Raw genomic sequence first — 57,353 nt, 5'->3', positions numbered from 1 at the left:
GCAACCCCTTGGCTGGAAATGGCGGGCAATGCCTCCCTCAACCACCAAACGGGCGAGATGGATAACGGCTGGGTCGGTTCCGGCATCGACATAGACGGCGCATACCGCACGCTGGAAGTCGAGGCCAAAATCAAACCCGCCAAACTGCTGAATCAGCCGCAACTGAAAAATGCCTTCGTCAGCATCGGGCATAACCGCAGTGACTGGGATTACGACAGTGCCGCCATCAACACGCCCATCGGCAGTGCCAGCGTTCCGGGTATGTTTGATGCGGATTTTGCGCATGACAGTACGTGGATCGGGGCAGGCTACGACTTTTGACATCAGCATTGCTGATCATTGCGGGGATTATTGCCGGAGCAATTGCGCTGTTCATGCTCGGCATCCACTGGGGCTTTCGCGCCCCCCGCCAAATCGAAAACGGCACGCCGCAAGACTTAGGCTTTGCTTTTGAACAAGTGTGGATTCCCAGCGTTGCCAACAAACGCTTATTCGGCTGGTTTTTGCCCGCTGGCAATGCCACACAAACGCTGGTCATCCTTCACGGTTGGGGCAGCAATGCCGAGCTGATGTTGCCCATCGCCGCGCCCTTTCAGCGGGCGGGCTTGAATGTGCTGCTCTTCGATGCCCGCAATCACGGGCAAAGTGACACCCACAGCTTTTCATCCCTACCCCGTTTTGCCGAAGATTTAGAGAGTGCGCTCGCGTGGTTGCACGCCAATCATCCGGCGGCTTGCGGCAAACTGGTATTGTTGGGGCATTCGGTCGGCGCGGGTGCGGTATTGCTGGCAGCGTCGCGGCGCAGCGACATTGCTGCGGTGATTAGCGTTTCGGCGTTTGCGCACCCTGAATGGGTGATGCGCCGTTACCTGCAAACCTTGCACTTACCCCACTTCCTGATTCGCGTCATCAACCGTTATGTGCAATGGGTGATCGGGCATCGCTTTGCGGCGATTGCGCCGCTGAATAGCGTATGCCAGATTGCTTGCCCCATTCTGTTGGTGCACGGGGTAGACGATCAGGTTGTGCCACTCGCCGATGCACATGCCATCGTCAGCCATTGCCCGCAAGCACGTTTAACCCTGCTGGAAATTCCCGACGCGGGTCACGCCTCCGTCGATAAAATCGAGGAACACGCGCCCGCATTGCTGGCTTTTTTACGGGAAGCGGGTTTCAGGCTATCTTAGCGGCTGTTTTATTTTTTGGAGACCCGCTGATGTTACAAGCCAAGCAACCTGCCCCCGCGTTCAGTTCCCCCAATCAGCACGGCACAACCGTGTCACTGGCTGATTTTGCAGGCAAACAACACGTCGTACTGTACTTTTACCCCAAAGACGATACCCCCGGCTGCATCATTGAAGCGAACGAATTCACCGCACTGGCAGCCGAGTTTGCCGCGCATCATGCCGTGGTGATCGGGGTCAGCAAGGATGATTGTGGCAGCCATCAAGCCTTCATCGACAAATTCGGGCTGAAAGTGGAACTGTTGGCGGATACCTCAGGCGAAGTTTGCGCGGCTTATGGCGTGTGGCAGGAAAAGGAAAAGAATGGCGTGAAGAAAATGGGCATTGTGCGTTCTACCTTCGTCATCGACAAAGATGGAACGCTGGTGGAAGCGTTGTATCAGGTCGATCCGAACGGGCACGCGCGAGCGATGTTGGATGTGATCAAACAGCTTTAAGCCCACCTGATGACCCCAACCGTCTGGCTACCGTCGATAGCCAGACAAGCAAACGTCAAACCTTCCCCTCACGCTCCAACTCCGCATACCACAAGGGATTATGGTGCTTGATAAACGCAACTTCCGCCTCGCCCGACTTCATGGTTTCCAGCGATTCCGGCTCTTCCACCACCGCGAAATAGATATGTGCCACCAAGCCCAACAATACCAGCAACACCGCTGCCAAATGAATCACCAACGCCCAGCGGAACACGCCCCCCAAGACCCCCGCTGATGCGGCAAAGTCCAGAAGCATGGGGCTGAGGAACAAATACATCCCCGTCACCGCAATCGCCAGCGAACACGCAATAATCATCGTCCCCAGCAAACGTTGCGCCCCGTTGTAACGCCCTTGCGGTGGCACGCTTTGGTGTTTCAACAAGCCAAATAAATGCGCCAACGTGATCACCATCGAACTCACATCCGCGATAGCTGCCTTAGGCGTTAACACCAGCACATTTTTCAGAAACGGCAATACCACCCGCTTGAAATTCAACAGCGCGTACACGCCAATCACCCCTGCCCACACCATGCCACCGATGCCGTGCAGCAGCACCAGATTGGCATTGCCCCCCAGCAGGTTTTGCAGGAATGTCGGCCAGAATGCCGGAGCAAGGCGCACAAAATCGCCGGAAATAATGCCAAAGCCAGTCAATACCAGCGTCAGCCAGAAAAAAGCGTTGAACCAGTGGATCGCAATCACATCCTTGGTGCGTACCTTAATGGTGGGTTTAGTGCTGCTCATGGCTGCCCTCCTTGTTGCTCACGTCTTGGCGACGGTCGATCAATTTTTTAATACCTGCACCGAGGAATACCGCCATCATCCCGCCGATACCCAGTGTCCCCAGCGGGTTAACGATGTTTTCCATCAGCGTGCCGGACAAATGCCGCTCATTTAGCTTCGGCATCACCGCGTCAGGAATCGCTTTGCCCGCCGTGTAGTAATAATGGTTAGGGCCGATATTGACCTCATCCGTCACCAACTTTTGCCATTCTTTGGCTTTCAGCAATTGGGAAACCGCAGAATTCGGGTCATTGGCATCGCCAAAAATCAGCGCGTGCCCCACACACGTCTCCACGCACGCAGGCTGCAAGCCCTTGTCGATGCGCGGCTGGCAGAACGTGCATTTGCTAATGGTATTCGTCACCGGATTCAGCCACCGCGCGTCATACGGGCAAGCCGGAACGCACAATTCGCAACCGGAACAAATCGCATGATCGACCAGCACAATGCCGTCCTCACGCTTCCAGGATGCACCGGAGGGGCAAACCTCCACGCACGGCGGGTCGTCGCAATGCTGGCAACGACCGGGGAATAATTGCACTTCCGGCAACCCCTTGGCATTGACGTATTCGACTTCCTTCACCCAGTCACGCGAATAACCCAGCGGGGTATCCCATTCCGCACGGCAAGCGACTTCGCACGCCTTGCAGTTAATGCAGCGGGTGGTATCCGCCAACATCACGTATTTTGCAACCATTTCTCGCTCCTCAAACCTTGCGCAACGTCACCATGTTCATACCCATCGACATACTGCCGATGCGCTTTTCACGGTTTTGTGAGGCTAATAATGAATCCGATAAGCCTTTGCCCACGGCAGTGGTCATGCGCTCATCCCAATGACCAAAACCGTGTACCGTGAACACCGTGTCAGGGCGGATACGCGGCGTCACCTTGACTTTAATCGTGCCGCCGCGCCCATCACGCCCGCGAATATCCACGGTATCCCCTTCAACAAGGCCAAGTGCTTGCGCAGGATCAGGGTGCACCCACAAAACGTTTTCGGTCATCAAATAATTCAGCCAGATATTGTCTTGGGTGCGAGCATGGGTATGGAAACCGACACGCCCAAAGGTAAAATGGAATTCACCGGGGTTGGGGCGGGGTTGCTCATCCCAATCCAACGCGCTCTCCATGCCTAGCTCTTTGATCTTGTTAGGAATCACTTCCACCTTGCCGCTAGGGGTCGGGAACACGGACTTCAAACCAAATTCACGCGGGAAATTTACTTTGTCATCGGCAGGCTTTTTAAGAATGCCTTTCTCCTTAAGCTCAGCCAATGAATGCCCGGCTTTTTGCAGGCGATCATCCAACAATGCTTCAATCGACTCGTGCGGGAAATACGCCTCCAAGCCCATGCGTTTGGAGAGTTCCTTGCAAATTTCCCACGAACCTTTGGTGTCGTGTAGCGGTTGCATTGCCGGTTCACGTAACGCCACAAAACCTTCTTTCGCCCCGCCGATTTGCAGGTCATCGTAACGTTCCAAATAGCTGGATTCTGGCAATAAAATATCGGCATACGCATTCATTTCATTGGGCAAAACATCGCACGCCACGTAGAAATCCATGTTCATCAAGCCTTTGCGCACGGTTTCGTAATCGGTGCTGTTGGTGAAACCGTTGCCACCTGCCGTTAGCAAAGCTTTTAGCGGGTAAGGGTCTTGTTCCGCCATGGCTTTCCACATTTCATTGGTCAAACCGTATTCCGGGCTGGCAATCGGCCAACGCCCCGGCACACCGGCGCCGTCTGCGCGTAGAATTTTACCTTCGGTATTCACGCTGAACGGCGTGTGGTTGAAATTGAAATCACCGTGAGTTTCATCGCGTGCAACGTGTGCGTGTGGGAATTCGGGCAATTCAATTTCAGGAATTTTAAAGGTTTGCGGGGTAAACATGCCGCCCTTGCGATCCCAAGTGCCAAACAAAGTATTGATCAGCGACATACTCCAACTGATGCCAAAATCATTGGACGTGCGGGTTAAACGGCGCGGGCTGTACACATGCACTGCGGGGGCGGCAGCGGCCATTTCACGGGTCACGCGGTACACCGTAGCGGCTGGAATCGTGGTAATCGCCTCTTGCCATTCGGGGGTGTAATTGGCGACTCTGGCGCGTAATTCCTCCAAACCCACCACGTATTCCGCCACGAAAGGCTTGTCATACAGCTCTTCTTTGAGCATGACATGGATAATCGCCAGCAAAAATGCATGGTCAGTGAGCGGGCGAATCCCCAACCATTCATCGGCTTTGGAAGCGGTAATGGTGTAACGCGGATCGACATACACCACTTTCGCGCCATTCGCTACCCCGTCCAACCAGCCGAGAGTTTCACCGTTATGCAACGATTCGGTGATATTGCGCCCCATCATCAGGAAGTATTTGCAATTTTCACGGTCGATGGTTTCATTGCCGGTGCAATTGCGTCCAGTAACGAACATTGAGCCAACCGCACGCGGTCCGCAGCACAAACCATACACCGGGCTGGTGGTATTGGGGGTGCCAAAAGCGTGCGCAAGGCGATGATAGGGTTTTTCCCACGTGCCATGACCGATCATCACCAGTGCTTGTGCGCCGTATTTTTCTTTCACCTTGTTGAGTTCGTGCGCTACTTTGTCCAGTGCTTCATCCCACGGGATTGGGCGCCATTGATTTGCACCGCGTTCACCAACGCGTTCTTGTGGCTGTTTCAGGCGATTGGGTGCGAACGCAACTTGAATCCCGGCATTGCCTTTGCCGCACACCACGCCTTTGTTGTAGGGGTGTTCCGGGTTGCCATCGATTTTAAAGGCTTTGCCGTCACGGGTGCGGACTTTCAAACCACAGCGCCAGTAACACATATCGCAGAAGCCCCAGTGTTCTTCGTAGTCTTGAAGGGTTTCCAATTCGTGAGGGGCATGAATACGCGCCTGCGCATCAAGGCTGACAACAGCACTTGAAACGACCGCCGTTCCCATCATGCTTTTAAGGAAAGCGCGGCGTGATGCCTTGCTGGATTGATCTGATTCCTGCACATTAACTCCTACTAGCGCCATACAACAACATTCGTTCGCTTACAGTGATAAAGCATAGTTTGCTTGGCTGACCCCAAATCAGCTTTGATTAATGGCAAGATTTTGCTGGGTATTTATTGACTTACATCATGAAAACTATAATCGTTGCGCAGCAGTGACAGGCGTAATACCTTAGTGCTTTAGTTTGCTATTTTTCAATGCCGAATCACTCCCCAAACCTTAGTATTGACTTACTTTCAGTTTTTTATTTTTTAGAAGGAATCTCCCATGAAGCAAATGATGTTGCAGGAAAAGTACCCAGTTTTCACCATGGAAGTGGGTAAAAATGAAATCGCCCATCACACCATTGATGGCGTTGTTGATTATTTCTTAGCGAAAATCGCCGAACACCCTATTGCTGATTTCATCGCTGTTTTCGATCACTACGCACACACTAAAGCGCTGCCACAAGGCGAAATCAACCCTGACATTATCGCCGCGAAAAATGTCGTATTCTGTTTTGGTACACACCTGCCTAACCCACAAGTGTTAGCAGTGCGCCCCCGCTCCATCGGGATTGCTGAAAAAGTCGATGCTTTTGTCATCAGCTTTATGGAAGCGCCCATGCCACTCGCGAACAATGCGATGGAAGCTTGGGCAAAAGCATTGGTCATCAACGACTGAGGATTGGCATCATGGAGCACACTCCTGCACCACACGGGCGTTTAGCCTTTTTACCCATCTCGTTTTTTTCGGTGGTGATGGGCTTATCCGGTTTGACGATTGCATGGGAAAAAGCCCAGCACGTGTTTCACCGCGATTTAGGTATCAATGTCGGGATGTTAGCGGTGACTGCCAGCATCTTCGGGCTGCTGTTCCTGCTGTATTTGAGTAAGATGTGGCGCTACCCGCACAGTGTCGCGCAGGAGTTGGCACACCCGGTCAAGCTCAGTTTTTTCCCAACCACCTCAATCAGTTTATTGTTGATTGCGACGGCTTTGTACGGAATAAATGCTGAGCTTGCCTTGCCCATTTGGGTAGCGGGAACATTACTGCATCTGGTGTTTACGCTGTATGTCATTAATAAATGGATGCACCATGAACATTTTCAGATTCAGCACATTAACCCAGCGTGGTTTATTCCGGCGGTGGGCAACGTGTTAGTGCCCGTCATTGGCGTGCCGCTCGGTTTTGTGGATGTTTCATGGTTTTTCTTCAGCATCGGCATGTTTTTCTGGCTGATTTTAATGACACTGGTGTTTAACCGCATGATGTTTCATCAAGCAATTGATGCATTCCTAATGCCGAGCTTGTTCATTTTGATTGCACCGCCCGCTGTGGGCTTTATTGCCTACATGCGCTTGGAAAATGAATTGGATGCGTTTGCACGGGTGCTGTATTTCTTTGGATTATTCCTGACGTTGCTGTTATTCAGCCAATTCGGGCGTTTCACCAAACTGAAATTCGGCTTGCCTTGGTGGGCGTATTCGTTCCCGTTAGCAGCAATCACGATTGCCAGCTTTGTTATGTATGAAAAGTCGCAAGCAGCAGCGTATTTGTGGATTGCCAGCGGCTTATTGATAGCCATCACGGTGCTGGTTACGATGTTGATACTGTTGACGCTACGCGCGATATTCCGTAACGACATCTGCAAACCGGGGCATTAAGCACCACCGTGCAAATGGGTAAGCACCGCACTGGACAAGTGCGGTGCTTAATAGTTTAATCCTTGCATTGCAATAATTGACAAGAACTATCCCCATGAGCGAAGAAACCAGCAAACCCCTCAATTTCATTGAACGTATCGTTAAGGAAGACATCGAAAGCGGCAAAGTCACTAGCGTGCGCACCCGCTTCCCCCCCGAACCTAACGGCTATTTGCACATTGGTCACGCCAAATCCATCTGGCTGAACTTCGGTTTGGCACAGAAATTCGGTGGCAAGTGCAACCTGCGCATGGATGACACCAACCCTGAAAAAGAAGACGAAGAATACGTCGAATCCATCAAAGCGGATGTGCAATGGTTGGGTTATCAATGGGATGGCGAGGTGCATTACGCCTCCGACTATTTCGACCAGCTTTACGATTGGGCGGTACACCTGATCAACGCGGGCAAAGCGTTTGTGTGCGATTTGACCGCTGACGAAATGCGGGCATACCGTGGCACACTGACCGAAGCCGGTAAAGAAAGCCCGTTCCGCACCCGTTCTATCGAAGAAAATCTGGATTTGTTTGCGCGGATGCGTGCCGGTGAATTCCCCGATGGCAGCCGCACCTTGCGCGTGAAGATTGACATGGCATCCTCCAATATCAATTTGCGCGACCCGGTGATTTACCGCATTAAACGCGCCACGCATCATCAAACGGGCGACAAGTGGTGCATTTACCCGTCTTACGACTACGCGCACGGGCAAAGTGACGCGATTGAAGGCGTTTCGCACTCGGTGTGTACGCTGGAATTTGAAGTGCATCGCCCGTTGTACGAATGGTTTATCGACAATATTCCCGTACCTGCGACCCCGCACCAGTACGAATTTTCGCGCCTCAATATCAATTACACCGTCACCAGCAAGCGCAAACTCAAGCAATTGGTTGACGAAAAACACGTTGATGGCTGGAATGACCCGCGTATGCCGACCGTTTCGGGGTTGCGCCGTCGCGGTTTTACGCCTAAAGCGATTAACGATTTCTGCGAAATGGCGGGTGTGACTAAGGTGGAAGGCGTGGTTGACCTTGGTATGTTGGAATTCGCCATCCGCGAAGATTTGAACAACATCTCACCGCGTGCCATGTGCGTGTTGCGTCCGCTCAAAGTCACCTTGACCAACTATCCTGATGACCAAGTGGAAACCATGACTGCGCCGGTGCATCCGCAAAATGAGGCGATGGGAACACGCGCCATGCCGTTTTGCCGCGAGATTTTGATTGATCAGGACGATTTCCGCGAAGAAGCCAACAAGCAGTACAAGCGTTTGGTGCTGAGCAAACGGGTACGCCTGCGCAACAGCTACGTGATTGAGGCGGATGAAGCGGTGAAAGATGCCGACGGTAATATTATCGAAGTGCGGGCGCGGGTGATCGAGGATACCGTGGGCAAAGATCCGGCGGATGGCGTGAAAGCCAAGGGCGTGATTCATTGGGTTTCAGCGCGTGATAACGTGGATTGCGAAGTGCGTTTGTATGACCGCTTGTTCAGCGACCCTGCACCGGATGCGGGCGGCAAAAACTTCTTGGAATTCATGAATCCACACAGTTTGGAAATCCTCAATGGCTGCAAAGGCGAAATCGGGCTGGCGCAAGCCACGCTGGAAGACCGCTACCAGTTTGAGCGTGAGGGGTATTTTGTGCTGGATTCCAAGTATTCAGCGGCTGAGAAGCTCGTGTTTAATCGAGTGATTGGCTTGCGGGATACTTGGGAAAAGAAATAATACTAGTGTAACTTTCCCCGGTTATTAATGATCGGGGGATGAATTCGCTAAAATCATTGTTACCAATAGCCGTTAATTATTGGCTAACAATGAAATTTTGTTGCGATCAAGTATTTGAATCGCCTGATGTTTTTCCGCCACCAAACCATCACGTTTCCACTGCGCAAACAAACGGCTAACCGTTTCGATAGTCAGCCCTAACAATTGCGCAATTTCGAGACGGGAAAGCACCAATGGTGTCCATTTGTTCAGGGGTGCAACCGCGCACCATGACAGCAGAAAACTGGCAAGGCGCTCCTGAGAACGTTTTGCCCCCAACTCCAGCAAGCGCTCATCCGCGTGCTGCAATTCCTGAATACAACGCACCATGATCAAACGTTCCACTTCGGGGCGATAAACCCCCAAGGTATTCAGTTTCTCCACGGCAATACGGCAAACACTTGCTTGCTTTAATGGCACGGCACTGTGGTTGTAGCGCACATCAACCAAGCCATCAAAACCAAAGATTTCACCGGCTTTGACAATGCGAATGATTTGATCTTTACCGTTGGCACTGGTTTTAAACAGTTTCACATGACCATCGCGCAATAAGTAAAGGTGCTGGGCGTTGACACCTGCGTGATAAATGGTTTGATTGGCGGTGTAATCAAACGCGTCACTCTCGACGCTTTTTAATACGCGCTGAATGTCTTCGGTTAATTCATTAAAAAAAGCAAACTCATGTACCGGACATTGCGTCAATTGCCCATTGCCTAGCTGCGATTCCATAGTCATTGTTCTCCGTTTACCTATTTCTAATAGTAAAGAGCGCTGATGAATATGCATTGCCATTTATCAAAAATTTAACAGACTCGTCAGCGTCATTACCCCGACCTGGAGTACACTTAGGCGTAAATAACTGACTCTTGGAGCACGACAAATATGACGACCAACAATCCACGCTTCGTTAGCCTGCTGACACGTGAAACCCTAGCCTTAGTCCTCGCGGGTGGTCGTGGCTCACGTTTGTACGAATTAACCGACCGCCGCGCCAAACCCGCCGTCTATTTTGGCGGAAAATTCCGCATTATCGACTTTACCCTCTCCAACTGCGTGAATTCCGGGATTCGTAAAATCGGCGTCCTCACCCAGTACAAAGCGCATTCCCTGATCCGCCATTTGGTACACGGTTGGTCAAACTTCCGCACAGAATTAGGCGAATTTGTGGAAGTATTACCGGCCTCGCAACGCACCACGGGCAACTGGTATGCGGGTACTGCCGATGCGATTTACCAAAATCTTGATATTGTAGAAACTTTACGCCCCAAGTACGTTTTGGTGCTTGCCGGGGATCACATTTACAAAATGGACTACGGTGAAATGTTGGCCTATCACGTCGAAAAAGGCGCTGATATGACCGTGGCGTGCGTGGGTGTGCCGTTGGAAGATGCTAAAGGTTTCGGGGTAATGACGGTCGATGCACAGCACCGCGTGGTAGGGTTTGACGAAAAACCGGCGGAACCGCGCCCAATGCCGGGGTCAAGCGATATGGCTTTGGCGTCGATGGGCAATTACATTTTCAATACCGACTTTTTGTTTGAGCAATTGCACAAAGATGCGGCGAATCCTGCCTCCAGTCGTGATTTCGGCAAAGACATTATTCCCTCACTGATTGCGGAACACGCGGTATACGCCTACCCCTTCCGCGACCCCATCACTGGCAAACAACCTTATTGGCGCGATGTGGGTACGATTGATGCGTTCTGGGAAGCCAATATGGAGCTGGTATCCGTCGATCCAGAACTGAATTTATACGACGAGACTTGGCCTATCCTCACTTATCACCGCCAGCTACCTTCAGCAAAATTCGTGTTTCGTGATCCGGGTCGCGAAGGCAAAGCGCTGGATTCGGTGGTCTCCGCAGGCTGCGTGATTTCCGGTGCGGCTGTCATCAATTCGCTGCTGTTCTCGAATGTCAAAGTACATTCCTACAGCACCGTGCAAGATTCGGTATTGCTCCCCGAAGTGCGTGTCGGGCGGCATTCCCGAATCACGCGTGCGGTTATCGATCGTGGCTGCGACTTACCAGCAGGTACCATCATCGGCGAAGACCCGGTAGCGGATGCCCAACGTTTCCGCGTCACCCCCAAAGGCATTACCTTGGTTACGCCAGAAATGCTGGGGCAAAAAGGTTCAGCCAGTGTGGGTTAAATACTGATAGGCTGTTTTCACGAACTGCATGGTATGTAACAAAGGCTTACTCAACACCCGATGCGTACTGATATGGAAATTAGCCATTTTACGGCGCTCTGCCCACAAATGGTTAATCATCGGGTGATTGGGTATGGCGCACGAGTCCACCCAAGGCAGCGGCGTGTTATCCAGTGTGCAGTAAATATTTTCCAACTCTAGCAACACGCCGGGCGAATACGCCGCGTAAGCTTCGTTGTAAGCAATTTTGAGTGCATAACCGCCTTGCGTCGCACTGGTCAAATTCAATTTGATAGCAATCACTTCACCATCCAGCAACAGTTTTAACATCATCAACTGCCCCTGTGCTGCCGCGTTGCGGATTAAGTTTTCAGCAAATTGACGTTCGCCCGACTGACAGCTCATGGCGGTAAGCGCCCGCCCTTTCCAGCCTTGTTGCTCCAGATCGAGAAAATCCTTGATCCAATCACTCAAACCGTGACTTTGCCCCGGCAACAATGCCCGACATTCCAACCGCCCCAATGCTTCCAAACGTCGCCGTAAGCGATTGTATTCCTTGATTCTCTTTTTACGTTGATAGGCACTGACATACGCTTCCCCGGAAAGCTCGGATGCCAACATCGCGCGCTCCCAGGTATCGTGTTCATTCACCCAGCCACCCTGCTGCTGCGTAAACAAGCGTAATTGCCGCGCAAATTCCCCTTCAGCGGGGACTTTATTCAACGAAAACGCCAACGCACCCGAATGTTCACGCAACCAAGCAAATACCGCTTGCAAGGTTTCCTCTGCATAATCCTGATGCACAAGGGGCGTACCCAGTGGGCAATGCGGATGCAACCAGTTCATCCAATGACAGGCCGGAAATTTCTGATAGGTTTGGGTTTTGACCAGCGGCACTAATCCCATGAGGCGTGAATGCGCCGTGTCTGCCCACACCAACAACACCACAACCGAGACTTCTGGTGGCACTAACGCTTCTAACGCAGGCAATAATGCCCAACTTTCGTAAAAAACATTGGGTTCGAGCGCTTGGCGTGTGAGCAAGTCCCAAGCCGGGACAATATCACGCAATTCACGTATGGCAGTTACTAGTTGCGTAATCAAAATGGATACTCGCTTATCGTTATTGAATCACTGTATAGGAAACATTGTGTTCCTAATGACATCATAAGCTTAAGCAAATACCCGACAAACGTACCCAAATGGGCGACAATAAAAAAGCGAGCCGCAGCTCGCTTTTCGTGTTCTCACAATACCGTGTATTGCTTAAGCAGCAAGCCACTCTTTGTAAGCTTCCATGTCCTTTTCCTGACCAGCAGCATAGCCCGCTTCATAGGCTTCAGTCAGACGCTGCTCTTCACGCATCGGGTTAAGCAGGTAGCCACCTTGCCAGCCTTGCAGGAACTCAGGGTCAACGCCTGCTTTTTCCATTTCTACTACAGCGTTGTAATACTGCATATTCATTGTCATGTCCTCTCTAAATAAAATGAAAATAAACGCGCTGCCATTTACGCCGCAGCACGCAGTGTTTCCAGTGCTTTACCGCTATTCAGCATCGCACGTACCGCATCAGCGGCCTCCTGTATCGAACCGTAACGGCCCAAATGCGCCAGACAGATCGAGGCGGAGTATACCAGACTGTCGTACATCAAACCTGTTTCGCCACCCAGTGCCGCGATACCCATTGCAGCGGCTCTGGCTGCCAACGCATCGCTATCAACCGTGGTCGCAATCTCATCCCCTATCACGGGTGCTGCGGGCAAATCATCCGGCAAGGGAACTGCCCGCACATCGGCTTGCAACCCAAACGCTTTGGGGTCAAGGTCACGCTGCTGCACCTCACCCTTGTCGTAGTAATAGAACAGCTTGCCCGCTTGTTGCAGCGAAGGAATTACCCCGCCCTCAACACCGCGCACAAACATAGCACTATCAAACCCCGCCTGCCGCGCCAATGACGCATAAATCGGTGGGTAAGCCTTGTGCACATACCCGCCCATGCAATGCGTTTTTACCCGCCCGCGAATCGGCCCCAACATGGTTTCTACCGTGGTCAGCACCTGACGCTTAATCATGCGCTGGCGGATGGGAATCAAATCGTGCAAACCCGCCGCAAATTGGCGTTGGTCGAGGTAAGTCCAACCGATCCGTTCCAATTGCGCCACCGCTTCTGCCGGGGTCAAATTCACATTGATACCCGACGCTTGCAACACTTTGTGGTGCGTTGCGCCGAATTTCGGACCGACTTGCTCCAAACCGTGCAAGACCGCGTGTACGCCCATGCTGGCCAATACCACTGGCACAAACGTAGACGCTGGCACACCGCGTGTATAGCCGTCATACGGGTCAGACACATCGAGGATTTCGTCCACCGCCGCCGTCTGAATCACCGAGGTATCAATCAACGCTTGTAAGGTTCCCCGATTTTCTTCGTCGGTTTCCCGCTTCATGCGCAAAGCAATAAAGTAAACCGCCACCTGCACCGGATCGGCGTCACCACTTAAAATGTGGCGCATCGCATAGTACGCATCCTCATAGCTCAAGTCCTTGCTGTATTCAGGGCCTGTGGCTACTTTTTGAATGCATTGGCGCATGTGCAATTTTAAATTGCGTTCGGTATTTGTATCAGTCATCGTGGTATTTTCCATATCGCGGAAGTTTAAGAAGCGCGTCCCGGTTTCTGAATATCCCTCTAGGGGTAACACTGATACCCCGGCGGGCTATTTCAGAACACCGACCAGAATGCGCTAAGATCAAAAATCAATTTTACGTTCAAGGAGATTCCCGTGTCACAAATCGATAATGAGTCTATGGATTTCGCCAGCGGCATGGCAGCATTTGAAGCCAAGCATTTCTCGCGTGCCATGCAAATGCTGTCCCCGTTCGCGGATCAGGGCGATAAGGTAGCACAACACCTGTGCGCCATTATGCATCAAAACGGTCTTGGCACCGTGCGTAATGAAGCCAAAGCTTTCGATCTCATGAAAGCTTCGGCGGAACAGGGTTACGGTTTGGCTCAGCATGGCCTAGGTTTTATGTACTTAGAAGGCGAATGCGCGGAAAAAAACGGCGAAAAAGCCGCAAACTGGTTTCGTCAAGCCGGTGCGCAGGGGCTACAAGGCTCTCTCACAACACTCGCCTTAATGTACCAACAAGGCAGCGGTGTTCCGCAAGATATGGAAGAAGCTAAACGCCTCTACAAACTCGCTGGTTTCGATGATTTGGGGTAAGAAGCGGGCAAAACTGAACCGCAGATTAAATTCTATAATCCCTAAAAATCAACAAAATAGGCGCATAAATAAAATTAATGAATTAAGTACGGATTCAGCCCAAACCCGTAAGATGCACGGCATGGATGACGGGCACACAAGAACGATAACAAGCCTTGGCTGACGATGGAACTGTTATGAAAAAGCCAGTCGGCCTGCACGTTAAGAACGTCAGGCCGACCATTACCTTAACCATCTTGCCGTGGGTGAGCAGACCCCTGACAGATGAGAATCATAACAATAATGCGTTCATGCAATGTGTACCGAGCAACAAGAATAACAACAAACGCTCGGTTTTTCTTTTTTCCCGACGAAGTGTATTATTTTAATACAGGTCTTAAGCGGCTTGCACCGCGATTTGCCCTGCCGTATGCGTTACCCGATTTTGAGCATCCACGTACACCAATTGCGGCTTGTGAAAATTGGCTTCTGCCTCGGCAAAACTGGCATACGTACAGATGATAATCAAATCCCCAGTGCTGGCTTTATGCGCCGCCGCCCCATTGATCGAAATAATCCCGCTACCCGCTTCCGCACGAATGGCATACGTCGAAAAACGTTCGCCATTGCTAATGTTGTAAATATGCAATTGCTCGTATTCGCGGATATTGCCGATACGTAGCAAATTATCATCAATCGCACAGGAACCCTCATAGTCCAACTCAGCATGAGTGACGGTAACACGGTGCAGTTTGGATTTGAGAAGCGTCAGCTCCATTAGCGATTCCTCTGGTAACAATCAAATAGCAATATTCTGCGCAATACTATTATGATGTTTCTGTTAATTTTTTCAATGGTAAACGGATATTATCTATCAAACGGGCTTTACCTAGCCATGCTGACCCTAGCACTACCAACTTCTCATCCCCAATTTGTGCAGGCTGCAAATCTACTGTGTGCCGGATTTCCACATAATCTGGTCGGAAACCGCGTGATGCCAGTGACTGCATTGCCTCAGCTTGTAAAGCAATATAATCCTGCCTACCTTTGTGCAGTGCGTCAACCACTTCCCGTAGGGTCAACTGCAATCCGGCGGCAAGTTTCCGCTCAGCGGTGGTAAGGTAGCCATTGCGCGAACTCAGCGCCAAACCATCGGCCTCACGCACCGTCGGCAAACCTTCGATATGAATATCCATATCCAGATCACGCACCATCTGGCGAATCACCATCAATTGCTGAAAATCCTTCTCACCAAACACCGCCACATCCGGCTGCACTAGGTGAAACAACTTGCAGACCACGGTTGAAACGCCGGTAAAATGACCGGGGCGCGAAGCCCCTTCCAACAACGTACTAATCCCCGGCACTTCGACTTTGGTGGCTAAACCGCCCGTGGGATACATCAGCGCGGGCGTTGGCGTAAATACCAAATCCGCCCCACCCGCTTGCAATTTGCCGCAATCGTCCGCCAAAGTACGCGGGTATGCCGCCAAATCTTCCTTGCGATCAAATTGCGTCGGGTTCACAAAAATGGATACCACCACTTTGCTGCCCAGTTCCTGCGCCCGTTTCACCAAGGCAATATGCCCCGCGTGTAAGTTGCCCATCGTCGGCACAAACGCAATGGTTTCACCCGCCCTGCGCCAGCTTTTGAGTTCTTCACGCAGTGCATCAATGGCTTGAACAATAATCATGGAAAACTCTTTAGAAAAAACAGTGTTGATCGGCGGGGAATGTGCTCGCTTTTACGGCTTGCACATACGCGGCAACGGCTTGCGGAATGGTTGCGCCCGCACCGATAAAATCTTGGGAAAACTTCGGCGCACGCGGTGAAATGCCCAGCATATCGTGCAAGACCAGCACCTGCCCGTCACAGTCGCGCCCTGCCCCAATCCCAATGGTTGGAATTTCTAAGGCTTGGGTAATTTGTGCTGCCAATGCCACGGGAACGCATTCCAACACCAACATATCTGCCCCCGCTTCTTGCAGGGCAATGGCATCGTCGAGCATTTGTTTGGCAACCGCTTCATCGCGACCTTGCACCCGATAGCCGCCGAGTTTGTGAACCGATTGTGGTTGCAAACCCAAATGCGCACACACCGGCACGCCATGATGCGCCAGTTGTCTGACGGTAGCGACTTGCGGCGTACCGCCTTCTAATTTCACCATGTGTGCGCCGCTTTCCTGCATTAAACGTGCACTATTGCGTAGCGCCAATTCAGGCGATGTGTAACTCATGAAAGGTAAATCGCCAATCACCAAAGCGCGTTGGCTAGTTTTAGTGACCGCACGGGTGTGGTAAACCATGTCATCCATCGTCACGGGAACGGTGGTTGCGTGCCCTTGAATCACCATGCCTAATGAATCACCGACCAGAATCACATCAACCCCTTGCGCGTCGAGCACTTTGGCAAAACTGGCATCGTAAGCCGTCAGCATGACAATCTTTTCACCTTCACGTTTCATCTTGCGCAAAGTGGTGACGGTCACGCGCGGCTCAGGTTTGGTACTCATGCGGCTTATCTCCCAGAATCAAAAAATGTTGCAGCGCAGTTTACCACACCGCAACATATCAACTAACTTGATGCTTACCAACAGTTGCCTGAATTTGCGCAGGCAACAACAATTTGGCCTAAAATAGATACAACGGTATGTTTCATGGAAAGTGGCGTGTCCAGCGCGTCCTCCTCCAGCGTAGGCGAATCATAATCAGTGCTGACGGGGATAGGTTTAGGCGCACCATCACTTGCTAATTGGTGGAAAGGATGACGCAATACCACCACTGGTTCGCTTACATTCACGGATGACTTAACCGCTACGGGAGAGCTTGTTGTCGTCGTGCAAGCAGCAAGTGACAGCGCCAACGCGAGCGTCATGGCAATTGTTGAAATTGTTTTCATGGGGTGTCTCCATATATTTTGTTTATCAGCACGACGAAGATTAGCTTAACCTTGGTTAAACGGACAACGCATTTGTTCATTTATGATTCAGGTTATAACTTATGTAAAATTTGCATATTGCATAAATTTATTGCATATTGTTATCTTTAAATAGATCAAACAATAATTAAACAAATGCAAGCAGATACACAGAATCGGCACATCCCGCAGGATGGCAAACGCCTCAAGGCATTGCGACAAATCAAGGGGCTAAGTCAAGCAGGTTTAGCACAAGCGCTGCAAACATTGATCAAGCCTTACATGAAACATGGCTTCGTCATTCAACAACCCGACATTGCGCGGATTGAGCTGGAAAAATCCACCCTAGATGTGCCTGAATTGCTGGGTTATTCGCAATTTTTTGGCACGGATATTGACGATTTGCTGAAACCACACTTCCGTTCCCTGCACAAAAACGCCTTCTGTTTGAAACAATTTTCGACGGATAGTGATGCCGATGACTACTTCACTCGCATGGAAGAAGCCGGGCGCATCCTCGCTTACAGCCACTTTCCTTCCTCATTTTTCATGGTAAATCAAGCCACCAACCGCCGCTTCAAGCAAATCGCACAACCCGATTATTGCGAAACGCACCTGCATACGCTGGATTCCCTGTTGAGTTTCATTTTCTCGCCGATCAGTCGCTACGGTTACGCGCAACGCGACAGCATTTTGGAACGCTATGTGGAGCATTTTCGGCAACGCCACCACAAGCGGTTGTACTTTTTTTCACGCGCCAGTTTCACGCCGCACAGCCTGTTTCCGAACCTCGTTTTGCTGCCCGAAAAAGCCACATTGCTGATGCTTGCGCCCATTATGCAGCGGCAACAAGGCGATGTTTTTCTGGAAATTCATGACGAATTAATCTGTAAACAGGTACGCGATTTTTATTTCCAAACCGTGCCATTATTGGAAGCCAATGTCACCCTATTGCGCATCGGCCGAGAAACGTTAGCGCTATTACAAGATGGCATCAGCATGGAAATGTCGATTCGTTTTTTCTATGAGGAAGTCCAGAAGCGCAGCCCCGAAGACAGCGCTGCGGTTCTGGAAAACTTTAGCATGGATATTCAGGATATGTTGTGCGAGTAAGCCTAGAAGTCTTCCTGTTCCGCCTCTAACACAGACAAACTGATGTGCTTGCCCAGCTCTTCGTCTAGCCCCTGCCAATCCTTGTAATCTGCCAATTTTTCCGCGATTTTCGGCTTCATTTCGTGCGCTTCCATCTCGTTGCGCATTTCTTTGACGGAGCTATACACCTTGCTCAGGTAATCGCGGTAATACGTCAGGACATTTTTAGTGCCCGTGTGTCCATGCCCCGGCACAATTTTGTCGACATCCAAAGTTAGAGCGTGTTCGGCGGCTTTGATACTACCAACGAAACTGCCGTCATCCATGCGCACAATCCGTTTGTTATTGATATTATCGCCGGTGAACAGCACTTTTTCGCCGACGACTTCGTACATCACATCGGTTGCCGAATGCACTTTGCCCTCGATAATGTGTGCTTTCAAAGTCAGATAGCCGACTTTGATTTCCTGCGCATTGGCTAAGACTTCGGTAGGAATAATCGCTTCTGTACCCGCCGTTGCTTTTTCGGTTAGGGTATCCATCGTGTTGATCCATTCTGCCGCCGCGCCATTGGTCGCCTCTTCAATCATGGTGGGGTGCGCGAAAAATTTCACGTCAGGATTTTCTTCCTTAAAGGCTTGATTGCCCAACCAATGATCACCGTGTACGTGCGTGGTAAACACTTGCGTAATCGGCTTATCGGTCACTTTACGAATGTGGGCTAATACGGCGCGACCGATGGCAGCACTCGAACCGGGGTCAATCACCGCCACTTCTTTGTCGGTGACAATGAAACCGGGATTATTCATAAATCCTTGATTTTCTTTATTCGGATAGCCGGTAGGTCCGTGAATCACGTAAACGTGTTCGGAAATTTTTTCTGGCTTATGCTTATCCAATAACTCTTGGTGTACGTTTTTGTCAACGGCGCTCGCGCTCAGGCTGAGACTCAGTAGCAAGCTGGTAGACAACACGATGGCGTTTTTAGGTAAATGTTTCATGAAGATTCTCCTCTCAACGGTGTTTTTAGTCATTATGAGTGTACTCGATTACTGGAATTAGCTGAAATTTCTGTGGGTTTGTCTACAATAGGCGGCTTTCGAGTCAGCACGCTGGTAGGCTTTAGACATGCAACATAACCGTTCCCATCAACGCAAGGGCATTATCCTCGCAGGCGGCAGTGGCACACGCCTCTACCCCCTGACCCGTGCTGTCAGCAAACAACTGATGCCAATCTACGACAAACCGATGATTTATTACCCGCTGACCGTGCTAATGCTCGCCGGTATCCGCGATATTCTCATAATCACCACCCCCGAAGATTCGGCGCAATTCCAACACTTGCTGGGCGATGGGGCGCAATGGGGGCTGAACATTGAATACGCAGTGCAACCCTCGCCGGATGGCTTGGCGCAAGCCTTCATCATCGGCGCTGATTTCCTCGGCAATTCACCCGCGACGCTGATTCTGGGCGACAATATTTACTACGGCGAAGGGCTATCCAGTCGCTTGCAAACCGTTGCGCAACAAACCTCCGGCGCAACCGTGTTCGCTTACTACGTCAAAGACCCCGAACGTTACGGTGTCGCCGAATTCGATGCTAACGGCAAAGCACTCAGTATTGAAGAAAAGCCGGAGAAACCACGTTCTAATTACGCCGTAACCGGCTTGTATTTCTACGACAATCAGATTGTGGATGTGGCACGTGAAGTCCGCCCTTCCCATCGCGGTGAACTCGAAATCACCACCGTCAACCAGATGTATCTGGAACGCGGGCAATTGCAGGTGGAAATGCTCAAACGCGGCACGGCGTGGTTGGATACCGGCACACACGCTTCCCTGCTGGATGCGTCCAACTACATCCGCGTCATTGAAGAACGCCAAGGGCTAAAAATTGCCTGCCCCGAAGAAGTCGCATGGCGCATGGGCTATATCGGCGACGAACAATTGCTACAACTCGCCGAACCCTTGAAAAAGAGCGGTTACGGCGTATATATCACGGAATTGCTGAAATGAAGATTATCCCCACCAATATCCCCGACGTACTCATTCTCGAACCGCAGGTGTTCGGCGACGCACGCGGCTTTTTTCTGGAAACGTGGAACAGCAAAACGTTTGCGGATGCGGGTTTAAACCTAAACTTCGTTCAAGACAATCACAGCCGCTCCGGTCAAGGCATTTTGCGCGGAATGCACTACCAAATCCAAAACCCGCAAGGCAAGCTCGTGCGTGTTACCAGCGGCAAAGTGTTTGATGTGGCGGTGGATTTACGTCAATGCTCACCCACTTTTGGGCAATGGGCAGGGGCAGAACTGTCCGCTGACAACCATCACATGTTGTGGATTCCGCCCGGTTTTGCGCACGGCTTTTATGTGATGAGCGAATCGGCGGATTTTTTGTACAAATGCACCGACTTTTACGCCCCCGCTTACGACCGCAGTTTGCGCTGGGATGACCCGACTGTAGGCATCGAATGGCCGTTGATCAATGGCGCACAGCCCACGATTTCTGCCAAAGATGAAGCGGGTAAAAACTGGCAAGAGGCGGACAAATTCGCATGAAAATATTACTCACTGGCGCACACGGGCAACTTGGTTCGGAATTGCAAGCCACCTGCCCTGCGGGTATCACCCTGATTGCGACAGATCGGGATACGCTGGATATTACCGATCCGCAACAGGTTATCAATGCACTGGAACAACATCGTCCCGATGTCGTTATCAACGGTGCTGCCTATACCGCCGTCGATAAAGCTGAAACAGACACAGCAAACGCCTACCTGATCAACCACGCTGCCGCACAAACTTTTGCAGCACAATCCGCGTTGTTTGATTATTATCTGCTGCAAATCTCGACCGATTTTGTGTTTGACGGGCTGCAATCCACCCCGTACCTGCCGAACGCTATGGCGAAACCACTTGGCGTTTACGGCGCAAGCAAACTGGCGGGAGAACAAGCCGTACAAGCCGCCTGCCCCAGTGCAGCTATTGTACGCACGTCGTGGCTGTATTCGGCTTACGGCAACAATTTCGTCAAAACCATGCTACGCCTGATGCGCGAACGCGATTCCCTTGGCGTGGTCGCCGATCAAATCGGCACACCGACGTGGACAGGTACACTCGCAGCAACGCTGTGGGCATTCATCGTCCAAAAACCACAGGGTATCTTGCACTGCGCCGATAATGGCGTGGCAAGCTGGTACGATTTCGCCGTGGCTATTCAGGAAGAAGCACTGGCGCTGGGATTGCTCGACAAAGCCATCCCCATCAAGCCGCTGCGCACCGACGAATACCCAACGCCCGCGCGTCGCCCCGCCTTCAGCGTGATGGATAGACGCGCAACCGAAACATTACTGGGCTACACTCTACCGCATTGGCGCACTAGCTTGCGGCAGATGCTTACTCAATTGAAACAACAAAACGTAACAGCATGACAACGACATACACACCTCATAACGTGCTCGTCACTGGCGGCGCAGGCTTTATCGGCACAAATTTCGTGCATTTTTGGTTGCAACAATACCCAGACACCCGTTTGGTGATTCTGGATGCGCTGACCTACGCCGGACGCTACGAAAATTTGCAGCCGCTGGAAGGGCAAGCCAATTTCCGCTTCGTGCATGGCGACATTCTGGATCAGCCGCTGGTAGAGCAATTGCTGCGCGAGGAAACCATCGACACGATTGTGCATTTCGCTGCGGAATCGCACGTTGACCGCTCAATTTATGGCCCCGATGCGTTTCTGAAAACCAATATTGATGGCACACACAGCTTGCTGAAAGCGGCAAAAACCGTGTGGTTGGATGAGAAACCGGGGTTTGTACACCGTTTCCATCACGTCTCCACCGATGAAGTGTATGGCACATTGTCCGCCACTGACCCTGCCTTCACCGAAATCACGCCCTACGCGCCGAATTCGCCGTATGCTGCCAGCAAAGCTGCGTCTGATCACGTGGTACGTGCCTACCAGCACACCTACGGTTTGCAGACCACGACCAGCAATTGCTCCAACAATTACGGCCCGTATCAGTACCCTGAAAAGCTGATTCCGCTGGCGATTTCCAACCTGTTGCAAGGCAAACCCGTGCCGATTTATGGCGATGGGCAGCAAATCCGCGACTGGTTGTATGTGGATGACCATAACCGTGGCATTGACCTGATTATTCGTACTGGACGCATCGGCGAAACTTACAATATCGGCGGCAATAATGAGCAGGCGAACCTGAGCCTGATCCACGAATTGTGCGCATTATTGGATGCGCGTTTCCCGGATTCGCCGCACGTACCACACAATCAGCACATTGTGTACGTAACGGATCGTCCGGGGCATGACCGCCGTTACGCGATTGATAACAGTAAGATTTGTAGCGAATTGGGGTATGTACCGGCGGAAACCTTCCAAAGTGGCTTGGCGAAAACGCTAGATTGGTATTTGAGTCACCCCGATTTCTGGCAAGGCGATGTCAAGCTGTTTGGCACACACGGCACTTCGGCTTCGCTCAGTGACCGTTCGACTACGCTCAGGGAGCAGGTTTGATGCAGTGCCGTATTTGTGGCAGTAACGGCGAACACCGCCACTATGTCGCCAAGGAAATGATGCTGGGGTTGCGCGATGAACACCGTTATTTTCAGTGTGCGGATTGCGACTGCCTGCAAATAGAACAGATTCCTGCCAATATCGCGGATTATTATCCCGATAACTATTATTCCTACAGTGATGCGACCAAGGCAGGCAATCCGCTTAAACAAGCCCTGACGAAGTTACGGGATCGTTACGAAGTCACGGGTAACTGTTTGATTGGGCGGGTAATGCACTTGTGGATGCCGAATGCGAAACTTGCCACACTACGCCCGCTCAAGCTGAACCAAGACACGCGGATTCTGGATGTAGGCTGTGGCGCGGGGCATTTGCTGCATTCCTTGCGCGAAATGGGTTTCCAGAATCTGTTGGGTATCGACCCGTTTAACCAAGCCGATATTGCCCATCCAAACGGTTTGCGCATTGAGAAACGCGATATTTTCAGCGAAACCGGCGAATGGGATGTGGTGATGTTCCACCATTCGTTTGAGCATTTGCCAAATCAGCGGACTAATTTGGGGCAAGCATTCAATATTCTGAAACCGGGTGGAGTCGCTTTGGTGCGTGTGCCTACCGTGTCGTCGTATGTGTGGCAAGAGTACGGCGTGAACTGGGTGCAATTGGATGCGCCACGTCATTTGTACCTGCATTCGGTCAAGAGTATGCAGGCATTGGCGGAACAGGCGGGCTTTTTGTGCGAACAAGTGGTGTACGATTCCAACGCCTTGCAATTCTGGGGCAGCAAACAGTACGAACAGGATATTCCGTTGCGCAACCCACGTTCGTGGGCGGAATCACCCGAAAATTCACTGTTTAGAGCTGAACAAGTGCGTGAGTTTGAAACCCGTTCACGCGAGTTGAATGCGTTGAATCAGGGTGATCAAGCGGCGTTTTACTTGAGAAAACCGGCATGAGTGTTAGGCCAACATTGCTGGCGATTTCTTCACCCGGCGGGCATTGGATTCAGCTTAATCGGCTGAGCGTCGGGCTGGAAGAGCGTTATCGGGTGGTGTATGCGATGCCTGCGGGGTTGTTCACTTCGACTTCGCGCAGTGAACGGGAACGCAAGGTGTATTCGGTGATGGATGTGAGTGCGGATGATAAATGGCGCTTGATACCTTGTGCTTTACAAGTGTTGTATATCTTATTGAAAGAACGCCCGAAAGCAATTTTATCCACGGGTGCAGCACCCGGTGCGGTGGCGATTTGGCTGGGTAGCTTTCTCGGCATTCGTACCATTTGGGTGGATAGCATCGCCAACGTTAAACAGATTTCACGGGCGGGTAAGTTGGCGCAAAAACGTGCCGATGTATTCTTGACGCAATGGGAACAGTTGAGCGATGGACAAGCGATTCAATACAAGGGAGCGGTGTTGTGATTTTCGTGGCGGTTGGCACGCAATTTCCGTTTGATCGCCTGATCCGTGCCGTGGATGAATGGGCGGCACAACACGCCTTCACCGGAATGGCGCAAATTGCAGGCGGGGAATATTTGCCGCAAACCTTGCAATGGGAACGCTTTATGACCACGGCAGTGTTTAACCAATACGTGCAAAATGCCGATTTGATCATTTCACACGCGGGCATGGGCAATATTATTACCGCGCTGGAACACCGCAAACCCATTATTGTGATGAACCGCCAACACGCGCTCGGCGAACACCGCAACGATCACCAACTGGACGGTTTAGCGTGGATGGGGCAATTGCCGGGGGTGTATACCGCCTCGACCCAAGACGAATTGTATGCACTGTTGGCACGGCAACACACCTTGCAAGCGGCACCACTGGACAATGATTCCCGGCGGCAAACGCTGGTAGATTTCATTGATCAAGCGATTGGTGCTTCGACTGCGCTCAGCAACCGCACATGAATCTGAAAAACCCTTCGCTGCTACTGACCAGTTTACTTTCGACTATTGCCCGCTTTGCTGGGGTTGGGTTGAATTTTGCGGTGGCAATCGTGTTGACGCGCACGCTACCGATGGCAGAAGCGGGCATGGTGTTCATGTTAATGACACTGGTCACGGGTGTTTCTCTGTTCAGCCGTTTGGGGGTGGAACAGTGGTTGGTGCGCGATGTGGCGCGGATTCAGGAAACCGATACACAGCAACAAGGCGTGCATTTACGCGATGCTTACCGCATGGTGTTAATCAGTAGCGGCATTTTCATGCTGGGCTGGCTGGCATTTGCCCCTTTATCACAGCACTGGTTGTTTGATGATGCGATTCAGATGCTGCCGTTATTGCTGGCGGGCAGCGGCATTCTGTTTTTCAATTTGGTGATGTTGAATTCATCATTTTTGAAAGCCATCCGGCATACCTCCGAGTCAATTCTGGTGCAGAATTCCTTGCCTGCGGTGGCTTATATGCTGCTGATTGGGCTGTTTTGGTGGAATTTTACGGATAATCAACATTATCTGTTGTTGTATATTGCGTCATTGGTATTGGCGGGGTTGGCATCGTTTTACTGGCTGCGCCCTTGGTGGCGAAGTTTGCATCCGGCTAATCCGACGCAATTTAATGTTAAAGCGGTGTTGCAACAGTCGCTACCGTTAGCACCTGTATCATTTTTTTCGTTTTTGATGTTGTGGGCAGATACGCTACTCACCGGCTTGTTGCTGTCGAATGAGGATGTGGCGCTGTTCACGGTTGCGGCGCGTTTATCGTTTGTCAGCCTGTTTTTCCTTGGGGCGCTGGATGCCACTATTTACCCGCGCTTGTTGCGCATCCACCAACACCAGCCGGAACAATTGCAGCGGTTTTTTTGGCAAGCTACCGGCTTAGTGGCAGGCATATTGGGTGCTGTCACGTTATTATTGTTGTTGCTGGGCGATCACTTACTCCATGTCTTTAAACCCGAATATGTGCAAGCAGGTGCTGCGCTGGCTATTTTACTGGTGGCGCAATGGGTGCGGGCGTTGAGCCTGACGTTTTCGTTTATGTTTATTGTGCAGGCACAAGTGCACTACCTGAACGGCTTGCTGGCACTGGCGTTGGTCATTAATGTGGTCGCCAATCTGATTTTGATTCCAAGGCATGGAATTGAAGGAGCGGCTGGCGCGACACTTATCGCTAATTTGGTGCTAACCATCGGCGTGGCAGTGCTGTTTTTTACCAAGCGTTTGTTAAACGAACCCGATAAGCGAGGATAGGAGGCACCATGCTAAGAATTATCGCTACCCTATTCATTATCTCGATTTTTATCCCGCTGGAATTTTATATCATGGTGGGTTCGGTGCGGGTCGAAGCTTACCGCGTGGTGCTGGGTTTAGCCTTGCTGTACGCGCTATTTAATCTGCGCAACGTGCTGCAACAAGCGGATCTCGTGGATATTTTGCTGTTTTGTCTAATCGGCATCGTATTCGCCAGCTTCTGGCAAAATCACGGTATGCAAAAAGCAGTTGAATCAACCGGCATTTTTGCAATTGAAACCGCCGGTGCGTTTTATCTGGCGCGATTATTTATTACAACGCCGCAGCGGTTCTATTGGATCAACCAAACCTTTATTGCACTACTCGCCTTGCTCACGGCATTCACGCTCTACGAAGCCTTCAGTCAACACCGCATTCTGCATGAAATCGCTGAAAAACTGACGGGCAATCATGCTTTAGACCCGCGTCTTTACACCTATCATTACATTCGTTCTGGCATTATGCGGGCAACAAGTTTGTTCGCTCACCCTATTTTGTATGGAACCTTATTGGCATTATTTTTCCCGTTTGCGCTGTTGTTAGTCGTGCGCTTCGGTTCGCTGAATTATACAAGTAAATTGGTGGGAATCACGGTTTCAATGCTACTGACCTTATCGTCAGCGCCATTACTGGCATTGATTTTTCAGGGATTTACCGCCGTTTTAGTTAAGTTTTGGCATAACGCACGGCAATTCTGGATTTCGCTGTTTTTTGGAGGTTTGGCGACGGCATTGTTAATTGAAGCGTTTTCCAATCGGGGATTTTTTGGAATTTTAATTTCGTATTTGACCTTCAACCCGAATACCGGCTATTTCCGCATCCTGCAATGGGAATACACCGCCGATGACATCCGCGAACACCTGATTTTTGGGATTGCACACCATGATTGGACACGCCCTTATTGGATGGAATGGATGGGTAATAGCATTGACAGTTTCTGGTTATTGCTGATTTTGCAACACGGCTTGTTTGCCTTGATCTTATTATTACTCGCTTGTTTTTACGCGGTATTCCATGCCTTGAATCTCGCGCACCACCATCACGATCAATCCCGCTGGATGGTCTCCGCATGGATAGTCTCATTCATGTCGCTGATTTTAATTGGGTTTACCGTGGACTATTTCGGCAAATTGCAACCGCTGTTCTTTTTTATGTTGGGCGCAATTGGCTGGGCGCAATACTATCCTTTATGGAACCGTCAGGCAGAAGAATTGGTATCAGCCAGCGATTCCACCAATAATGCCCCCACCGATAACCTGAGAAATAACGACAAGACATGAGACTGCGTTTTATCAATCAAAGAATGTTTATGTGGCTGGTGTGGTTTCGCGACAACCTGCTGTGGCTGCGCACGGGTTATTTCCGCAAACTTTATGGCATGAATATTGCCCCGGATGTGCGAATTTCGTTTAAAGCCCGCTTGGATAAAACCAATCCACGCTGCATTGAAATCGGCGAAAAAACTTACATCGCGTTCGATAGCATCATTTTGGCACACGATTACGCAACCCGACGGCATGGTGGACAATTCGATCAGAAAACGCGCATTGGGGCTAACTGTTTCATCGGTTGTGGTGCTATAATTTTGCCCGGCGTGACCATCGGTGATCAAGTCATTGTCGGTGCAGGCAGTGTTGTCACCAAAGACGTGCCAGCGCATTCGATTGTGGCGGGTAATCCCGCAAAAGTCGTGCGTTCAGGGATTCAAACCATTGCTTACGGGAGATTGGCATGACGGCAAATGCAGAAATCAGCGTTATTCTGGTTTCTTACAATACGTCCGGTTACATTCGCCGCGCATTGGAATCACTGTTTCGCGAAACCCAACTAAGCACGATTGAAGTCATTGTGGTCGACAATGCCTCCAGTGACGACTCGGTAAGCATGATTCGGCAATTTTTCCCGCAAGTCCTGTTGATTGAATCGGGTGCTAATCTGGGATTCGCCGGTGGTGTGCAATTGGGTGCGGCACAGGCGCACGGCAACTGTTTATTATTGCTGAATCCCGATACTGTAATTGTGAATGCAGCGGTGGATCGCCTGCTGCATTTTGCCAAACAGTACCCCGATAACGGCATTTGGAGTGGCGTTACCCTCAACAATGACATGAGTTTGAACACGCAACACGCTTGGAGCAAACCCAATCTGCGCGACCTGTTTTACAGCGCCGTGGGCTTGAGCAAACTGTTCAGTAAAACCTGTTTATTCAACCATGCGAATTACGGTTGCTGGGAACGCTATACGATTAAGGATGTGGATATTGTGTCCGGTTGCTTTTTCCTCACCACGCGGGAATTGTGGGACAAACTCGGCGGCTTGGATGCCAGTTTCTTTATGTATGCCGAAGAAGCCGATTATTGTTTGCGTGCCAAAGCCTTGGGCTATCAGCCCATTGTGACCCCGGATGCTCGGATTATTCACCACGGTGGTGTCAGCCACAGCCATTTTTCAGGCAAACAAATCAAGTTGCTCAAAGGCAAAGTGGAATTGTTTAACCGCCATGTCGTGGCTTGGCAGCGCCCCGCTTATAAAGCGCTACTGTATTGGTATGTGCTGAATAAATACCTGCTACACACCCTCTTCAAACCGAAATCGGAACAACGGCGTGAATGGCAGACGGTATTTGCCAACCGTGCCGACTGGTTGCAGGGGTATCGTTGATGGCGAGTGTGATTGTGCCCGCACACAATGAAGCCAGCGTGATCCGCCGCTGTTTGGATAGCCTCAGCGCTCAAGCAGGTTTGGATACCCTGATTGTGGCTTGCAATGGCTGTACGGATAATACTGCTGAGATTGTGCGCAATGAATACCCGCACGCCATCTGCCTCGACATCGCCAAACCGTCCAAAGTCAATGCATTGAATGAAGCCGAAAAACACGTTACGAGCTGGCCAGTGTTTTACCTTGATGCCGATACGCGCTTATCGCCTAACGCGATTCAGAGTATTATTGCAGCAATGGCAAGCGGTAGCCCTTTGTTGGCAGCACCCGAACCAGTGATTGATACCTCGCAATCTTCTTGGGTAGTACAGCAATATTACCGGCTGTGGTTGCAACTTCCCTATATTCGCGAAGGGGTGGTAGCTACCTGTAGTTACGTCATTAGTCAGACAGGGCGTGAGCGTTTTCAACAATTTCCTGACATTATTAATGATGATGGTTTCGTGCGCTGTCAATTTGACGCGCAGGAACGCCACAATATTGCTGGCACACAAATATTTATTAACGCCCCGCGAAACCTGAGTTCTTTGATCAAGATTAAAACGCGCGCTCGTCTGGGAAACATGCAATTAGCGGCGGCTCAGCTTTGCACGAAAACCGATAAAAAAGCTTACTCCAGCATCTTACTCGACAAACTCCTGAGTCGGGATGCGGTAGCCGCAGTGGTCTACCTGTTGATTGCAAGTTTCATTCGTTGGCGGGCTGCGCGGCAATACCGCCACTTGCAAACTTACACATGGGAAACAGACCTGTCCTCACGCTGAGGAATAAGAATGTGCCGTTTGTATTTTTTTTACGACAAAAAATACAAATATAGGCTATATTAGAACACAGTTTTAGCAACTATCGAGTGTCTTAAATAGTTGCACAATGGCAAAGTATTTGTTTATGTAACAAATAGATACTGGTTTTATCATCTGTTTATAATGCTTGTCATAATAAACTGGCCTGTGGTTTTTTTACATCACCACACAGTAAAATTAGAACAAGTTTGCTTATTGACAACAAACTCCATAATGGCTTGTTGGCGCAGCCATTGTCAGAGGATAACGGTTGAATGGAATATTTGAAGGTAAACAACAAAATCAGTGCCGAACTGATCTACCGCAGTACAGATACGCTAATTATCTTAGGCATTCTGCTCCTCGCGTCTTTGCATTCAAGCACTTACAATATTCAAGGTTATCTTGTTATCGGCTTGGGCGCTGCGTTATTGTTTGGTTTGATCGGTCGATTCACTGATATTTATACCTCATGGAGTGGACGCCCATTCTTTCGCGATGAAGTCATTCGACTGATTGCCACTTGGTTAATCACTTTTCTATCTGTCATTTTCAGTGTGTTCGCGGTGAAAACTTCTGAAGAATTTTCACGCTTTGTGTTGATAAGCTGGTTGTTCATTACCCCTACGTTACTAATCAGCAGCCGCTACGCCCTGCGTATTTTGCAGGCATCCCTCAAACGCATTGGCCTTCACAACCACAGTATTGCGATTGCGGGCATCACCAAGCAAGGCTTGCGCTTCGCTCAAATGATTGATGGCCAACCGCATTCTGGATTCCAAATTGCGGGATTTTACCACTTGGAAGATGATGGCACCGCGCTGGAACTCCCCCGCCACTATGCCCGACTGGGTGATGCGAACGCCATGAAAGAAGCGGCTCGCACGGGCGAGTGGGATCAAATTTATCTCGCCCCCTCATCAGAACAATCCGTGTTATCGAAACGCCTAATTAATGAACTCGCCGATACCATCACCCCCATCCGCTTAATTCCCGACGATTTCACGAATGCCTTGCTACACAGCCGTTACATGGAGATTGCTGAAACCCCCATTTTACGTATTTACGATGCGCCATTGTCTGCGCAACGCGCCTTCATTAAGCGCCTCGAAGATTTATTTTTAGGCGTAGTGATTTTGCTGTTGGTTTCTCCTTTGATGCTAGGAATTGCACTTGCGATCAAACTGACTTCGCGCGGACCGATACTGTTCAAACAAACCCGACACGGTTTACGCGGCGAAACGTTTCAAGTATTCAAATTTCGCACCATGACGGTATGCGAAAATGGCAAACACATTAAGCAAGCCACCCGTAATGATTGCCGAATTACCCGTGTTGGCGCATTTCTACGCAAAACTTCTTTGGACGAACTGCCACAATTTTTCAATGTACTGCAAGGCCATATGTCAATTGTTGGGCCACGCCCCCATGCGGTGGCTCACAACGAAGAATACCGCCAACTCATTCCCGGCTATATGCGTCGCCACTTAATGAAACCCGGCATCACCGGCTGGGCGCAAGTGAACGGCTGGCGCGGCGAGACCGATACCCTGTTCAAAATGGAAAAGCGGGTCGAACTCGACATGGAATACATTCGTAGCTGGAGCTTGATACTCGATCTCAGAATCATTTTCGTTACTGCTTTCAAAACACTGCACGATAAAAATGCTTACTAGTGTTGCTACCCGCCCGTGAGAATCGAACAACTGACCTTCACCCGTTATATTGCTGCATTGACGGTGGTGTTCTTTCACTATGGCATGACGGTGTTTCCTGCGAATGTACCGTGGGTAAATCCGGTGTTGGCGGCGGGACCGATTGCAGTCAGTTACTTTTACGTGCTTTCTGGCTTCATTATGGCGATTGCGTATTATCGACCTGAGCAGCCGCAAACAGTGTTTGCTACACGGCATTATTGGTGGGCGCGAATGGCGCGGATTTACCCCGTTTACTTATTAGCGTTATTGCTGATGATAGCGGCGAAATACCAAACGGTGGGCAGTGAACCGCTGACAGTGGCACTGAGTATCGGCATGTTGCAAGCGTGGATACCGGGCTACCCGCTTACGTTGAACGCGCCCGGTTGGTCATTATCCGTAGAAGCTTTTTTCTACTTGTGCTTCCCGTTATTGCTTCTGCTGGTGAAACGCCATCGTTTGCCCCGTATCACGCTGGCTGCTGGGTTATTGTGGCTGGTAACGCAGCTTACACACAGCATTTTGCTAAATGCTGATGCGTATGCACCGCATGGATTGTTGCATGATTTTATTTTTTACAATCCATTGCTGCACCTGAATACGTTCATAATGGGTTTCATTGCAGGCGCTTGGCTACAACAGGGCAGCCTCGGACGCTTGCAGCAACCGCTTATTAACAACAGCGGGTTGTTGTTAGTGACGGTGTTGATTATCGTATTACTCATTACCCGGCAAACAATGATGGATGCCAGTGGCATTGCGTTTGACTACACGAATGGGTTGATTGCACCCTTATTTTTGCTATTCATTGTATTGTTGGCCTTAAATACCGGCAAAATCAGCCAATATTTGCAGTGCAAGTGGCTGGTATTGCTCGGTGAAGCCAGTTTTTCACTGTATATTCTGCAAAAACCGCTGCATGGCATTTATGAAAAACTCATGCCTGCGGGAATCGATCCACACGGAGCACTGCATTTTTACGTGTTTACAGTGCTATTAACTGTCGGCGCCTTGTGTTCTTATTGGTTTTTTGAAGCACCCGCACGCCGTTGGATCAACAACTTTATTAACCGCGCCACCTGAGAATTGCTACAATCAGGCGCTATATTTCAACTTGGCATACAGACCACCCATACCATGCAAAACGATTATTACAGCAACCGTCAGCCGCGTATTGGCAGTGCACCTAACCCTGATTTTCTAAAAAAACCAGACACGCTGGATTTACGTGAATTCGGGCGTACTTTGCGGCGGCGCAGACGTATGATTATATTGATCACCGCCATCACCCTTTTATTGGCGCTACTGATTACACTGTTGAGTAAACCCGTGTATCGCGCCACTGCAACGCTGCAAATCGAACGCGAATCCAGCAAAGTGGTAAACCTTGACAATATTCTGGGTTCTGGCGACATTCGTGATACCCGCGATTTTTATCAAACGCAATTTGAACTGATTCGCAGCCGTGCTTTAGTGGCACAGGTAATCACTGACTTAAAACTCGAAACAACGCTTGCCAGCACCTCAATGCTTGGTCAAATCAAAGCTTGGTTTAGCGCACCTGATGTTGGCAACCAGCAAACGGCACGCGAAGAATTGCTGTTGAATAATCTAACCGTGGAGCCGGTTAAAAACTCACGCTTAGTCGCCATCAGTTACACCTCATCAGACCCCGCTCAAGCTGCTGCCGTCGCTAATGCCGTGGTCAGCACATTTAAGAACATGAGTACCGCGCGACGCGTGGAAACGATTACCGAGATTTCGCGTCAGTTGCAAAAAACGGTTGAAGACAGCAAAGCACAGTTAGAAACATCCGAGCAACGCTTTAGAGCCTATGCTCGCGAGCATCAACTGTCTCCTGCGGACTTAGAATCGGCATCCACGTCACCCATTTTGCCACCACCCGCAGAAACGGCAGCCAGTGCCAAAACAAGAGATGAAATTATCAGCGCTTACCGTTCACTCCAACGCGAAGTTGATAACCATCAGGCATTTTATAATACACAGCAGAAAAGCTTGATAGAAATCAGTTCTGCTAAAAATGCTGTTATTGACAATATTGCCCTCGTCGACCCAGCACAAGTTCCGCTGAAAAAATTCAAACCCAATTTACCCAGTAACCTGCTGTTTGGCGGTTTACTGGGGGTATTACTGGGCATATCGGCAGCCTTTATGCGTGAATTTCTGGATGACACCATCAAAGACATTAACGAACTAGAACGCGCCACCCAATTGCCCGTTTTGGGTGCCATGGCAGAAACCACTGACGCCAATAGCCGTCAATTGGCAACCGCCACCGTTAGCAAACCACGTTCCGCCATTGCCGAAGCGTTTCGCTCGCTGCGTACCAGTTTGCGTTTCACGCACCAAGGTGATGACACCCCCATTATTTTCATTACCAGTGCCAGCCCTAATGAAGGCAAAACCACCACCGCCAGCAATTTGGCTTGTGCTTACGCCTCAGCGGGAAATCGTGTCCTGCTGATAGATGCCGATTTACGCAACCCCTCACTGCACAAAACGCTGGGCATCCACGCGCAGAATGGTCTGTCCAATTACCTGTCAGGCATATTGGACGTGCGTAAACTGATTCAAGCCACGGACATTCCCAACCTATTTTTGTTGACAGCGGGCAGCCTACCAGATGACCCCGCTGAATTGCTATCTTCGCCGCACATGCGTACTTTGCTCGACAGTGCCAAATACGATTTCGACCAAATTATTGTGGATGGCCCCCCTGTATTGGGGTTAGCAGATGCTTTGATCCTTGCCTCGCAATCTTCCGCCACCTTGATCGCCGTGCGTGCTGAACACACCCGCATGGTGATACTGAAAAATGCGCTAAACCGTTTGCGCCGTGAGCAAGCGCCGCTGGTCGGCGTGGTGCTCAATCGCGTTGATTTAAGTAGCAGCTACGGTGATGACTACGGCGGTTATGTTTACCAAGCTGAAGAACAGCGCGTTAAACCGACCATGCTGAGCAAATGGCTGGCCGCTCTAAAGAAATTGTGAGCAGCGTTCCAAGCGTGTCCACCGCAGAGGTATTGCGGCTAAGCGATGTCGGGATGAAAATCGTCGCGGCATTATTAGCGCGTTATGGTTTACGGCTGGATCTGGTGGCCGATAACGCGACCATTCCCGGCAGTTATTGGCACGAAGACGAAGCCGGTATTATTGGTTTGACCGTGTTAGCGCGGCAAGACACACCGCTGCACTCCATTTTGCACGAAAGCTGCCACATTATCTGTATGGATGAAACGCGTCGCGCCGTATTGCACACCGACGCGGGCGGCGAATACGCGGAAGAAGATGCCGTTTGCTACCTGCAAATCTTATTAGCCGATCACATTGCCGGTTTCGGGCGTGAGCGCATCTGGCAAGACATGGATGCTTGGGGCTACACTTTTCGGCTCGGCTCGGCACAACGCTGGTTTCAAGAAGATGCCGAAGATGCCCGTGCTTGGCTAATACAACACGGCTTACTCACCCCAAACGGGGATTTTATTTTCCAAGTGCGCCGATGAGCATTGCAACTAACCAAAAAAATACCATCAACAAGGGCTGATGCGCCAAGTAAACCACCAAGCTATGCCGACCTAACCAGCGCAGCCAGGCTAAAACACGCCAATCGGGTAAAGGGCGCAAGCACAAGGAACAATGCGCAAACTTACTGCCAATATAAATTCCAAATAACAGCACCCCAAACCACGGCAAAAACGGCGCATAGTCTTTGGTATTCGCGACTTCAGTCCCCAATCCCACCCACTGCAAACTGATGGCGTTGAAAAATGGCTCATTAACAAACCAAGGCAGCCATATTGCCACACTGCCCAGTACAAGATTCCAGCCACCCAAACGCAAAAATGGCAGCGCCACCACACTGGCAAGCGCCATGAAATGCAACACACCAAAAAATATCCAACTCGTGGGAAACAGCCAGTAGCTTCCTGCGCTAACCAGCCCAGCACTCGCCACTAAAATCGCCTCGCGCCGCAAAAAGCGCGACCATTTCAAGCCATGACGCGCGGCTAACGCCAAACTAACACCGGCAACGCCCACAAATAGCGTCATGATTACTTTCTGAAAAGCGGGCCAGAAGTGACCGTGAAATAAATCCAAAGTAAGAATATTGAAGTGATTCAGGTCATACGCACTGTGGAAAACCATCATCAACAACACCGCCAGACCCCGAAAAACATCGGGTAGCGGAAAACGTGGAACCGCAGGGGCGGAAATTATTCCACCCCCACTGATTTGCGGGGTGATAGTCTTGAAACTTAGTTCTTTGACTTGTCGACGATTTTCTGAATCCACGGCATCATTGCTCGCAATTTACCACCAGTTTGTTCAATCGGGTGTGCCGCATTGTTACGGCGGTAAGCCGTCATGGATGGGTAGTTAGATGCACCTTCCAGAATGAAGTTTTTCGCGTATTCGCCGTTTTGGATGTCTTTCAGAGCCTGACGCATCGCTGCACGTGATTGCTCATTGATGACTTTCGGGCCAGTCACGTACTCACCATACTCCGCGTTATTGGAGATGGAATAGTTCATATTGGCAATGCCGCCTTCGTACATCAGGTCAACGATCAGTTTGAGTTCGTGCAAGCACTCGAAGTAAGCCATTTCTGGTGCGTAACCGGCTTCAGTCAGGGTTTCAAAACCCATTTTCACCAATTCAACCGCGCCACCGCACAATACCGCTTGTTCGCCGAACAAGTCAGTTTCGGTTTCGTCTTTGAAGGTGGTTTCGATAATACCCGTGCGCCCGCCGCCGATAGCAGAAGCGTAAGACAGCGCGACCGCTTTCGCTTGACCAGAAGCATCTTGCTGGATAGCGATCAGGTCAGGAATGCCGCCGCCTTTGACGAATTCGTTACGTACCGTGTGACCCGGTGCTTTTGGCGCAATCATGATGACGTCCAAATCCGCACGCGGCACGATTTGGTTGTAGTGAATCGCAAAACCGTGCGCGAATGCCAGCGTCGCACCTTGCTTCAGATTCGGCTGGATTTCGTCGCGGTACAACTGGCTTTGGAACTCGTCCGGGGTCAGGATCATAATAATGTCAGCAGCAGCCACGGCTTCTGCAACCGGCGCGACTTTCAAACCCGCATTTTGCGCTTTGGCTACGGTTGGGGAATTGCTACGCAGACCCACAGTGACATCCACGCCAGAATCTTTCAGGTTGCAAGCATGGGCGTGACCCTGTGAACCGTAACCGATGATGGCGACTTTCTTGCCGCGAATGATAGAAAGATCAGCGTCTTTATCGTAATAAATGTTCAGTGCCATAAAGCCTTTTACCTTAAATCCAAAATATCATAAGTCAATTAAACGTGTAGGGACGCTTCGCCACGAGCAATGCCCATGCCGCCGGAGCGTACCACTTCAATAATGCGGTAATCTTTCAACGCATTCACGAACGCATCCAATTTACTGCGGTCGCCCGTCAACTCAATCGTGTAGGTTTTTTCGCTGACATCAATGATGTTGCCCCGGAAAATATCCGACAAGCGCTTGACCGCTTCACATGCCACGTGTTTATCCACGGCGACTTTGACGAACATTATCTCGCGTTCAATGTGCGCATACTGCGCCAGATCCATGACTTTCACCACATCAATCAACTTATTGAGTTGCTTAATGATTTGTTCCACGATTTCTTCGCTGCCGCGCGTCACCACGGTCAAACGCGACAAAGTGGCGTCATCGGTCGGTGCGACCGTCAGGGATTCAATATTGTAGCCACGCGCAGAGAATAATCCGGCAACACGCGACAACGCGCCCGCTTCATTCTCCATCAAAATGGAAATTACATGCCGCATTTTGTCACCTATACCAGAATCATTTCGTTTTGGCCTGCACCGGCAGGCACCATCGGGAATACATTGTTTTCACGCTCGGTAATGAAATCCATGAAGACCAAACGGTCTTTCATCGCCAGCGCCTCTTTCAATGCACCTTCCACGTCACTTGCCTGTTCAATGCGCATCCCGACATGACCGTAGGCTTCCGCGAGTTTCACGAAATCGGGCAACGCTTCCATATAAGACATCGCGTAACGCTTCTGGTAGAAGAATTCCTGCCACTGACGCACCATGCCGAGGTAGCCGTTGTTCAACGAAATGATCTTGATTGGCAAGTGATATTGCAAGCAAGTCGCCAGTTCCTGAATGCACATCTGGATACTGCCATCGCCGGTAATACAGCCAACGGTTTCCTCAGGAAACGCCATTTGCACACCCATCGCGGCGGGCAACCCAAAGCCCATCGTGCCTAAACCACCGGAGTTGATCCAACGGTTCGGCTGGCTGAAGCGGTAGTATTGCGCTGCCCACATTTGGTGCTGACCCACGTCAGAACACACGTAAGCATCGCCATTGGTCGCTTCCCAAAACTTTTGCACTACAAACTGTGCTTTGATCGCGGCATTCATATCCTGATTATATTTCAGGCAATCCGCACCGCGCCATTCCGCAATTTGCTTCCACCAATCAGCCAGTGCCGCCGCATCGGGGCGCTCAGCACGGCTACGGTATTCTTCCAGCATGTCAATGATGACGCTTTTAACGTCGCCAACGATAGGCACGTCCACTTTGACATTTTTGGAAATCGACGCGGGGTCAATGTCAACGTGGATAATCTTGGCATAAGGGCAGAATTTTTCGATATTGCCGGTCACACGGTCATCAAAACGTGCACCAATCGCAATCACCAAGTCAGCATGGTGCATGGTGTTATTGGCTTCATACGTACCGTGCATCCCCAGCATACCGATGAATTGCTTATCCATTGACGGAAAGCCGCCCAAACCCATCAGGGTATTGGTAATCGGAAAGCCCAACTCACGGGTCAACTCGGTCAATTGATGCGCCGCACCCGACAACACCACGCCACCGCCGGTATACAGTACTGGCTTTTTCGCTTCCAACATCAGGTCAATGGCACGGCGTACTTGACGCTTATTGCCTTTCACCGTGGGGTTGTAAGAACGCATGGTGATTTCTTTCGGGTAATGGAACTCACAACGTGCCGTGGTAATGTCCTTAGGAATATCCACCAATACCGGGCCGGGGCGACCCGTGCTGGCAATATAAAAGGCTTTCTTAATGGTCGTTGCCAATTCTTTAACGTCCGTCACCAAGAAGTTGTGTTTGACGCATGGGCGGGTAATGCCCACGATGTCAACTTCCTGAAACGCATCGTTGCCAATCAAATGGCGCGGCACTTGCCCGGTGAACACCACCATCGGCACAGAATCCATGTACGCATCCGCAATGCCCGTCACAGCATTGGTTGCCCCGGGGCCGGATGTTACCAGCGCCACTCCGGGTCTGTTAGTTGCTTTGGCATAGCCTTCGGCTGCATGGACAGCCCCTTGCTCGTGTCTTACCAGAATGTGGTTGATTTTGTCGTGTTGCTTGTACAATTCATCGTACAAAAACAACACAGCTCCACCAGGATAACCAAAGATGGTATCAACCCCTTCTTCCTTAAGACACTCGACGAATATCTCGGCACCGGTCAGTTCCACAGTTCACTCCGTAAATCGCATGGGCGAAGGAAAAGACTCGCATCATAATACGAATGCATGGGGGATTACACCCCAAAAAGTGTGCGAGTATTGATTTTTTCAGGCTAAAAGCGGCGGGCATAAAAAAGCCACGTTGCGTGACGTGGCTTTTGGAATTCTTGGTGGCTACACCTAGATTCGAACTAGGGACCCCATCATTATGAGTGATGTGCTCTAACCAACTGAGCTATGTAGCCAAGAGGCCGCAATAATAACGACCCTTACGGGTGTTGTCAACGGCTTTTCAAATTATTGCACCGCTACGCCCGCAGCGACCAATAACAAAACAACGATTACCGTCAAATGCAAACGCATTTTGCCATAACTCGATGATAACTTTTCAAATAATAGCAATGCATCAACCACATAAGAAAAGGCGATTAACGCCGCCAGCACAAACAGTGCCCATTGAATCGGTAGCAACAATGCCAACCACGCCAACACACTCGGTACCACGCTAAATAGCAACAACTGACCGAGTTCACTCTCATTCAACGTATCTTGCATTCCCAACGCCACACCCCAATGCACCGCCCCCAAGAAACTCAGAATAAGCCCCGCATACGCCGCCAGCCACCAATCCAGCCGCACACTTTCCAACAGCGGCACATTAACTCCCAGCAATAACGCCACGGTCAAGGCAAAAAACGGCAGCAAGCCACCATAACCTAACCACCACATTACTCTCGGCAAAGCACGTTTCGGTTGCATGAAATTCTCCTGCTTAGCTGGCATCACTGTTTCACAAAAATCAGCTTGTCGGTAGCAAAACCAAGGCTTTTCGCCTTATCCACCAAGCGCTGTTGCACTGCCGCATCCAATTGCGGCGTGCGCGACAAAATCCACAAATACTCGCGATCATTACCCGTAATCAGCGCGTATTGGTAATTCGGGTCAAGTTCAACAATATTGTAAGCGCCGTAGAACGGGCCAAAGAACGATACTTTCAATTGCCCGACGTTTTTTGCACCAACGAATTTAGCACGGCCTTCCGCCTCTTCTTGCTTCTGCTTAACTGTATTGTAACCCCGGTTGATGACACGAATATCACCATCATCGCGCAAGCTGTATTCCGCCGACACTTGTTCCAAGCCACGTTCGAAAGAATGATCCAACCGCGCTACCTCGTACCACTTGCCCAAATAACGCTCGACATCAAAATCCGTCACCGGCGTGATGCCGTCTGGAATCCCCACGCAACCCGACAACAACAATGTTAAAGCCAGCACCCAGCCATGAAATAATTTTCTGTACAGTTTCATCACAAAATCCCTTGTAAATTACGGCAATAATAGCACCAAAGTTGTACATTACTGATAATCAATGTTGGCACTGCGGTTTAAGGATGCAACACCATGACACAACCTCTCACCCTCATCACTGGCGCTAGTGGCGGCATGGCAACCGCACTGGGGTTGCATTTACACGCACAAGGACACCAATTGATTTTGGTATCACGCCACCCAGAGAATATCCATCTGGATTTGCAAGCCAACCATACCGTCATTCAAAGCGATGTATCGCGCTCCGGCGCGGCGGATGAAGTGCTGGCGCAATGTGCCGAAAAACTCGGACGCGTTCCCAATAATTTAGCACATTTGGCAGGTTCCATCCTCCTTACACCGATTCACCGCACGCGCGATGCTGATTATCAAATGGCGCTGAATGCCAATTTACATAGCACTTTTTACACAGTACGAGCCTTCATCAGCACTTTGCTGGAACACAAACAAGCGGGCAATATTGTGCTGGTCAGTTCAGTTGCCGCGCAAATGGGAATTGCTAACCATGAAGTCATTGCAATGGTCAAAGGCGCAATCGAAGGTTTGGTGCGCTCGGTTGCTGCTACTTATTCCGGCAAAGGCATCCGCATCAATGCGATTGCACCGGGGCTGATGCGTTCACCTGCCAACGAAGGCTTGTTTGTGAATGCCTCTGCCGAAAAAAATATCGCGGCGCAGTATCCACTAGGGCGTTATGGGCAAAGCGACGATGGCGCAAACGCGTTAGCGTGGTTATTGTCAGCAGAAGCTGCTTGGATTACCGGGCAAATTTTGCCGGTAGATGGTGGCTTTACCGCCGTGCGTCCGTTTGTAAAAGCTTAAGGAACCCCGCAATGACAACCCCTAAAATAGTTTGCTTCCACGACGGCGAATGCCCCATTTGCAACCTCGAAATCAACAGCATGAAAAAGCTCGACAAAGCGGGCAATATCCAATGGGTCGACATCACCCAAGAACCCGAAGCCTTGGCAGCGGCGGGCATTACCTACAAGCAAGCGATGGATCGCATTCACGTCATCGGGGCTGATCAACAAATGCAAACCGGCGTGCGCGGTTTCATTCAGGTGTGGAAACAGCTCCCCTACTACCGCCGCATCGCGGGCTTTGTTGAACGTTTGCCGTTTTTGATTCCGGTGATGGAGGCTGGGTATCGACTATTCGCCTATTACCGTTTACCGCTCACGGGCAAAAAGCGTTTGCAGCGTGAAAACAGTCACTGATCACAACTCGCAGGCAACGCCTTAAACGCCTGCTGATAACTCAATTGCGCAATGCCCGACAAGTGCATCGACTTACCCAACGAACTCGCCAACGCCGACGCAAACACGCGCTGATAAAACGGCAACGATGTTACATAAATCGGCATTGCCGCTTCCAGCGTCGGACTCGCCTGCAACGCCTGCTCCAACGTTGCTCGCCGCGTGCGAATGTAGGCAAGAAATGCCGCGTCCTGCGCGATTTCTGCACTCAATTCCAACGTCCACGCCAAATCATCGTGCAACTCACAACATCCAATCACTTGATCAAATGTCGGCACACTCCACTGCTCTGGAAATACCGGCGAAAGCTGAAACCGTTCACCGTAACGGTATAGCCAATACTTGCGCCCGCGCACAGGTTTGAAACTGAAGCGACTTTCCAGTACAAACATCGACGTAAACAAATCCGCCGTCATTTGCTCCAAGTGTTTCGGCACAATGCGCACGCCGCTGCTGGCATTGCCCAAGGCCGTCAATACCGGCACTAGCCCTTTGCCTTGCGGGTTCGGATTTTTCTGTTTCACGATCTCATTCCTAACGGGTGCGTTGTGAGGGGCAAACGAAGCGCCCGACCAAAAAGCCGCGCTTGCCCAAATGTTTGGTGGTACGCCCGGACATGCGTTTGCGCCACATCCGAAAACTGGACGGCTGCATCTGTTGGCGCATCAAATCAATGACCGCCGTTTCGTTCAAACCGTAGAGCGTATTAATGGCCTCAAACGGGGTACGGTCTTCCCACGCCATTTCGATGATGCGGCTAAGATCCGCTTCGCTTAACTCATTACTGTCTAACTTCATAAAAAATATCCTGTACACTTTCCCAAGCATAGCATCATCATTGTACACCCCTGATAATCAGCAATAAGACTGCGGTTTAAGCCATGAAAGAACGCATCCACATCGTCTGGTTCAAACGTGACCTGCGCATCCATGACCATGCGCCGCTGCATATTGCTGCCAGCCGTGGCAAGGTGTTGCCGCTGTATGTGGTCGAATTGGATTACTGGCAATTGCCGGATGCCTCCGCTCGTCACTGGCACTTCATTCGTCAATCGCTGCACGAACTCAACACTGCACTATCCCGTTTAGGCCAACCCTTGGTAAAACTGCAAGGCGATATGCTAACCGCGCTTGAGACTTTGCACGAACGTTTCGAGATTGCCGGGCTGTATTCCCACCAAGAAACTGGCAATCTGTGGACATTTGCTCGCGATCAACGAGTCGCGCAATGGTGCGCGGCGCATGGCATTGACTGGCAGGAATACCAGCAACACGGGGTATTTCGCCGCCAACGCGACCGTGACGGTTGGGCAGGCAAATGGGAAAAGCTGATGGCACAGGAACGTTTCACCGCCCCCATCCGTCTTGCCCCGTTGCAAACCCGCATCCCGCAAAACGGCTTACCCGACAACCTCGGCAAGGTGCTAGAAGCAAGCGAAAGCCGCCACTGCCAAACCGGAGGGCGCAGCGAAGCACTGCTCTTGCTAGGCAGTTTTATGCGCGAACGCGGGCATTATTACAGCCGGGAAATGTCATCACCGCTCACCGCCGCCGAGAGTTGCTCACGGCTTAGCCCGCATCTGGCTTACGGCACCATTGCCTTGCGCGAAGTTACCTACAAACTGCATCTGGTACTGGAGCACGCAGAGTTGGAGGCAAGCTGGAAACGTTCCTTACGCGCCTTCGATGCTCGCTTGCACTGGCATTGCCATTTCATCCAAAAGCTGGAAACCGAGCCGCGTTTCGAGACGGATAATATGCTGGCAGTGTTCGACGGTTTGCGTGAAAACGACTTTAATCCGGCATATTTTGCGGCATGGCAGACCGGCACAACCGGCTTTCCGTTTATTGATGCGTGTATGCGCTCACTGCGTCAAACAGGATGGATCAATTTCAGGATGCGGGCGATGCTGATGGCGTTTGCCGCCTACCAATTGTGGTTGCACTGGCAACAACCGGCTTGGCATTTGGCGCAATGTTTCACCGATTACGAACCGGGCATTCACTACCCACAAATTCAAATGCAATCCGGCACCACTGGCATCAATGCCATGCGCATGTATAACCCGGTGAAGCAATCGCACGACCAAGACCCGCACGGCATTTTCATCCGCCGCTGGCTGCCAGAACTGGCACGAGTGCCTGCCGAATACCTCCACGAACCGTGGCTGATGCCCTACTCCGTGCAGCAACACTCTGGCTGTGTATTGGGTGTTGACTACCCCGAACAAATCGTGGATCACATGGCAGCGGTACGCCAAGCGCGGGCAAAATTCAGCGAATTGCGCCGCCACAATCCGGTGTTTCGCGAACAGGCGCAAGCGTTGAACGCAAAGCATGGCAGCCGCAAAAAACAAAACAAACCCCGCAAACCTGCAAAACTCAGCCCAATCGATCACGGACAAATGAACTTGTTCTGACATACCCACTGCAACGATTAATGCCAAGATACCTTGCAAACTGCACCAATAATCGCGCCACAGTCGCACATGGATAATAATCATTGTCAATTTTACGGCTTCACACAACGGCACAGTAATGGCACACCAGAAAACGACACTCCCCCACAAAACCTGCCCCGTCTGCCAGCGCCCGTTTGCATGGCGTAAAAAGTGGGAAAAATGCTGGGATGAGGTGAAATACTGCTCCGAACGTTGCCGCCGCAGCCGCGACAAAGGCGCGACTCATGCGTAAATTGTGCCTGATTCTCGGCGATCAACTCGATCGCGCCTCACCGCTATTCAAAGACTTCGACCCGCAACAAGATTGCCTGTGGATGGCGGAAGTCGCCCAAGAAGCCACGCACGTCTGGTCACACAAGCAACGCATTGCGCTGTTTTTTGCTGCGATGCGCCACTTCGCGGCCGAACTCACCGTCAAGCAATACCCCTTGCACTACCAGCAACTCGACCAGCACCACGCAACCAGTTTAGGCGAAGCACTGGCACTGACCCTGCAAACCACGCCACCTGCCGAAGTGTGGCTGGTACGCCCCGGCGATTACCGCGTCTTGCTGGAAATTGTCGCCACCTGCAAACACTACAACACCCCGCTGAAACTGCTCAGCGATACCCATTTCCTGTCCACTCCCGGCGAATTCCGTCGCTGGGCAGGCGAACGCAAGCAATTGCGCATGGAATATTGGTATCGGGAATTGCGCAAACGCTACAATATTCTGCTCGAAGACGGCAAGCAGCCCATCGGTGGCAACTGGAATTACGACAGCGACAACCGCAAATCCTTTCCCAAATCCGGCCCGACTGCTGTGCCTGCGCCCCCGAACTTCGCCACCGACACGATTACGCAAGCAGTCATTCGGCTGGTGAATGCGCGTTTTCCCGATCACCCTGGCACCTTGGATAGCCTGCAATGGCCAGTCACTCCCGCACAAGCGCAACAAGCGCTTACCCGTTTTCTCGATCAAGCCCTGCCCCAATTCGGCGATTTTCAAGATGCCATGTGGCAAAATCAGCCCTTCCTCAACCATTCCTTGCTTGCCAGCAGTCTCAACCTCAAGTTGCTGCATCCGCTGGAGGTTATCCGCCAAGCCGAAGCACGTTACTGGCAACACACCGCGCCCTTGGCAGCGGTCGAAGGTTTCATCCGCCAAATTCTCGGCTGGCGCGAATACGTGCGCGGTTTGTATTGGCTGCACATGCCCGACTGGTACGAATGGAACGCGCTGGATGCGCAACACGATTTACCCGCGTTTTATTGGACGGGTGACACCGAAATGATTTGCCTGCGGGAGAGTATTGGGCAAACCTTGCAACACGGTTACGCGCACCACATCCAACGCCTGATGGTGACGGGGTTGTTTGCACAACTTTACGGCGTGAAACCGATGCAGGTACACGCATGGTATCTGGCGGTGTACGTCGATGCGGTCGAATGGGTGGAATTGCCCAATACGCTGGGCATGAGCCAATACGCGGATGGCGGGCGCATGGCGTCCAAACCGTACATTGCCAGCGGCAAATACATCCAAAAAATGAGCAATTACTGCCAGCATTGCCGTTTCAACCCTGCCAAATCGGTGGGGCAAGACGCCTGCCCGTTCACTACGCTGTTTTGGGATTTTCTCGATCGGCACGAAGCTCGGTTTGCCGCACACCCGCGCATGGGGTTTATGGTAAGCAACTTGCGTAAATTATCCGCCACTGACCGCGAGGCGATTCGAGCGCAAGCCCACCACTTTCATCAACAGCATTCAACCTGAAGGAATTCGCATGTACCGAGCCAAACTCCAAGCCCAGCTCAAATCGCTGAGCAAAGTCGACCCCACCACGCAATGCTGGGAATGGCAGGGGCAAATTTCCAACAGCGGACGCGGGCGCATTATGATTCAGGATGACGGAATGCCGCGTACTGTCGGGGCTGACGATGCCAGCTACATTGCTTTTTTCGGCGAAATTCCGCCCAAAACACTGGTGCGCCAAACCTGCGGGAATCGCTTGTGCATCAATCCTGAACACCTCGAACTGATGAAACTGCCATGACCACGATTGATGAAAAACACAATGCCAGCGTTCCTGCCGGTCGCTTTGCACGCATGGCACGCCTCGGCTCACTCGCCACCGGAGTTGCAGGCGGCATGATCGCCGAAGGTGCGCGGCAACTCGCCCAAGGCAATCGCCCCAAAGTCAGCGATTTGCTGCTAACCCCCGCCAATGCCAAGCGCGTTGCCGACGAGCTGGCACGGTTGCGCGGTGCTGCCATGAAAGTCGGGCAATTGTTGTCGATGGATGCGGGCGATATATTGCCTGCCGAACTTACTGAAATTCTTTCGCGCCTGCGTTCCGAGGCCAAACCCATGCCCCTGAGCCAACTGGCAAAAGTGCTGGATGAGAATTGGGGCAAGGGCTGGAACGCCCGCTTCCAACAGTTTTCCTTCCAACCACTGGCGGCGGCGTCCATCGGGCAAGTGCACTCGGCACACACCAAAGACGGGCGGCATTTAGCGCTGAAAATCCAATACCCCGGTGTGCGTGAAAGCATTAGCAGTGACGTGGATAATGTGGCGACTTTATTGCGCCTCTCCGGTTTGATTCCGAAAGGCGTGGACTACAAACACCTGTTGGAAGAAGCCAAGCAACAATTGCACCAAGAAGCCGATTACCTGCAAGAAGCCGCGCACATGCGGCGTTACCAAACCCTGTTGGCAGATAGCCCCGAATTCACGCTTGCTGCCGTGCATGACGATTTCACCACGGTGAATATTCTGGCAATGACGCACATTGGTGGCGTGCCGATTGAATCGCTGGTAAATGCGCCACAGGAAGAACGTGACCGCGTGGTGAGTTTGCTCATGGGCTTGTTGTTCCGCGAAATTTTCAGTTTCCGGCTGGTGCAAACCGACCCGAATTTTGCCAATTACCGTTATGACCGTGATACCCAGCAATTGATTTTGCTGGATTTTGGCGCAACCCGCGAATACCCCGCTTACATTGCGGAAGGTTATCAGCAGGTAATGCAAGGTGCTGTGCAACAGGATCGCGCCATGATGGATGCGGGCGCGGCACAAATCGGTTTCTTCCAGGAATACATCAAACCTGACCAGCGCGCGGCGGTGATTGATTTGTTCGTGCAAGGCTGTGAACCGCTGCGCGAAACCGGCGCGTATGATTTCGGCACCTCAAATTTGGCAAGCCGGATTCGTGACGCGGGCATGGCGTTGAGCATGGAACAGGATTATTGGCATACCCCGCCTGCGGATGCATTGTTTTTGCACCGCAAGCTGGGCGGGTTGTATTTGTTGGCGGCGAAATTGCGGGCGCGGGTGGATGTGGGCGGGTTGTTTGCAGAGGTTTCCTACTCCTAGCAGCGGATATTAATTTTCTGTTGGAAATACGCTACAGTAGTATCCACACAATAAGCTTATCCAAGGTCAGATTATTTCAGTGAACACTGCTACCGCCCCTTATTCAGCGTTGCTCCAGCAACTCAAAGACATTTTGCCGGAGGATGCGATTCTCACCGCGAAGGAAGATTTGCACCCCTATGAGTGTGATGGCATGAGCGCTTACCGGCGTTTGCCCCTCGCCGTGGTCTTGCCTACCACCACCGAACAAGTGCAACTGATCCTCAGAACGTGTTCGCGCTTGAAAGTGCCGGTGGTGGCACGCGGCGCGGGTACGGGGCTTTCCGGCGGTGCGCTGCCTCACGAACAAGGCATTGTGTTGAGTCTGGCGCGTTTCAAACAAATCCTGAACATCGACACCGCCAATCTACACGCCCGTGTGCAACCGGGGGTACGCAACCTCGCGATCAGCCAAGCCGTGGATCATTTAGGGCTGTTCTACGCCCCCGACCCCTCGTCACAAATTGCCTGTTCGATTGGCGGAAATGTGGCGGAAAATTCCGGCGGGGTGCATTGCCTGAAATACGGTTTGACGGTACACAATATTCTCGAAATCAAACTCGTCACCATTGACGGCGAACTCATGACCATCGGCAATGACCGCCAAGACACCCCCGGCTACGATTTATTGGCATTACTGACCGGCTCGGAAGGCATGTTGGGCGTGGTCGTCGAAGTATTGGTCAAACTCACTGTCAAACCCGATACCGTGCAAGTGTTAATGGCGGATTTCGCGGCGGTGAACGATGCCGGTGATGCGGTAGCCGCGATTATCAGCAAAGGCATTATCCCCGCCGGGTTGGAGATGATGGATAACCCCGCGCTGCGTGCCGCCGAAGATTTCATCCACGCAGGCTATCCCATCGACGCGAACGCCATTTTGTTGTGTGAACTCGATGGCACCGAAGATGAAGTCAGCGAACAAGTCGCCCGCGTCAGCGCCATTCTCAAAAATCACCGCGCTGGCACGATTCACATTGCCAAAACCGCCGCCGAACGCGCCCGTTTGTGGGCAGGGCGCAAAGCCGCATTCCCCGCTGTGGGGCGTATCTCCCCCGATTATTACTGCATGGATGGCACGATTCCCCGCAAACATTTGGCGCACGTATTGAACAAAATTAATGACTATTCGCAGCAATACGGCTTAGGGGTTGCGAATGTGTTCCACGCCGGTGATGGCAATTTACACCCTTTGATTCTGTACGATGCCAATCGTGCCGGTGAATTGGAAAAAGCCGAACGTTTCGGTGCCGATATTCTGGAATTATGTGTTAAAGTCGGTGGTTCTATCACGGGCGAACATGGCGTTGGGCATGAAAAGCTGGATTCGATGTGTGTGCAATTTGGCGAAGCCGAACTCGAAATATTCCATGCTGTCAAACGTGCGTTCGACCCTGACGAACTACTAAACCCCGGAAAAGCTGTCCCTACCTTGCACCGTTGCGCAGAACTGGGTGCAATGCACGTCCATCACGGGCAGCTTTCTCACCCTGAACTGCCAAGATTTTGATTCGGGCCTGACATGATTGCTGATAACGATATAACCTCAACATTGCAAGAACAGGTCGTAGCAGGGATTGCTGCAAATCAACCGCTAACCATCATCGGTGGCGGCAGCAAAGCCTTTTACGGCAATGAAACCCACGGCACAGCGTTGCAAGTTTCCCCGCACACCGGCGTGATTGCTTACGAACCCTCGGAGTTGTGCATCACCGCCCGTGCCGGGACACGCTTGCAAGACATTGAAACCTTGCTTGCCGCCAATGGGCAAAAACTGGCATTTGAACCGCCCTGCTTCAGCCCCGAATCCACCATCGGTGGCGTGGTTGCTGCCGGTTTATCCGGCCCCGCCCGCCCGTGGGCAGGTGCGGTGCGCGACCATGTACTCGGCGTGAAGCTAATCACCGGCTACGGCAAAATAGCCAGCTTTGGCGGGCAAGTCATGAAAAACGTTGCCGGTTACGACATTTCGCGGCTGATTACCGGCTCTATGGGGACGCTTGGCGTTATTCTGGAAGTTTCCCTAAAAGTCATGCCGCGCCCCGTTACCGAACTGACACTGGCGCTGGAAATGCCCAGCGAAGAAGCGTTTGAATTAACCACCACCATGCGCCGCTCCACTTTTCCCTTGAGCGCCACTTGTTATTTTGACGGTTGCCTGTATTTGCGGCTGAGTGGCGTACCCAGCCATGTGTTTGCCTCGCACCGTAAAATTGGCGGCGAAGCGATTAATAATGCCGATGAATTCTGGTTAGCCTTGCGCAACCAAACCCACGAATTTTTCCAGCAATACGACCGCCCACTGTGGCGTTTGTCGTTCCCGCCCGCCACCAGCGTTATCAGCCGCTTGGAAGGCAATTCCTTGGTGGAATGGGGCGGCTCGCAGCGCTGGGTTTACACCAATATTCCGGTCAATTTGATCCGCAATATTGCGCACAAAGGCAGCGGTCACGCCACGGTGTATCGCGGCAGTTTGCCGGGGGTTAACCCCTTCCATCCACTGCCTGATAATTTACGCAATGTGCAACAGCGCTTGAAGCAAGCGATGGATCCGCACGGTATTTTCAACCCTGGTCGAATGTACAAGGACTGGTAATGCAAACCCAGATACTCTCCGCACTGCGGCACACCTCGGCAGGCAAAGTTGCCGAAGACATTTTGCGCCGCTGCGTACACTGCGGCTTTTGCAATGCCACCTGCCCGACGTATCAATTGCTTGGCGATGAAAATGACGGCCCACGCGGGCGTATTTACCTCATCAAACAACTGATGGAAGGCAATCTGGAAAACACCCCAGACAGCGGGCGCAAAACATTACAACACCTTGACCGTTGCCTGCTGTGCCGCAGTTGCGAAACCACCTGCCCTTCTGGGGTCGAATACGGCAAATTATTGGATATTGGGCGGCATCTCGCCGAAGAGCACGTCGGGCGTGACCGCGCTGACCGCACCTTGCGCAAACGGTTACGCACGTTTTTGCCTAAAACCAACTTGTTCAGTTTGGGCTTAACGTTGGGACGCACCTTTAAACCGCTGTTGCCTGAGAAACTTGCCAGCAAAATTACCGCCCCACGCCCGGCGGGTGATTGGCCCAAAGCCCGCCATAATCGCTGGATTTTAGTGCTGGAAGGCTGCGTGCAACCCGCGCTTTCCCCCGACATCAATGCGGCAACCGCACGGGTGTTAGACAAACTCGGCATCAGTTTAGTGGTTGCCCCCAAAGCCGGTTGCTGTGGCGCAGTCAGCCAGCATTTGGGTGCGCCAGACGATGCGTTGGAATACATGAAACGCAATATCGACGCATGGTGGCCTTACCTGTCCAAGCAAGGCGGCGGTGTTGAAGCGATTGTTACCACCGCCAGCGGTTGCGGCGTGATGGTGAAAGAATACGCTCACCACCTGCGCCATGACCCCGAATACGGGATTAAAGCCGAGCGCATTTCCAACTTGTGCAAAGACATTGCTGAAATCATTGCCAAAGAAAATTACCAGCAACTCGCCCCCGCCAAAGCCACAAAAGTTGCATGGCATCCACCCTGCACCTTGCAGCACGGGCAAAAGATTCGCGGTGTGGTGGAAAATATCCTCACGGATTGCGGCTATGTACTCGTTCCGGTGGCGGACGAACACTTGTGTTGCGGTTCAGCGGGTACGTATTCGATTTTGCAGCCGGAGCTTTCCCAGCAATTGCGCCGCAATAAATTAGCCAACCTGACCGCAAACGCGCCCGAAGCGATTGTGACCGCCAATATTGGCTGCCAAACGCATTTGCAGGAAGGCAGTGATTTACCGGTGATGCACTGGATTCATTTGTTGGATAAATCCGGCTAAAGCGTTTCACTCAAAAAGAAAGTCGCTAAGGCCAAATCAGCAGGGCGGGTGATTTTCAGATTACGGGCATCGCCCTCCACCAGCACCGGGTGCAGCCCTGCGTGTTCGAGCGCCGAGGCTTCATCCGTTACCGCGACACCCTTTTCCCAAGCAGCCGCCAGTGCAGTGCGCAATAGCCCCACGCTTGCCATTTGCGGGGTAAGCGCGTGCCATAAACCATTGCGGTCTTCGGTGTGTGAAATTCGCGCTGCATCGGTTTGAGCGCGTTTCATGGTATCGCGCACCGGCGTGGCAAGAATTGCGCCAGCCATTTCCTTGCCGCCGATGGCTAACAGCTTATCCAAATCAGCGCGGCTTAAGCAGGGGCGAGCCGCATCATGCACCAGCACCCCTGTTTCTGGCGCAATCTGCAAGGTATCCACCAAATAATTCAAGGCATTGAGTACCGAATCTGAGCGTTCACGCCCACCGGGAGCGGTATGCAACTGCGGGTACTGGTTAAGCGTGGTTGCCATGAGTTCTGCCCAAAACGGATCGCCCTTACTCACCGCCACCACAATCCCCGTAACCGCCGGATGGGTTAGAAAACAATCCAAGGTGTGTTCAATCACCGTTTTACCCAGCAGCGGCAGGTATTGTTTCGGTCGATCGGCTTGCATCCGCGCCCCGACTCCGGCAGCGGGAATAATTACCCATACCTTATTCGACATGCGGCGCAACCTTCACTTGTGGCACCGGCGCAGTGGCTTCTGGGTCGGACTTTAGAATTACCTGATAAAACGTTTCACCTTCACGCACCATGCCCAATTCGCTGCGGGCATGTTCTTCCACCGCGTCGTCGTCTTTGGATAAACCCACCACGTCAATTTGTAGCTTGCGCTTGACTTCAGCTTGTTCATCATTCGCCGCGTTTTGCTGCTCAATTTTTTGTTCCAAACGTCCAATGTCGGGGTAACTCGCAGGCCCTGCCCACAAGCGTACAAACAGAACAAATGCCAATAAGCTGAGAATCCAAGATAAAATGCGTGTCATATTCATAAGTGAGGTGTTAACAATCGTAAAAGCTATTCATCGCAAAAGGATAGCAGATGATACCGAACCGCTGACAAAAAACATCAACACCCCCGTAAAAACTTTCCTTTGAATCTGCAAATCATACCATTCATCAGCAAATCATCCGCGTTAAGATTTTACCTCCCCAGCTTTTGCCAATTATTAATTACTATAAAAATGCATGGTGCGGGGCATTGCTGGCAGGAAGCGAAACGCTGCTCACACACCATCCAAACAGGTTGCTGCTTAGCAGTGACTTCTATTGCATAGTGACAAGGAGATTAGTCATGACATCTATTAATAGTGGGTATGGGGCAAACGATTACAGTAATAGCTTCAAAAATACCGGGGCGCAAGATCTTTCCAGTAGCAAATTGGATACCAAAACGACCGACAGTTTTAATAAAAATGCGCAGGGTTCTGGACAAGACGCACTGGAAGGCAAGGATTTTTCCAGTCTGTTTGCCGTGCTTGAAAACCTGCTCAAAAGCATGAGCGGTGGTAGCACGGAAGGCAGCAAAGGCGATGATAGTAAAGGCGGCGATTCTGCCTGTGGTAAAAGTTCAGGCTGTGGAGGCAGTGGTGACGCTGGCAACACTAGCGGCGGCAGCAAAAGCGACAAGGACGATGACTCTTCCGACGGTCGTGGTAAAGGCGGCTCAAGCAGCAGTCACGGTGGCGGCAAAGGTGATTCAGACACTACGGTGGGCTGTTCCAACAAAAGCAGCGGCAAAGGCAAAGATTAATTCTTATTGCCCAGCCTAACAAAAAAGCCCCCAGCCTATCGCTAGACTGGGGGCTTTTTCAGCTCAGGCATTCAGCGGCTAGAATCAGCCCAACTGTTTAAACGCTGATTTTCCCGCGTAAGTGCCGTTGCTACCCAACTGCTCCGCAATACGCAGCAACTGGTTGTACTTCGCAATCCGATCAGAACGCGACAACGAACCCGTCTTAATCTGGCAAGCATTAGTCGCCACCGCAATATCGGCAATCGTGGTATCTTCGGTTTCGCCCGAACGGTGTGAAACCACCGCCGTATAACCCGCTTTATGCGCCATACCAATCGCTTCCAAGGTTTCCGTCAGCGTACCAATCTGATTAACTTTGATCAGGATGGAGTTCGCAATCCCCTTGTCGATGCCTTCTTGCAGGATCTTGGTATTGGTCACGAACAAATCATCACCGACGATTTGGACACGCTTGCCCAACACATTGGTGAAATGCGCCCAGCCCGCCCAATCGCCTTCCGCCATCGCATCTTCAATGGTCAGAATCGGGTATTGGTTGACCCAGTTCTCCAAATAAGCGGTGAACTCTTCGGCACTGAATTGCTTGCCTTCGGATTCCAGATCGTATTTGCCGTTTTTGTAGAACTCGGAGCTGGCAACGTCCAGACCCAGCCAGATGTCTTGACCCGCTTTGAAACCGGCTTTGTCGATCGCTTCCAGAATGACTTCAATCGCCTGTTCGTTGGAGGACAAATCCGGGGCAAAACCACCTTCGTCACCCACCGCCGTGTTCATGCCACGCTTTTTCAGCACGGATTTGAGGTTATGGAACACTTCTGCACCGTAACGCACCGCTTCCGCCATGCTGGTTGCGCCGACGGGCAGAATCATGAATTCCTGCATGTCCACGCTATTATCCGCGTGTGCGCCGCCGTTGATGATGTTCATCATGGGCACGGGCAGTTTGTAGGAATCCGCTTTGCCGAGGTATTGGTACAGTGGCAAGCCTTGGTCGTTAGCCGCTGCGTGTGCGGTTGCCATTGACACTGCCAGCAGCGCGTTTGCACCCAAACGGCCTTTGTTGTCAGTGCCATCCAGCGCAATCATCGCGCGGTCGATGCCGCCTTGATCGGTGACATCCATGCCTGCAACCAAGTTGGCGATTTCGCCGTTCACGTTAGCAACGGCGGTTTGTACGCCCTTGCCCATGTAACGTGCACCACCATCGCGCAATTCAATCGCTTCACGCGAGCCAGTGGATGCACCGGATGGCACTGCCGCACGCCCCATCACGCCATTGCTGAGGATAACATCGGCTTCTACCGTTGGGTTGCCACGGGAATCGACGATTTCACGCGCCCTTACTGATTTAATTTCAGACATAATCTCTATTTCCCAATTAAACTTACAAAGTATTTTCTAGCAATTTTTGTGCCTTGATGACGCGATCTAACTCAACCAGCGTGATCAGTAATTCTTCCATGCGATCCATCGGCCATGAATTCGGCCCATCGCTCAATGCATTCGCGGGGTCAGGATGCGATTCCATGAACAAACCGGCAATACCGACTGCTACAGCCGCCCGTGCCAATACGGGTACGTGTTCGCGCTGCCCACCTGAACAACTGCCCTGCCCGCCCGGTAACTGCACCGAATGCGTCGCATCAAACACCACCGGGCATTGCGTATCGCGCATAATCGCCAGACTCCGCATATCCGACACAAGGTTGTTGTAGCCGAAGCTGTAACCACGTTCGCACACCATAATCTGCTGGTTGCCCGTCGCACGCGCTTTTTCAACCACGTTGCCCATGTCCCACGGCGCGAGGAATTGCCCTTTTTTGATGTTCACCGGCTTGCCTGTCCGCGCTACCATTTGGATGAAATTGGTCTGGCGGCACAAGAATGCAGGCGTTTGCAACACATCCACGACGCTCGCGACTTCATCCATCGGCGTATCTTCGTGCACATCCGTCAACACAGGCACACCAATTTCGGTTTTGACGCGCTCCAGAATCCGCAAACCCGCTTTCAAACCCACGCCACGTGCGCTGTTGTGCGACGAACGGTTGGCTTTGTCGAACGACGATTTGTAGATGAAGGGAATGCCCAAACGGGTGGTCATGTCCTTCAGCTTGCTAGCGGTTTCCAGCGCCAGCTTTTCGGTTTCAATCGCACAAGGGCCTGAAATCAGGAAAAATGGCTGATCCAGCCCTACGTCAAATCCGCACAGTTTCATGATCGTTTGCTGCTCGTTTTGGTTTCGTGATAACGGCGTGCCGCGCTGACAAAGCCGCTAAACAGCGGATGCCCTTGGCGCGGACGCGAGGTGAATTCCGGGTGGAACTGGCAAGCCAAGAACCACGGATGATCTTGCAATTCGACCATTTCAATCAAGTTGCCGTCAATGGATGTGCCGGACAAAATCAGCCCGTGCTTTGCCAGCGTCTCGCGGTAATGGTTGTTGAATTCGTAACGGTGGCGATGACGTTCCACGATTTGCGCCGCGCCGTAAGTGGTGCGAGCCAACGAGCCTTCTTGCAACACGCACGGCTGCCCGCCAAGGCGCATCGTGCCGCCCAGATCGGAATCGTGGGAACGCTTTTCAATCGTGCCATCTTCGGCTTGCCATTCGGTGATCAAACCGATGACGGGATGTGGCGAATCGGGCGCGAATTCGGTGCTGTGTGCGCCTGCCAAACCTGCGCAATGGCGTGAGAATTCGATGACCGCGACTTGCATCCCCAAGCAAATGCCGAGGTAAGGCACGTTGTTTTCACGCGCATACTGGGCTGCACGAATTTTGCCTTCGACACCGCGATTCCCAAAACCGCCGGGGACGAGAATCGCATCGACTTTGCCCAAGAGTTCAAAGGCTTGCTCATCGTCAGATTCGAGGCGTTCGGAATCGAGGTAGTGAATCTTGACCTTGGTATGCGTTTGGATGCCCGCGTGGGTCAGCGCTTCGTTCAACGATTTGTACGATTCGGTCAAATCGACGTATTTGCCGACCATTGCCACGGTGATTTCCGCTTCGGGGAATTCCATTGAGCTGACCACATCTTTCCAATCGGAAAGATCAGCTTCCGGCAAATTGGTTAGCCCAAATTTTTCGGCAACGATGCGATCCAATTTTTGCGCGTGCAGCCACAAGGGGATTTTGTAGATATTGTCTAAATCTACCGCCGAAATGACGGCGCGTTCTTCCACGTTGGTGAACAGGGCAATCTTTTTGCGCTCATTTTCGGGGAACGGGCGTTCGCTACGGCATAGCAAAATATCGGGCTGGATGCCGATAGAACGCAATTCCTTGACCGAGTGCTGGGTGGGCTTGGTTTTTAATTCGCCAGCCGCCGCAACGTAAGGCAACAGCGTCAGGTGAATGAACAGGGCATTACTTCTGCCCTCTTCCACACCCATTTGGCGAATGGCTTCCATGAAGGGCATGGCTTCGATGTCGCCGACCGTGCCGCCGATTTCGACCATCGCAATGTCGGCATCACCCGCGCCCGCACGCACGCAACGTTTGATTTCGTCGGTAATGTGCGGAATCACTTGCACGGTTGCGCCGAGGTATTCGCCGCGCCGTTCCTTGCTGATGACCGTCTGGTAAATGCGCCCGGTGGTGAAGTTGTTGAGCTTGCTGGCTTTGAAGCCGACAAAACGCTCGTAATGCCCAAGGTCGAGGTCGGTTTCTGCGCCATCTTCCGTGACGAAGACTTCGCCGTGTTGAAACGGACTCATTGTGCCGGGGTCAACGTTGATGTAGGGGTCAAGTTTGAGCATCGTGACTTTTAGGCCACGCGCTTCGAGGATTGCACCGAGTGATGCGGCAGCAATGCCTTTCCCCAGAGAGGAAACCACGCCGCCAGTGATGAAAATATATCGAGCCATAGGAGGAAATACGCATCCGTGTGAGTCACAATTATGCGGGCGCATCCTACCATAGATGGATGGGTTTTGCTAAGGCAAGAAATGCGCCTTACGTTGGCGGATGCTCACCCAAACCGTAGAGTGCCTTGCGTAAATTGACCAATGGCTGCCGATTCAAACGCAAAATTTCTACGGTTGCCCGTCCAATCGGGGTTAAACCGATGATCAACAGAAAATCTTTGCTCCAACAGAAGTGTTCACTCCAAGCGTGTTGACGCGGGTTATACAAGGCGACTTGTTGCCGTGTTACAGGGTCAGTGGCATCCAGCCTGTTCGCTTTGTAACCGTTGCAACCGGGGCAAGCCAACGCCAGATTATCCAGCTCAGTTGTTCCGCCAAAACTGACCGACTGAATATGGTCGATGGCGAAAGATTGGGTGGCGAATCTGGCTTGGCTCAGACAATATTCACAAGACCCCTTTGCCCGTTCCGCGACAGCAGTCCGCAAAATTTTGGGAATGTAATCAGACATAATCGGGTTGCCGGATACCCAAATCGTGCATGAGTTTATCCAACGAGACTTGACGCAGTTGTGC

At 51.5% G+C, this 57,353-nt stretch carries 63 protein-coding genes and 1 tRNA gene (2 of these 64 cut by a window edge); 36 read left to right on the top strand and 28 right to left on the bottom strand.

Annotated features, from left to right (window positions below; translation table 11 throughout):
• The 3 genes in view from L3K52_10870 to L3K52_10860 are tightly spaced (at most 29 nt apart) and all read left to right on the top strand, a layout consistent with a single transcriptional unit that may run on beyond the window.
• Positions 1-321, top strand: partial view of a hypothetical protein gene (locus L3K52_10870; protein ID UOG90703.1) — the 3' end only. It extends 579 nt beyond the left edge of the window; the window shows 321 of its 900 coding nt (coding positions 580-900); its start codon lies beyond the left edge, outside the window; its stop codon occupies positions 319-321.
• Complete coding sequence (locus L3K52_10865; GenBank protein UOG90702.1) at positions 318-1,187, top strand: lysophospholipase; 870 nt, start codon at positions 318-320, stop codon at positions 1,185-1,187. The genes L3K52_10870 and L3K52_10865 overlap by 4 nt, the downstream gene beginning before the upstream one ends.
• Positions 1,188-1,216: 29 nt before the next feature.
• Complete coding sequence (locus tag L3K52_10860) at positions 1,217-1,681, top strand: peroxiredoxin (GenBank protein ID UOG90701.1); 465 nt, start codon at positions 1,217-1,219, stop codon at positions 1,679-1,681.
• A gap of 55 nt (positions 1,682-1,736) precedes the next feature.
• Here L3K52_10860 and L3K52_10855 read toward each other — a convergent pair whose 3' ends face one another.
• From L3K52_10855 to L3K52_10845, 3 genes are read right to left on the bottom strand one after another with little or no spacing between them, the layout of a single operon-like run.
• Positions 1,737-2,465: a cytochrome b/b6 domain-containing protein gene (locus L3K52_10855; GenBank protein ID UOG90700.1), complete on the bottom strand. Its 729-nt coding sequence runs from the start codon at positions 2,463-2,465 to the stop codon at positions 1,737-1,739.
• Entirely contained in the window at positions 2,452-3,201 is a 750-nt protein-coding gene (locus tag L3K52_10850) for a 4Fe-4S dicluster domain-containing protein (GenBank protein UOG90699.1), read from the bottom strand. The genes L3K52_10855 and L3K52_10850 overlap by 14 nt, the downstream gene beginning before the upstream one ends.
• 10 nt (positions 3,202-3,211) lie before the next feature.
• Positions 3,212-5,512, bottom strand: coding sequence for a molybdopterin-dependent oxidoreductase (locus L3K52_10845; protein UOG90698.1), 2,301 nt, complete (start codon positions 5,510-5,512; stop codon positions 3,212-3,214).
• A gap of 267 nt (positions 5,513-5,779) precedes the next feature.
• On the opposite strand from L3K52_10845, the gene L3K52_10840 reads away from it, so the two are divergent.
• The 3 genes from L3K52_10840 (at position 5,780) to L3K52_10830 (ending at position 8,920) form a co-directional block, all read left to right on the top strand.
• Complete coding sequence (locus L3K52_10840) at positions 5,780-6,175, top strand: hypothetical protein (GenBank protein UOG90697.1); 396 nt, start codon at positions 5,780-5,782, stop codon at positions 6,173-6,175.
• 11 nt (positions 6,176-6,186) lie between these two features.
• Complete coding sequence (locus L3K52_10835) at positions 6,187-7,158, top strand: SLAC1 anion channel family protein (protein UOG90696.1); 972 nt, start codon at positions 6,187-6,189, stop codon at positions 7,156-7,158.
• 94 nt (positions 7,159-7,252) lie between these two features.
• Complete coding sequence (locus L3K52_10830; GenBank protein UOG90695.1) at positions 7,253-8,920, top strand: glutamine--tRNA ligase/YqeY domain fusion protein; 1,668 nt, start codon at positions 7,253-7,255, stop codon at positions 8,918-8,920.
• A 72-nt stretch (positions 8,921-8,992) separates the two neighbouring features.
• Here the strand turns inward: L3K52_10830 and L3K52_10825 are convergent, their stop codons facing one another.
• Complete coding sequence (locus tag L3K52_10825) at positions 8,993-9,688, bottom strand: Crp/Fnr family transcriptional regulator (GenBank protein UOG90694.1); 696 nt, start codon at positions 9,686-9,688, stop codon at positions 8,993-8,995.
• Between the two features lie 153 nt (positions 9,689-9,841).
• Between L3K52_10825 and glgC the strand changes: the two genes are divergently transcribed.
• Positions 9,842-11,110: a glucose-1-phosphate adenylyltransferase gene (glgC, locus tag L3K52_10820; GenBank protein ID UOG90693.1), complete on the top strand. Its 1,269-nt coding sequence runs from the start codon at positions 9,842-9,844 to the stop codon at positions 11,108-11,110.
• Here glgC and L3K52_10815 read toward each other — a convergent pair.
• From L3K52_10815 to L3K52_10805, 3 genes are all read right to left on the bottom strand, one after another.
• Complete coding sequence (locus L3K52_10815; GenBank protein ID UOG90692.1) at positions 11,093-12,214, bottom strand: GNAT family N-acetyltransferase; 1,122 nt, start codon at positions 12,212-12,214, stop codon at positions 11,093-11,095. The genes glgC and L3K52_10815 overlap by 18 nt on opposite strands.
• Before the next feature lie 162 nt (positions 12,215-12,376).
• Positions 12,377-12,580, bottom strand: coding sequence for a hypothetical protein (locus tag L3K52_10810; GenBank protein UOG90691.1), 204 nt, complete (start codon positions 12,578-12,580; stop codon positions 12,377-12,379).
• 38 nt (positions 12,581-12,618) lie between these two features.
• Complete coding sequence (locus L3K52_10805) at positions 12,619-13,740, bottom strand: anthranilate phosphoribosyltransferase (GenBank protein ID UOG90690.1); 1,122 nt, start codon at positions 13,738-13,740, stop codon at positions 12,619-12,621.
• 153 nt (positions 13,741-13,893) lie between these two features.
• Here L3K52_10805 and L3K52_10800 point away from each other — a divergent pair, with 153 nt between their 5' ends.
• Complete coding sequence (locus tag L3K52_10800) at positions 13,894-14,337, top strand: sel1 repeat family protein (GenBank protein UOG90689.1); 444 nt, start codon at positions 13,894-13,896, stop codon at positions 14,335-14,337.
• Between the two features lie 376 nt (positions 14,338-14,713).
• Here the strand turns inward: L3K52_10800 and L3K52_10795 are convergent, their stop codons facing one another.
• The 4 genes from L3K52_10795 to L3K52_10780 form a co-directional block, all read right to left on the bottom strand.
• The gene (locus L3K52_10795; protein ID UOG90688.1) at positions 14,714-15,094 is read right to left on the bottom strand and encodes an aspartate 1-decarboxylase; all 381 of its coding nucleotides are present in this window, start codon (positions 15,092-15,094) and stop codon (positions 14,714-14,716) included.
• Positions 15,095-15,143: 49 nt separating this feature from the next.
• Positions 15,144-16,010 (bottom strand): pantoate--beta-alanine ligase, encoded by an 867-nt coding sequence (gene panC, locus L3K52_10790; GenBank protein UOG90687.1) that lies wholly within the window; start codon positions 16,008-16,010, stop codon positions 15,144-15,146.
• A gap of 10 nt (positions 16,011-16,020) precedes the next feature.
• Positions 16,021-16,830: a 3-methyl-2-oxobutanoate hydroxymethyltransferase gene (gene panB / locus L3K52_10785; GenBank protein ID UOG90686.1), complete on the bottom strand. Its 810-nt coding sequence runs from the start codon at positions 16,828-16,830 to the stop codon at positions 16,021-16,023.
• A gap of 74 nt (positions 16,831-16,904) precedes the next feature.
• Complete coding sequence (locus L3K52_10780; GenBank protein UOG90685.1) at positions 16,905-17,216, bottom strand: hypothetical protein; 312 nt, start codon at positions 17,214-17,216, stop codon at positions 16,905-16,907.
• Positions 17,217-17,390: 174 nt separating this feature from the next.
• Between L3K52_10780 and L3K52_10775 the strand changes: the two genes are divergently transcribed.
• Entirely contained in the window at positions 17,391-18,347 is a 957-nt protein-coding gene (locus L3K52_10775) for a helix-turn-helix domain-containing protein (protein UOG90684.1), read from the top strand.
• Positions 18,348-18,349: 2 nt separating this feature from the next.
• Here the strand turns inward: L3K52_10775 and L3K52_10770 are convergent, their stop codons facing one another.
• On the bottom strand, positions 18,350-19,327 hold the full coding sequence (locus L3K52_10770) for an MBL fold metallo-hydrolase (GenBank protein ID UOG90683.1): 978 nt from the start codon (positions 19,325-19,327) through the stop codon (positions 18,350-18,352).
• Positions 19,328-19,454: 127 nt separating this feature from the next.
• Between L3K52_10770 and rfbA the strand changes: the two genes are divergently transcribed.
• The 16 genes from rfbA to L3K52_10690 all read left to right on the top strand — a co-directional run bounded on the left by rfbA (position 19,455) and on the right by L3K52_10690 (position 34,819).
• Positions 19,455-20,342, top strand: a complete 888-nt coding sequence (gene rfbA, locus L3K52_10765; GenBank protein ID UOG90682.1) for a glucose-1-phosphate thymidylyltransferase RfbA — start codon at positions 19,455-19,457, stop codon at positions 20,340-20,342.
• Positions 20,339-20,887: a dTDP-4-dehydrorhamnose 3,5-epimerase gene (rfbC, locus tag L3K52_10760; protein ID UOG90681.1), complete on the top strand. Its 549-nt coding sequence runs from the start codon at positions 20,339-20,341 to the stop codon at positions 20,885-20,887. The genes rfbA and rfbC overlap by 4 nt, the downstream gene beginning before the upstream one ends.
• Entirely contained in the window at positions 20,884-21,759 is an 876-nt protein-coding gene (gene rfbD, locus L3K52_10755) for a dTDP-4-dehydrorhamnose reductase (GenBank protein UOG90680.1), read from the top strand. The genes rfbC and rfbD overlap by 4 nt, the downstream gene beginning before the upstream one ends.
• Positions 21,756-22,862 carry a dTDP-glucose 4,6-dehydratase gene (rfbB, locus tag L3K52_10750; GenBank protein ID UOG90679.1) on the top strand — a complete coding sequence of 369 codons (1,107 nt, stop codon included), beginning with the start codon at positions 21,756-21,758 and terminating at the stop codon, positions 22,860-22,862. The genes rfbD and rfbB overlap by 4 nt, the downstream gene beginning before the upstream one ends.
• Positions 22,862-23,818: a class I SAM-dependent methyltransferase gene (locus tag L3K52_10745; protein UOG90678.1), complete on the top strand. Its 957-nt coding sequence runs from the start codon at positions 22,862-22,864 to the stop codon at positions 23,816-23,818. The genes rfbB and L3K52_10745 overlap by 1 nt, the downstream gene beginning before the upstream one ends.
• On the top strand, positions 23,815-24,282 hold the full coding sequence (locus L3K52_10740) for an oligosaccharide biosynthesis protein Alg14 (GenBank protein UOG90677.1): 468 nt from the start codon (positions 23,815-23,817) through the stop codon (positions 24,280-24,282). The genes L3K52_10745 and L3K52_10740 overlap by 4 nt, the downstream gene beginning before the upstream one ends.
• Entirely contained in the window at positions 24,279-24,776 is a 498-nt protein-coding gene (locus L3K52_10735; GenBank protein ID UOG90676.1) for a glycosyl transferase family 28, read from the top strand. Before L3K52_10740 ends, L3K52_10735 begins: the two co-directional genes overlap by 4 nt.
• Entirely contained in the window at positions 24,773-26,056 is a 1,284-nt protein-coding gene (locus L3K52_10730; GenBank protein UOG90675.1) for an oligosaccharide flippase family protein, read from the top strand. The genes L3K52_10735 and L3K52_10730 overlap by 4 nt, the downstream gene beginning before the upstream one ends.
• 8 nt (positions 26,057-26,064) lie before the next feature.
• On the top strand, positions 26,065-27,375 hold the full coding sequence (locus L3K52_10725) for a hypothetical protein (GenBank protein ID UOG90674.1): 1,311 nt from the start codon (positions 26,065-26,067) through the stop codon (positions 27,373-27,375).
• Positions 27,372-27,830, top strand: a complete 459-nt coding sequence (locus L3K52_10720) for an acyltransferase (protein UOG90673.1) — start codon at positions 27,372-27,374, stop codon at positions 27,828-27,830. The genes L3K52_10725 and L3K52_10720 overlap by 4 nt, the downstream gene beginning before the upstream one ends.
• Positions 27,827-28,756 (top strand): glycosyltransferase family 2 protein, encoded by a 930-nt coding sequence (locus L3K52_10715; GenBank protein ID UOG90672.1) that lies wholly within the window; start codon positions 27,827-27,829, stop codon positions 28,754-28,756. Before L3K52_10720 ends, L3K52_10715 begins: the two co-directional genes overlap by 4 nt.
• Positions 28,756-29,580 (top strand): glycosyltransferase, encoded by an 825-nt coding sequence (locus tag L3K52_10710; protein ID UOG90671.1) that lies wholly within the window; start codon positions 28,756-28,758, stop codon positions 29,578-29,580. Before L3K52_10715 ends, L3K52_10710 begins: the two co-directional genes overlap by 1 nt.
• 293 nt (positions 29,581-29,873) lie before the next feature.
• Entirely contained in the window at positions 29,874-31,274 is a 1,401-nt protein-coding gene (locus L3K52_10705; GenBank protein UOG90670.1) for an undecaprenyl-phosphate glucose phosphotransferase, read from the top strand.
• A gap of 15 nt (positions 31,275-31,289) precedes the next feature.
• The gene (locus tag L3K52_10700) at positions 31,290-32,378 is read left to right on the top strand and encodes an acyltransferase (GenBank protein UOG90669.1); all 1,089 of its coding nucleotides are present in this window, start codon (positions 31,290-31,292) and stop codon (positions 32,376-32,378) included.
• 54 nt (positions 32,379-32,432) lie between these two features.
• Positions 32,433-34,307, top strand: coding sequence for a polysaccharide biosynthesis tyrosine autokinase (locus L3K52_10695; protein ID UOG90668.1), 1,875 nt, complete (start codon positions 32,433-32,435; stop codon positions 34,305-34,307).
• Entirely contained in the window at positions 34,280-34,819 is a 540-nt protein-coding gene (locus L3K52_10690) for a hypothetical protein (protein ID UOG90667.1), read from the top strand. The genes L3K52_10695 and L3K52_10690 overlap by 28 nt, the downstream gene beginning before the upstream one ends.
• Here L3K52_10690 and L3K52_10685 read toward each other — a convergent pair.
• The 7 genes from L3K52_10685 to L3K52_10655 all read right to left on the bottom strand — a co-directional run bounded on the left by L3K52_10685 (position 34,797) and on the right by L3K52_10655 (position 40,132).
• On the bottom strand, positions 34,797-35,609 hold the full coding sequence (locus L3K52_10685; GenBank protein UOG90666.1) for a DUF1624 domain-containing protein: 813 nt from the start codon (positions 35,607-35,609) through the stop codon (positions 34,797-34,799). The genes L3K52_10690 and L3K52_10685 overlap by 23 nt on opposite strands.
• Positions 35,573-36,583: a ketol-acid reductoisomerase gene (gene ilvC, locus L3K52_10680; protein ID UOG93997.1), complete on the bottom strand. Its 1,011-nt coding sequence runs from the start codon at positions 36,581-36,583 to the stop codon at positions 35,573-35,575. The genes L3K52_10685 and ilvC overlap by 37 nt, the downstream gene beginning before the upstream one ends.
• 44 nt (positions 36,584-36,627) lie before the next feature.
• Positions 36,628-37,122 (bottom strand): acetolactate synthase small subunit, encoded by a 495-nt coding sequence (gene ilvN, locus L3K52_10675; GenBank protein UOG90665.1) that lies wholly within the window; start codon positions 37,120-37,122, stop codon positions 36,628-36,630.
• Positions 37,123-37,130: 8 nt separating this feature from the next.
• Positions 37,131-38,831 (bottom strand): biosynthetic-type acetolactate synthase large subunit, encoded by a 1,701-nt coding sequence (gene ilvB / locus L3K52_10670; protein ID UOG90664.1) that lies wholly within the window; start codon positions 38,829-38,831, stop codon positions 37,131-37,133.
• Positions 38,832-38,990: 159 nt separating this feature from the next.
• A tRNA-Met gene (locus L3K52_10665) sits at positions 38,991-39,067 on the bottom strand.
• Positions 39,068-39,119: 52 nt separating this feature from the next.
• Positions 39,120-39,581 (bottom strand): DUF3429 domain-containing protein, encoded by a 462-nt coding sequence (locus L3K52_10660; GenBank protein ID UOG90663.1) that lies wholly within the window; start codon positions 39,579-39,581, stop codon positions 39,120-39,122.
• Between the two features lie 23 nt (positions 39,582-39,604).
• On the bottom strand, positions 39,605-40,132 hold the full coding sequence (locus L3K52_10655) for a lipocalin family protein (protein ID UOG90662.1): 528 nt from the start codon (positions 40,130-40,132) through the stop codon (positions 39,605-39,607).
• Positions 40,133-40,225: 93 nt separating this feature from the next.
• Here L3K52_10655 and L3K52_10650 point away from each other — a divergent pair, with 93 nt between their 5' ends.
• Both L3K52_10650 and L3K52_10645 read left to right on the top strand, forming a co-directional pair.
• A complete protein-coding gene (locus tag L3K52_10650) occupies positions 40,226-40,975 on the top strand; it encodes an SDR family oxidoreductase (GenBank protein UOG90661.1) in 750 nt (249 codons plus the stop codon).
• A gap of 11 nt (positions 40,976-40,986) precedes the next feature.
• Complete coding sequence (locus tag L3K52_10645; protein ID UOG90660.1) at positions 40,987-41,373, top strand: DUF393 domain-containing protein; 387 nt, start codon at positions 40,987-40,989, stop codon at positions 41,371-41,373.
• Here L3K52_10645 and L3K52_10640 read toward each other — a convergent pair.
• Positions 41,367-41,936 (bottom strand): hypothetical protein, encoded by a 570-nt coding sequence (locus L3K52_10640; GenBank protein ID UOG90659.1) that lies wholly within the window; start codon positions 41,934-41,936, stop codon positions 41,367-41,369. The two genes, L3K52_10645 and L3K52_10640, sit on opposite strands and share 7 nt — an antisense overlap.
• 10 nt (positions 41,937-41,946) lie before the next feature.
• A complete protein-coding gene (locus L3K52_10635; GenBank protein ID UOG93996.1) occupies positions 41,947-42,156 on the bottom strand; it encodes a TIGR03643 family protein in 210 nt (69 codons plus the stop codon).
• Between the two features lie 137 nt (positions 42,157-42,293).
• Between L3K52_10635 and L3K52_10630 the strand changes: the two genes are divergently transcribed.
• From L3K52_10630 to glcF, 8 genes are all read left to right on the top strand, one after another.
• A complete protein-coding gene (locus L3K52_10630; protein UOG90658.1) occupies positions 42,294-43,832 on the top strand; it encodes a DNA photolyase family protein in 1,539 nt (512 codons plus the stop codon).
• Positions 43,833-43,950: 118 nt separating this feature from the next.
• Entirely contained in the window at positions 43,951-44,106 is a 156-nt protein-coding gene (locus tag L3K52_10625; GenBank protein ID UOG90657.1) for a DUF2256 domain-containing protein, read from the top strand.
• On the top strand, positions 44,099-45,631 hold the full coding sequence (locus L3K52_10620; GenBank protein UOG90656.1) for a cryptochrome/photolyase family protein: 1,533 nt from the start codon (positions 44,099-44,101) through the stop codon (positions 45,629-45,631). The genes L3K52_10625 and L3K52_10620 overlap by 8 nt, the downstream gene beginning before the upstream one ends.
• A gap of 10 nt (positions 45,632-45,641) precedes the next feature.
• Positions 45,642-45,911, top strand: a complete 270-nt coding sequence (locus tag L3K52_10615; protein UOG90655.1) for an HNH endonuclease — start codon at positions 45,642-45,644, stop codon at positions 45,909-45,911.
• Complete coding sequence (locus L3K52_10610; protein UOG90654.1) at positions 45,908-47,233, top strand: AarF/ABC1/UbiB kinase family protein; 1,326 nt, start codon at positions 45,908-45,910, stop codon at positions 47,231-47,233. The genes L3K52_10615 and L3K52_10610 overlap by 4 nt, the downstream gene beginning before the upstream one ends.
• 79 nt (positions 47,234-47,312) lie before the next feature.
• Positions 47,313-48,782 (top strand): FAD-binding protein, encoded by a 1,470-nt coding sequence (locus tag L3K52_10605; GenBank protein UOG90653.1) that lies wholly within the window; start codon positions 47,313-47,315, stop codon positions 48,780-48,782.
• Between the two features lie 12 nt (positions 48,783-48,794).
• Complete coding sequence (glcE, locus tag L3K52_10600) at positions 48,795-49,868, top strand: glycolate oxidase subunit GlcE (protein ID UOG90652.1); 1,074 nt, start codon at positions 48,795-48,797, stop codon at positions 49,866-49,868.
• The gene (gene glcF / locus L3K52_10595; GenBank protein ID UOG90651.1) at positions 49,868-51,103 is read left to right on the top strand and encodes a glycolate oxidase subunit GlcF; all 1,236 of its coding nucleotides are present in this window, start codon (positions 49,868-49,870) and stop codon (positions 51,101-51,103) included. The genes glcE and glcF overlap by 1 nt, the downstream gene beginning before the upstream one ends.
• Here glcF and ispD read toward each other — a convergent pair.
• Together ispD and L3K52_10585 are read right to left on the bottom strand one after the other, a co-directional pair.
• A complete protein-coding gene (gene ispD, locus L3K52_10590) occupies positions 51,100-51,813 on the bottom strand; it encodes a 2-C-methyl-D-erythritol 4-phosphate cytidylyltransferase (protein ID UOG90650.1) in 714 nt (237 codons plus the stop codon). The two genes, glcF and ispD, sit on opposite strands and share 4 nt — an antisense overlap.
• Entirely contained in the window at positions 51,803-52,135 is a 333-nt protein-coding gene (locus L3K52_10585) for a septum formation initiator family protein (protein UOG90649.1), read from the bottom strand. Before L3K52_10585 ends, ispD begins: the two co-directional genes overlap by 11 nt.
• 308 nt (positions 52,136-52,443) lie before the next feature.
• Here L3K52_10585 and L3K52_10580 point away from each other — a divergent pair, with 308 nt between their 5' ends.
• Positions 52,444-52,902 carry a hypothetical protein gene (locus L3K52_10580; protein ID UOG90648.1) on the top strand — a complete coding sequence of 153 codons (459 nt, stop codon included), beginning with the start codon at positions 52,444-52,446 and terminating at the stop codon, positions 52,900-52,902.
• Between the two features lie 84 nt (positions 52,903-52,986).
• Here the strand turns inward: L3K52_10580 and eno are convergent, their stop codons facing one another.
• The 5 genes from eno to L3K52_10555 all read right to left on the bottom strand — a co-directional run.
• Positions 52,987-54,267: a phosphopyruvate hydratase gene (gene eno / locus L3K52_10575; protein UOG90647.1), complete on the bottom strand. Its 1,281-nt coding sequence runs from the start codon at positions 54,265-54,267 to the stop codon at positions 52,987-52,989.
• Positions 54,268-54,289: 22 nt separating this feature from the next.
• Positions 54,290-55,123 (bottom strand): 3-deoxy-8-phosphooctulonate synthase, encoded by an 834-nt coding sequence (kdsA, locus tag L3K52_10570; protein UOG90646.1) that lies wholly within the window; start codon positions 55,121-55,123, stop codon positions 54,290-54,292.
• Entirely contained in the window at positions 55,120-56,778 is a 1,659-nt protein-coding gene (locus tag L3K52_10565; protein UOG90645.1) for a CTP synthase, read from the bottom strand. Before L3K52_10565 ends, kdsA begins: the two co-directional genes overlap by 4 nt.
• Before the next feature lie 88 nt (positions 56,779-56,866).
• Positions 56,867-57,289, bottom strand: a complete 423-nt coding sequence (locus L3K52_10560; GenBank protein ID UOG90644.1) for an HNH endonuclease — start codon at positions 57,287-57,289, stop codon at positions 56,867-56,869.
• Positions 57,282-57,353, bottom strand: partial view of a hypothetical protein gene (locus L3K52_10555; protein ID UOG90643.1) — the 3' portion only. It continues 330 nt past the right edge of the window; only the last 72 of its 402 coding nucleotides appear in the window; the start codon falls outside the window, past its right edge; its stop codon occupies positions 57,282-57,284. Before L3K52_10555 ends, L3K52_10560 begins: the two co-directional genes overlap by 8 nt.

Origin of the sequence: Candidatus Thiothrix sulfatifontis (genome assembly GCA_022828425.1) — a bacterium.
Taxonomy (GTDB): Bacteria; Pseudomonadota; Gammaproteobacteria; order Thiotrichales; family Thiotrichaceae; genus Thiothrix; species Thiothrix sulfatifontis.
The sequence above is the reverse complement of the archived record's forward strand: the minus strand, read 5'-3'. Positions and strand labels throughout refer to the sequence as shown.

Excerpts from the sequence above, each read along its gene's own strand:
- L3K52_10860 (UOG90701.1), top strand. The coding sequence starts at position 1,217 with ATGTTACAAGCCAAGCAACCTGCCCCCGCGTTCAGTTCCCCCAATCAG.
- L3K52_10855 (UOG90700.1), bottom strand. The coding sequence starts at position 2,465 with ATGAGCAGCACTAAACCCACCATTAAGGTACGCACCAAGGATGTGATT.
- L3K52_10850 (UOG90699.1), bottom strand. The coding sequence starts at position 3,201 with ATGGTTGCAAAATACGTGATGTTGGCGGATACCACCCGCTGCATTAAC.
- L3K52_10840 (UOG90697.1), top strand. The coding sequence starts at position 5,780 with ATGAAGCAAATGATGTTGCAGGAAAAGTACCCAGTTTTCACCATGGAA.
- L3K52_10835 (UOG90696.1), top strand. The coding sequence starts at position 6,187 with ATGGAGCACACTCCTGCACCACACGGGCGTTTAGCCTTTTTACCCATC.
- L3K52_10830 (UOG90695.1), top strand. The coding sequence starts at position 7,253 with ATGAGCGAAGAAACCAGCAAACCCCTCAATTTCATTGAACGTATCGTT.
- L3K52_10825 (UOG90694.1), bottom strand. The coding sequence starts at position 9,688 with ATGGAATCGCAGCTAGGCAATGGGCAATTGACGCAATGTCCGGTACAT.
- glgC (UOG90693.1), top strand. The coding sequence starts at position 9,842 with ATGACGACCAACAATCCACGCTTCGTTAGCCTGCTGACACGTGAAACC.
- L3K52_10810 (UOG90691.1), bottom strand. The coding sequence starts at position 12,580 with ATGACAATGAATATGCAGTATTACAACGCTGTAGTAGAAATGGAAAAA.
- L3K52_10805 (UOG90690.1), bottom strand. The coding sequence starts at position 13,740 with ATGACTGATACAAATACCGAACGCAATTTAAAATTGCACATGCGCCAA.
- L3K52_10795 (UOG90688.1), bottom strand. The coding sequence starts at position 15,094 with ATGGAGCTGACGCTTCTCAAATCCAAACTGCACCGTGTTACCGTCACT.
- panC (UOG90687.1), bottom strand. The coding sequence starts at position 16,010 with ATGATTATTGTTCAAGCCATTGATGCACTGCGTGAAGAACTCAAAAGC.
- panB (UOG90686.1), bottom strand. The coding sequence starts at position 16,830 with ATGAGTACCAAACCTGAGCCGCGCGTGACCGTCACCACTTTGCGCAAG.
- L3K52_10780 (UOG90685.1), bottom strand. The coding sequence starts at position 17,216 with ATGAAAACAATTTCAACAATTGCCATGACGCTCGCGTTGGCGCTGTCA.
- L3K52_10775 (UOG90684.1), top strand. The coding sequence starts at position 17,391 with ATGCAAGCAGATACACAGAATCGGCACATCCCGCAGGATGGCAAACGC.
- L3K52_10770 (UOG90683.1), bottom strand. The coding sequence starts at position 19,327 with ATGAAACATTTACCTAAAAACGCCATCGTGTTGTCTACCAGCTTGCTA.
- rfbA (UOG90682.1), top strand. The coding sequence starts at position 19,455 with ATGCAACATAACCGTTCCCATCAACGCAAGGGCATTATCCTCGCAGGC.
- rfbC (UOG90681.1), top strand. The coding sequence starts at position 20,339 with ATGAAGATTATCCCCACCAATATCCCCGACGTACTCATTCTCGAACCG.
- rfbD (UOG90680.1), top strand. The coding sequence starts at position 20,884 with ATGAAAATATTACTCACTGGCGCACACGGGCAACTTGGTTCGGAATTG.
- rfbB (UOG90679.1), top strand. The coding sequence starts at position 21,756 with ATGACAACGACATACACACCTCATAACGTGCTCGTCACTGGCGGCGCA.
- L3K52_10745 (UOG90678.1), top strand. The coding sequence starts at position 22,862 with ATGCAGTGCCGTATTTGTGGCAGTAACGGCGAACACCGCCACTATGTC.
- L3K52_10740 (UOG90677.1), top strand. The coding sequence starts at position 23,815 with ATGAGTGTTAGGCCAACATTGCTGGCGATTTCTTCACCCGGCGGGCAT.
- L3K52_10730 (UOG90675.1), top strand. The coding sequence starts at position 24,773 with ATGAATCTGAAAAACCCTTCGCTGCTACTGACCAGTTTACTTTCGACT.
- L3K52_10725 (UOG90674.1), top strand. The coding sequence starts at position 26,065 with ATGCTAAGAATTATCGCTACCCTATTCATTATCTCGATTTTTATCCCG.
- L3K52_10720 (UOG90673.1), top strand. The coding sequence starts at position 27,372 with ATGAGACTGCGTTTTATCAATCAAAGAATGTTTATGTGGCTGGTGTGG.
- L3K52_10715 (UOG90672.1), top strand. The coding sequence starts at position 27,827 with ATGACGGCAAATGCAGAAATCAGCGTTATTCTGGTTTCTTACAATACG.
- L3K52_10710 (UOG90671.1), top strand. The coding sequence starts at position 28,756 with ATGGCGAGTGTGATTGTGCCCGCACACAATGAAGCCAGCGTGATCCGC.
- L3K52_10705 (UOG90670.1), top strand. The coding sequence starts at position 29,874 with ATGGAATATTTGAAGGTAAACAACAAAATCAGTGCCGAACTGATCTAC.
- L3K52_10695 (UOG90668.1), top strand. The coding sequence starts at position 32,433 with ATGCAAAACGATTATTACAGCAACCGTCAGCCGCGTATTGGCAGTGCA.
- L3K52_10690 (UOG90667.1), top strand. The coding sequence starts at position 34,280 with ATGGCTGGCCGCTCTAAAGAAATTGTGAGCAGCGTTCCAAGCGTGTCC.
- ilvN (UOG90665.1), bottom strand. The coding sequence starts at position 37,122 with ATGCGGCATGTAATTTCCATTTTGATGGAGAATGAAGCGGGCGCGTTG.
- L3K52_10660 (UOG90663.1), bottom strand. The coding sequence starts at position 39,581 with ATGCAACCGAAACGTGCTTTGCCGAGAGTAATGTGGTGGTTAGGTTAT.
- L3K52_10655 (UOG90662.1), bottom strand. The coding sequence starts at position 40,132 with ATGAAACTGTACAGAAAATTATTTCATGGCTGGGTGCTGGCTTTAACA.
- L3K52_10650 (UOG90661.1), top strand. The coding sequence starts at position 40,226 with ATGACACAACCTCTCACCCTCATCACTGGCGCTAGTGGCGGCATGGCA.
- L3K52_10645 (UOG90660.1), top strand. The coding sequence starts at position 40,987 with ATGACAACCCCTAAAATAGTTTGCTTCCACGACGGCGAATGCCCCATT.
- L3K52_10635 (UOG93996.1), bottom strand. The coding sequence starts at position 42,156 with ATGGCGTGGGAAGACCGTACCCCGTTTGAGGCCATTAATACGCTCTAC.
- L3K52_10630 (UOG90658.1), top strand. The coding sequence starts at position 42,294 with ATGAAAGAACGCATCCACATCGTCTGGTTCAAACGTGACCTGCGCATC.
- L3K52_10625 (UOG90657.1), top strand. The coding sequence starts at position 43,951 with ATGGCACACCAGAAAACGACACTCCCCCACAAAACCTGCCCCGTCTGC.
- L3K52_10620 (UOG90656.1), top strand. The coding sequence starts at position 44,099 with ATGCGTAAATTGTGCCTGATTCTCGGCGATCAACTCGATCGCGCCTCA.
- L3K52_10615 (UOG90655.1), top strand. The coding sequence starts at position 45,642 with ATGTACCGAGCCAAACTCCAAGCCCAGCTCAAATCGCTGAGCAAAGTC.
- L3K52_10610 (UOG90654.1), top strand. The coding sequence starts at position 45,908 with ATGACCACGATTGATGAAAAACACAATGCCAGCGTTCCTGCCGGTCGC.
- glcE (UOG90652.1), top strand. The coding sequence starts at position 48,795 with ATGATTGCTGATAACGATATAACCTCAACATTGCAAGAACAGGTCGTA.
- glcF (UOG90651.1), top strand. The coding sequence starts at position 49,868 with ATGCAAACCCAGATACTCTCCGCACTGCGGCACACCTCGGCAGGCAAA.
- ispD (UOG90650.1), bottom strand. The coding sequence starts at position 51,813 with ATGTCGAATAAGGTATGGGTAATTATTCCCGCTGCCGGAGTCGGGGCG.
- L3K52_10585 (UOG90649.1), bottom strand. The coding sequence starts at position 52,135 with ATGACACGCATTTTATCTTGGATTCTCAGCTTATTGGCATTTGTTCTG.
- L3K52_10580 (UOG90648.1), top strand. The coding sequence starts at position 52,444 with ATGACATCTATTAATAGTGGGTATGGGGCAAACGATTACAGTAATAGC.
- eno (UOG90647.1), bottom strand. The coding sequence starts at position 54,267 with ATGTCTGAAATTAAATCAGTAAGGGCGCGTGAAATCGTCGATTCCCGT.
- kdsA (UOG90646.1), bottom strand. The coding sequence starts at position 55,123 with ATGAAACTGTGCGGATTTGACGTAGGGCTGGATCAGCCATTTTTCCTG.
- L3K52_10565 (UOG90645.1), bottom strand. The coding sequence starts at position 56,778 with ATGGCTCGATATATTTTCATCACTGGCGGCGTGGTTTCCTCTCTGGGG.
- L3K52_10560 (UOG90644.1), bottom strand. The coding sequence starts at position 57,289 with ATGTCTGATTACATTCCCAAAATTTTGCGGACTGCTGTCGCGGAACGG.